General features: G+C 42.1%; 57 protein-coding genes, 1 tRNA gene and 1 riboswitch (1 of these 59 only partly in view). Of the genes, 51 read left to right on the top strand and 7 right to left on the bottom strand.

From position 1 onward, the window contains the following. Positions 1-7 precede the first annotated feature (7 nt). From GT589_RS01240 to GT589_RS01145, 20 genes are all read left to right on the top strand, one after another. A complete protein-coding gene (locus tag GT589_RS01240; protein ID WP_293394759.1) occupies positions 8-796 on the top strand; it encodes a ParB/RepB/Spo0J family partition protein in 789 nt (262 codons plus the stop codon). 92 nt (positions 797-888) lie between these two features. Continuing rightward, positions 889-2,190, top strand: a complete 1,302-nt coding sequence (locus GT589_RS01235) for a helix-turn-helix domain-containing protein (RefSeq protein ID WP_293394756.1) — start codon at positions 889-891, stop codon at positions 2,188-2,190. 42 nt (positions 2,191-2,232) lie between these two features. Further along, positions 2,233-3,297, top strand: coding sequence for a DUF5711 family protein (locus tag GT589_RS01230; RefSeq protein WP_293394753.1), 1,065 nt, complete (start codon positions 2,233-2,235; stop codon positions 3,295-3,297). 12 nt (positions 3,298-3,309) lie between these two features. Continuing rightward, positions 3,310-3,915 carry a CvpA family protein gene (locus GT589_RS01225; protein WP_293394750.1) on the top strand — a complete coding sequence of 202 codons (606 nt, stop codon included), beginning with the start codon at positions 3,310-3,312 and terminating at the stop codon, positions 3,913-3,915. 46 nt (positions 3,916-3,961) lie between these two features. Continuing rightward, positions 3,962-4,561 carry a sulfurtransferase-like selenium metabolism protein YedF gene (gene yedF / locus GT589_RS01220; RefSeq protein ID WP_293394747.1) on the top strand — a complete coding sequence of 200 codons (600 nt, stop codon included), beginning with the start codon at positions 3,962-3,964 and terminating at the stop codon, positions 4,559-4,561. Positions 4,562-4,608: 47 nt separating this feature from the next. Then, the gene (locus GT589_RS01215) at positions 4,609-4,875 is read left to right on the top strand and encodes a DUF3343 domain-containing protein (protein ID WP_293394744.1); all 267 of its coding nucleotides are present in this window, start codon (positions 4,609-4,611) and stop codon (positions 4,873-4,875) included. 19 nt (positions 4,876-4,894) lie between these two features. Beyond that, positions 4,895-5,101, top strand: a complete 207-nt coding sequence (locus GT589_RS01210; protein WP_293394742.1) for a DUF951 domain-containing protein — start codon at positions 4,895-4,897, stop codon at positions 5,099-5,101. A 140-nt stretch (positions 5,102-5,241) separates the two neighbouring features. Beyond that, positions 5,242-6,426 carry an aminotransferase-like domain-containing protein gene (locus GT589_RS01205; protein WP_293394739.1) on the top strand — a complete coding sequence of 395 codons (1,185 nt, stop codon included), beginning with the start codon at positions 5,242-5,244 and terminating at the stop codon, positions 6,424-6,426. Positions 6,427-6,770: 344 nt separating this feature from the next. After that, positions 6,771-7,064 carry a 30S ribosomal protein S6 gene (gene rpsF / locus GT589_RS01200; RefSeq protein WP_293394736.1) on the top strand — a complete coding sequence of 98 codons (294 nt, stop codon included), beginning with the start codon at positions 6,771-6,773 and terminating at the stop codon, positions 7,062-7,064. 45 nt (positions 7,065-7,109) lie between these two features. Beyond that, positions 7,110-7,535 carry a single-stranded DNA-binding protein gene (locus GT589_RS01195; RefSeq protein WP_293394733.1) on the top strand — a complete coding sequence of 142 codons (426 nt, stop codon included), beginning with the start codon at positions 7,110-7,112 and terminating at the stop codon, positions 7,533-7,535. A 15-nt stretch (positions 7,536-7,550) separates the two neighbouring features. Continuing rightward, positions 7,551-7,784: a 30S ribosomal protein S18 gene (rpsR, locus tag GT589_RS01190; RefSeq protein WP_293394730.1), complete on the top strand. Its 234-nt coding sequence runs from the start codon at positions 7,551-7,553 to the stop codon at positions 7,782-7,784. A 135-nt stretch (positions 7,785-7,919) separates the two neighbouring features. Next, a complete protein-coding gene (locus tag GT589_RS01185) occupies positions 7,920-8,852 on the top strand; it encodes a YybS family protein (RefSeq protein WP_293394727.1) in 933 nt (310 codons plus the stop codon). A gap of 23 nt (positions 8,853-8,875) precedes the next feature. Then, on the top strand, positions 8,876-10,876 hold the full coding sequence (locus GT589_RS01180; RefSeq protein ID WP_293394724.1) for a DHH family phosphoesterase: 2,001 nt from the start codon (positions 8,876-8,878) through the stop codon (positions 10,874-10,876). Next, positions 10,876-11,328, top strand: a complete 453-nt coding sequence (gene rplI / locus GT589_RS01175; RefSeq protein WP_293394721.1) for a 50S ribosomal protein L9 — start codon at positions 10,876-10,878, stop codon at positions 11,326-11,328. Before GT589_RS01180 ends, rplI begins: the two co-directional genes overlap by 1 nt. A gap of 19 nt (positions 11,329-11,347) precedes the next feature. Beyond that, on the top strand, positions 11,348-12,676 hold the full coding sequence (dnaB, locus tag GT589_RS01170) for a replicative DNA helicase (protein ID WP_293394719.1): 1,329 nt from the start codon (positions 11,348-11,350) through the stop codon (positions 12,674-12,676). Between the two features lie 47 nt (positions 12,677-12,723). Beyond that, on the top strand, positions 12,724-13,290 hold the full coding sequence (locus tag GT589_RS01165) for a GNAT family N-acetyltransferase (protein WP_293394717.1): 567 nt from the start codon (positions 12,724-12,726) through the stop codon (positions 13,288-13,290). A gap of 74 nt (positions 13,291-13,364) precedes the next feature. Next, a complete protein-coding gene (locus GT589_RS01160; protein ID WP_293394714.1) occupies positions 13,365-13,805 on the top strand; it encodes a DUF134 domain-containing protein in 441 nt (146 codons plus the stop codon). Positions 13,806-14,106: 301 nt separating this feature from the next. Then, positions 14,107-15,264 (top strand): aminotransferase class V-fold PLP-dependent enzyme, encoded by a 1,158-nt coding sequence (locus tag GT589_RS01155; RefSeq protein ID WP_293394711.1) that lies wholly within the window; start codon positions 14,107-14,109, stop codon positions 15,262-15,264. A gap of 179 nt (positions 15,265-15,443) precedes the next feature. Beyond that, positions 15,444-16,724 carry an adenylosuccinate synthase gene (locus GT589_RS01150; RefSeq protein WP_293394708.1) on the top strand — a complete coding sequence of 427 codons (1,281 nt, stop codon included), beginning with the start codon at positions 15,444-15,446 and terminating at the stop codon, positions 16,722-16,724. A gap of 162 nt (positions 16,725-16,886) precedes the next feature. Continuing rightward, positions 16,887-16,962 (top strand) — tRNA-Val (locus GT589_RS01145). A 60-nt stretch (positions 16,963-17,022) separates the two neighbouring features. Here GT589_RS01145 and GT589_RS01140 read toward each other — a convergent pair. Further along, entirely contained in the window at positions 17,023-18,009 is a 987-nt protein-coding gene (locus tag GT589_RS01140) for an ATP-binding protein (RefSeq protein WP_293394705.1), read from the bottom strand. A gap of 8 nt (positions 18,010-18,017) precedes the next feature. After that, positions 18,018-19,088, bottom strand: a complete 1,071-nt coding sequence (locus tag GT589_RS01135; protein ID WP_293394702.1) for a DnaD domain protein — start codon at positions 19,086-19,088, stop codon at positions 18,018-18,020. Positions 19,089-19,342: 254 nt separating this feature from the next. Between GT589_RS01135 and GT589_RS01130 the strand changes: the two genes are divergently transcribed. From GT589_RS01130 to htrA, 9 genes are all read left to right on the top strand, one after another. Next, complete coding sequence (locus tag GT589_RS01130; protein ID WP_293394699.1) at positions 19,343-20,776, top strand: M23 family metallopeptidase; 1,434 nt, start codon at positions 19,343-19,345, stop codon at positions 20,774-20,776. Between the two features lie 101 nt (positions 20,777-20,877). Further along, positions 20,878-21,570, top strand: a complete 693-nt coding sequence (gene yycF, locus GT589_RS01125) for a response regulator YycF (protein WP_293394696.1) — start codon at positions 20,878-20,880, stop codon at positions 21,568-21,570. 3 nt (positions 21,571-21,573) lie between these two features. Beyond that, positions 21,574-23,367 carry an ATP-binding protein gene (locus tag GT589_RS01120; protein ID WP_293394693.1) on the top strand — a complete coding sequence of 598 codons (1,794 nt, stop codon included), beginning with the start codon at positions 21,574-21,576 and terminating at the stop codon, positions 23,365-23,367. Positions 23,368-23,493: 126 nt separating this feature from the next. Beyond that, on the top strand, positions 23,494-24,012 hold the full coding sequence (locus GT589_RS01115; protein WP_293394690.1) for a hypothetical protein: 519 nt from the start codon (positions 23,494-23,496) through the stop codon (positions 24,010-24,012). 15 nt (positions 24,013-24,027) lie between these two features. Next, positions 24,028-25,428: a hypothetical protein gene (locus tag GT589_RS01110; protein ID WP_293394687.1), complete on the top strand. Its 1,401-nt coding sequence runs from the start codon at positions 24,028-24,030 to the stop codon at positions 25,426-25,428. Next, positions 25,409-26,194 (top strand): two-component system regulatory protein YycI, encoded by a 786-nt coding sequence (gene yycI / locus GT589_RS01105; protein ID WP_293394684.1) that lies wholly within the window; start codon positions 25,409-25,411, stop codon positions 26,192-26,194. The genes GT589_RS01110 and yycI overlap by 20 nt, the downstream gene beginning before the upstream one ends. A gap of 171 nt (positions 26,195-26,365) precedes the next feature. Beyond that, positions 26,366-27,637, top strand: coding sequence for a UDP-N-acetylglucosamine 1-carboxyvinyltransferase (locus GT589_RS01100; protein ID WP_293394819.1), 1,272 nt, complete (start codon positions 26,366-26,368; stop codon positions 27,635-27,637). Then, complete coding sequence (locus GT589_RS01095; RefSeq protein ID WP_293394816.1) at positions 27,627-28,412, top strand: MBL fold metallo-hydrolase; 786 nt, start codon at positions 27,627-27,629, stop codon at positions 28,410-28,412. Before GT589_RS01100 ends, GT589_RS01095 begins: the two co-directional genes overlap by 11 nt. A 29-nt stretch (positions 28,413-28,441) precedes the next feature. Then, a complete protein-coding gene (htrA, locus tag GT589_RS01090; protein ID WP_293394681.1) occupies positions 28,442-29,509 on the top strand; it encodes a serine protease HtrA in 1,068 nt (355 codons plus the stop codon). Positions 29,510-29,561: 52 nt separating this feature from the next. Here the strand turns inward: htrA and GT589_RS01085 are convergent, their stop codons facing one another. Then, positions 29,562-29,984 (bottom strand): DUF4332 domain-containing protein, encoded by a 423-nt coding sequence (locus GT589_RS01085; RefSeq protein WP_293394678.1) that lies wholly within the window; start codon positions 29,982-29,984, stop codon positions 29,562-29,564. Positions 29,985-30,137: 153 nt separating this feature from the next. On the opposite strand from GT589_RS01085, the gene rlmH reads away from it, so the two are divergent. From rlmH to GT589_RS01055, 6 genes are all read left to right on the top strand, one after another. Then, the gene (gene rlmH / locus GT589_RS01080) at positions 30,138-30,617 is read left to right on the top strand and encodes a 23S rRNA (pseudouridine(1915)-N(3))-methyltransferase RlmH (RefSeq protein WP_293394675.1); all 480 of its coding nucleotides are present in this window, start codon (positions 30,138-30,140) and stop codon (positions 30,615-30,617) included. A 183-nt stretch (positions 30,618-30,800) separates the two neighbouring features. Beyond that, positions 30,801-31,106 carry a hypothetical protein gene (locus GT589_RS01075; protein WP_293394672.1) on the top strand — a complete coding sequence of 102 codons (306 nt, stop codon included), beginning with the start codon at positions 30,801-30,803 and terminating at the stop codon, positions 31,104-31,106. Between the two features lie 58 nt (positions 31,107-31,164). Next, on the top strand, positions 31,165-31,602 hold the full coding sequence (locus GT589_RS01070; RefSeq protein ID WP_293394669.1) for a very short patch repair endonuclease: 438 nt from the start codon (positions 31,165-31,167) through the stop codon (positions 31,600-31,602). 128 nt (positions 31,603-31,730) lie between these two features. After that, positions 31,731-31,916 carry an antitoxin gene (locus GT589_RS01065; protein WP_293394666.1) on the top strand — a complete coding sequence of 62 codons (186 nt, stop codon included), beginning with the start codon at positions 31,731-31,733 and terminating at the stop codon, positions 31,914-31,916. A 17-nt stretch (positions 31,917-31,933) separates the two neighbouring features. After that, entirely contained in the window at positions 31,934-32,851 is a 918-nt protein-coding gene (locus GT589_RS01060; protein ID WP_293394663.1) for a DNA cytosine methyltransferase, read from the top strand. A gap of 16 nt (positions 32,852-32,867) precedes the next feature. Then, the gene (locus tag GT589_RS01055) at positions 32,868-34,331 is read left to right on the top strand and encodes a DNA cytosine methyltransferase (RefSeq protein ID WP_293394660.1); all 1,464 of its coding nucleotides are present in this window, start codon (positions 32,868-32,870) and stop codon (positions 34,329-34,331) included. Positions 34,332-34,379: 48 nt separating this feature from the next. Here the strand turns inward: GT589_RS01055 and GT589_RS01050 are convergent, their stop codons facing one another. Together GT589_RS01050 and GT589_RS10100 are read right to left on the bottom strand one after the other, a co-directional pair. Continuing rightward, positions 34,380-35,507, bottom strand: coding sequence for an HNH endonuclease (locus GT589_RS01050; RefSeq protein ID WP_293394657.1), 1,128 nt, complete (start codon positions 35,505-35,507; stop codon positions 34,380-34,382). Positions 35,508-35,818: 311 nt separating this feature from the next. Beyond that, complete coding sequence (locus GT589_RS10100) at positions 35,819-36,010, bottom strand: helix-turn-helix domain-containing protein (protein ID WP_293394654.1); 192 nt, start codon at positions 36,008-36,010, stop codon at positions 35,819-35,821. Between the two features lie 179 nt (positions 36,011-36,189). Here GT589_RS10100 and GT589_RS01040 point away from each other — a divergent pair, with 179 nt between their 5' ends. The 9 genes from GT589_RS01040 to GT589_RS01000 all read left to right on the top strand — a co-directional run bounded on the left by GT589_RS01040 (position 36,190) and on the right by GT589_RS01000 (position 46,951). Beyond that, positions 36,190-37,593, top strand: coding sequence for a hypothetical protein (locus tag GT589_RS01040; protein WP_293394651.1), 1,404 nt, complete (start codon positions 36,190-36,192; stop codon positions 37,591-37,593). Between the two features lie 137 nt (positions 37,594-37,730). Beyond that, on the top strand, positions 37,731-39,194 hold the full coding sequence (locus tag GT589_RS01035) for a DNA primase family protein (protein ID WP_293394647.1): 1,464 nt from the start codon (positions 37,731-37,733) through the stop codon (positions 39,192-39,194). A gap of 404 nt (positions 39,195-39,598) precedes the next feature. Next, the gene (locus tag GT589_RS01030; RefSeq protein ID WP_293394645.1) at positions 39,599-41,218 is read left to right on the top strand and encodes a recombinase family protein; all 1,620 of its coding nucleotides are present in this window, start codon (positions 39,599-39,601) and stop codon (positions 41,216-41,218) included. Between the two features lie 17 nt (positions 41,219-41,235). Continuing rightward, on the top strand, positions 41,236-41,745 hold the full coding sequence (locus tag GT589_RS01025) for a JAB domain-containing protein (RefSeq protein WP_293394642.1): 510 nt from the start codon (positions 41,236-41,238) through the stop codon (positions 41,743-41,745). A gap of 249 nt (positions 41,746-41,994) precedes the next feature. Next, a complete protein-coding gene (locus GT589_RS01020; protein WP_293394639.1) occupies positions 41,995-42,945 on the top strand; it encodes an NADase-type glycan-binding domain-containing protein in 951 nt (316 codons plus the stop codon). A gap of 233 nt (positions 42,946-43,178) precedes the next feature. After that, positions 43,179-44,900, top strand: coding sequence for an alpha/beta hydrolase family esterase (locus GT589_RS01015; protein WP_293394636.1), 1,722 nt, complete (start codon positions 43,179-43,181; stop codon positions 44,898-44,900). Between the two features lie 92 nt (positions 44,901-44,992). Beyond that, positions 44,993-45,334 carry a zinc ribbon domain-containing protein YjdM gene (locus GT589_RS01010; RefSeq protein WP_293394633.1) on the top strand — a complete coding sequence of 114 codons (342 nt, stop codon included), beginning with the start codon at positions 44,993-44,995 and terminating at the stop codon, positions 45,332-45,334. A gap of 149 nt (positions 45,335-45,483) precedes the next feature. Next, a riboswitch (cyclic di-AMP (ydaO/yuaA leader) is annotated at positions 45,484-45,622 on the top strand. A gap of 153 nt (positions 45,623-45,775) precedes the next feature. After that, on the top strand, positions 45,776-46,543 hold the full coding sequence (locus GT589_RS01005; protein ID WP_293394630.1) for a 4-hydroxy-tetrahydrodipicolinate reductase: 768 nt from the start codon (positions 45,776-45,778) through the stop codon (positions 46,541-46,543). A 36-nt stretch (positions 46,544-46,579) separates the two neighbouring features. Then, the gene (locus tag GT589_RS01000) at positions 46,580-46,951 is read left to right on the top strand and encodes a winged helix-turn-helix transcriptional regulator (protein ID WP_293394627.1); all 372 of its coding nucleotides are present in this window, start codon (positions 46,580-46,582) and stop codon (positions 46,949-46,951) included. A 64-nt stretch (positions 46,952-47,015) separates the two neighbouring features. Here the strand turns inward: GT589_RS01000 and GT589_RS00995 are convergent, their stop codons facing one another. Next, entirely contained in the window at positions 47,016-48,182 is a 1,167-nt protein-coding gene (locus tag GT589_RS00995) for an iron-containing alcohol dehydrogenase (RefSeq protein ID WP_293394624.1), read from the bottom strand. A gap of 233 nt (positions 48,183-48,415) precedes the next feature. Between GT589_RS00995 and GT589_RS00990 the strand changes: the two genes are divergently transcribed. The 6 genes from GT589_RS00990 to GT589_RS00965 all read left to right on the top strand — a co-directional run bounded on the left by GT589_RS00990 (position 48,416) and on the right by GT589_RS00965 (position 54,647). Then, a complete protein-coding gene (locus GT589_RS00990; RefSeq protein ID WP_293394621.1) occupies positions 48,416-49,030 on the top strand; it encodes a LysE/ArgO family amino acid transporter in 615 nt (204 codons plus the stop codon). A gap of 350 nt (positions 49,031-49,380) precedes the next feature. Beyond that, a complete protein-coding gene (gene serS, locus GT589_RS00985) occupies positions 49,381-50,658 on the top strand; it encodes a serine--tRNA ligase (RefSeq protein ID WP_293394618.1) in 1,278 nt (425 codons plus the stop codon). Between the two features lie 151 nt (positions 50,659-50,809). After that, positions 50,810-51,325: an RNA polymerase sigma factor gene (locus GT589_RS00980; RefSeq protein ID WP_293394615.1), complete on the top strand. Its 516-nt coding sequence runs from the start codon at positions 50,810-50,812 to the stop codon at positions 51,323-51,325. Further along, positions 51,318-52,616: a DUF4179 domain-containing protein gene (locus GT589_RS00975; protein WP_293394612.1), complete on the top strand. Its 1,299-nt coding sequence runs from the start codon at positions 51,318-51,320 to the stop codon at positions 52,614-52,616. Before GT589_RS00980 ends, GT589_RS00975 begins: the two co-directional genes overlap by 8 nt. Before the next feature lie 134 nt (positions 52,617-52,750). After that, on the top strand, positions 52,751-53,740 hold the full coding sequence (locus tag GT589_RS00970; RefSeq protein ID WP_293394609.1) for an AAA family ATPase: 990 nt from the start codon (positions 52,751-52,753) through the stop codon (positions 53,738-53,740). Next, the gene (locus tag GT589_RS00965; RefSeq protein ID WP_293394606.1) at positions 53,730-54,647 is read left to right on the top strand and encodes a ParB/RepB/Spo0J family partition protein; all 918 of its coding nucleotides are present in this window, start codon (positions 53,730-53,732) and stop codon (positions 54,645-54,647) included. The genes GT589_RS00970 and GT589_RS00965 overlap by 11 nt, the downstream gene beginning before the upstream one ends. Positions 54,648-54,751: 104 nt before the next feature. On the opposite strand, the gene GT589_RS00960 is transcribed toward GT589_RS00965, so the two are convergent. Further along, positions 54,752-56,356, bottom strand: a complete 1,605-nt coding sequence (locus tag GT589_RS00960; protein ID WP_293394603.1) for a peptide chain release factor 3 — start codon at positions 56,354-56,356, stop codon at positions 54,752-54,754. A 261-nt stretch (positions 56,357-56,617) separates the two neighbouring features. On the opposite strand from GT589_RS00960, the gene GT589_RS00955 reads away from it, so the two are divergent. Next, a protein-coding gene (locus GT589_RS00955; RefSeq protein ID WP_293394600.1) for a DEAD/DEAH box helicase crosses the window boundary here: on the top strand, positions 56,618-57,671 show its 5' portion. Its footprint extends 392 nt past the window's final position; 1,054 of the gene's 1,446 nt are visible here — the first part of the coding sequence; its start codon is at positions 56,618-56,620; the stop codon falls past the right edge of the window.

The raw sequence follows: 57,671 nt of genomic DNA, 5'->3' as shown, positions 1-57,671 counted from the left end.
TGAGACTTTGGAAAAGCTAGGAGTGATGATTCCTATAGACAAAATAACTCCAAATAGCAATCAGCCGCGCAGGGATTTTGACAACGAAAGGCTCTTGGCGCTTTCGAATTCGATAAAGCTCCATGGTTTGCTGCAGCCAATAGTTGTTCAAAAAATAGGTTCAAGGTACATAATAGTAGCTGGAGAGAGAAGATACAGGGCTTCACTCATTGCGGGTGCAGAGCAAATGCCATGCATTGTGCTGGAGTCGTCCCATCAAAAAAAGATAATGGAAATGGCACTTGTGGAGAATATTCAAAGGGAGAACCTCAATCCCATTGAAGAGGCACTGGCGTACAAGGCGCTCATAGACGAGCATGCCACTACACAAGAAGAAATATCCCGGGCGGTAGGCAAGAGCAGGCCTTATATAACAAATACACTCAGGCTTTTAAACCTTCCAGGCCAAGTGATAGAACTGGTGAGGAATGGAAGTATTTCTGCAGGACATGCCAAAGCCATACTTAGGATAGAGGATGAGCAGCTGCAGGAGCAGACTGCAAAGGATATTATAGAAAAAGGACTTTCTGTAAGAGCTGTTGAAGATATAGCCAAGGCATTGTCAAAAGGTATGACCAAAGACCGTCCCAGCAAGGCAAGTACGGATATATATATTGAGCATCTTAGGGAAAGGTTAGTGGAGACTCTTGGGACTAAAGTCATAATTACACAGAACAAGAAAAAGGGCAAGATAGAGATAGAGTATTATAGTGATGAAGAGCTCGAAAAAATCACAAGCCTCATACTTGATAAATAAATTGTAGGAGGCTGTTTTACATATATATAATAAGATTGCAAGCATACGGAGTTATAATCAATATTTAAGCAGATTAAGTTTGGAGGATAAAGATGGAGATACTTACACTGGGTCAGAAGATCAAAAAGCTCAGAAAAGAGCGTAATTTGACACTCAAGGAATTGGCCGGCAACAGGGTTACAGCTGCACAAATAAGCCATATAGAAAGGGATAAGTCATATCCGAGCCAGGATCTTCTGGACTATTTTTCTCAGAAGTTGAGCGTTTCTGTAGACTATCTTGTAGAAAGCAAGGAAGCTCAGGTGAAGCAAATAAGTGAATCAATCCTCCTTAAAGGGGAGTACTACATAAAGAACAAGAAGCTAAAGAGCGCCAAGGATGAGCTTACCAAGGTAATAGAGCTTTGCAAAGAATATAACGTAAATTCGCTCTGCGCAAACGCCAAGTTTCTGCTTGGACAGGTTTACAGGGATGAAGGCGACTACACAATGGCGGCGAGCATGTTTGAAAGAAGCCTCATACTCAACATCAAGACATCAAATGTCAAAGGGGCGCTTGGATGCTATCTGGAGCTTGGGAAAGTATACATGCTTCAAAAATGCTACAAGCCTGCCACGGACAAGTTCATACAGGGTAAAAACTATCTTGTGGACAATAACGTTATAAATTATGACATTGAAAGGCTTTTGTACATAAACCTCTCATACTGCAGCATGGAGCTTGGGGAATATGATGATGCAATATTCTATTCAAAAAAGGTAGACGAAATTGAAGAGAAGATGAAAGATTACAAGCACAAAGGCAACAGCCTGTTCCTTCTGGGAAACAAATATATGGGAGAAGGCGACTACATAAGAGCTAAAAAATATTTTTCGAAGGCACTCGATGTATTCAATGAGCATGAAAAGAAACTCGAGCAGGCAAGGACATATGTGGTTATGTCATACATACATGAAAATCTAAAGCAGTATGAAGAAGCTCTTGAAAAGGTCAAAATAGCCTATGAAATACATAAAGATATAGAAAATGAGCATCTGGTTGAAATAATGTTCGATTATACAAGGGCTCTTTTGAATAAAGGCGACATAGAATCAGCAAAGGAGTTAAGCAAAAAAGCGCTTGCGATGTCAATAAAGCTCAAGAACAAGCTGCTTGAGGCAAAGGCCATAAAGTACTATGCAAAGGCACATCTCAAAGAGGGAAATGTCGAAATAGCACTTGAAAACATGAACAGGAACATAGAGCTCGTAAGCAAGTATGGCGCCAAAAAAGACATTGCTGACGCATATTTTGAGGCAGCTGACATATATGCACACGTATCGAAAGACAAGGAGCTCGAGTGCTATTCAAAAGGAGTAGAACTCTATAAAGAGCTAAAAATAATATATTATTAGGCCCTTGCAAAAGGGTCTTTTTGTTATCGGGAGGATTGACATTTGAAAATCATTAAACCATTGCTGATAACAGCTTTTGTAGCAGCCGTCCTGCTTTTGAATCCAAAGGCAGTTCAGCTAATAGGTAATTTGATAGGTAAATCTACTCATCAATTGACTGAAACGGCAAAATTTTCGTATGGCAATACATCGAATATGAAGATAGTGGGATTCCAAAATGGCATAGTAATCTACAACGGCAGAAAGATAAGCCTGCTCGATAAAAAAGGGCAAAAGCAGGGCGAGGCCGAGCTCAGATCAAACGACTATGACATGACTGTTCAAAATGGCAGAATACTGTTTCTTGACAAGGTGAAGAGGAATCTAGCTGTAATTGAGAAAAGCGGCAAGATATCAAGCCAGATTAAATTTGCAGAAAAACCTGTTTTTGTAGAAGCCATAGGCAAGGACAGGTTTGTAGTCCACTATGTATACGATATGAACGAAAAAGCTGAGGGTCTCAGAATATTCAACATGTCGGGAAAGCAGATAAAGGACATACAAATATCAAACATAAGCATAAACTTCATTTCTCCTGATGAAAAAGGCCAGGGATTTCTGGTAAGCGGGCTTACGCTTGACAAGGAAAGGCTCTACAACAGCATGATGCACTACAATGTAAATGGGGAACTGGAGACTGCAGACAAGGCTGAAAACAGGGTGTTTGTCGGAGGGATGCTGATTGATGACAGATTTGTGCTTTGGGAGGAAGGCTATGTTGAGCTGCGTGATTCAGAGCTCAAATATATCAACTCACTGAGAGTAGACAGCGGCATTGTGCAGCTCAAAAGTGAAGAAGGCGGTTTCACCGTACTGGACAGCTCAAGCAGCATCAGGGATTTCAACCTTGAGGGAGCTGAAGAAAAGAAGGATAAGTATGCGCACAGAATATACGGCGTTATAGATGTATCAGGCAAGGATATATTGATTTCTCAAAGAAGCATAGAAGTCATGGGCACAAAAGAGAGCATGGACTTTACCAATGACATAATAGATACAATCAAGATAGGAGATGACTGCCTAGGGCTTGTTTTCAGGGGAGAAATAAGGATAATAGCAGTAGATTAGGGGGTGGGTTTGATGGGCTATGTTTCCCAGCTTAATCACATAGACATAATAATAATCGTAGTAGTGTTGTTCTTTGGAATACGAGGCTTCATAAACGGCTTTGCAGTTTCGGTCATAAGCCTTGCAAAATATGCCTTGTCCATATTTTTCACAAGCATGTACTATAAGCAGCTGGCGCAGTATATAACATCAAATTCCACGATGCTGGAGTTTTTAAACAGACTTTCCAATAAACTTTTTTCGAATCTTCCAAATTCAGAGACTGTAATAGCAAATTCGGATGTTGTTTTTGCGCAGGCTATTGCCATAGTGCTGCTTTTTATTTTTACAAACATGCTGGTAAGTTTAATAGCATCATTCATAGACGGCATGTTGAAGATAAAGTCCATTGGCTTTATAAACAAGTTGGCAGGCTTTATTTTTGGAGCTGCCAAGGGGACTATTCTAATAATGCTCGCATTCATAATAATCAATCCTTTTGCGGCGCTGAATCCGGAAGGCAGCTTTACAAGGAGCCTTAACGAATCCCTTTTAACAAAATACATGTATATGTACAACTTCATGTTCAAATATTTCAATAGCCTTATAGAAATATTCAATAACAATCATCTGGGGTAATGATAATCAGGGATGTTATAATTGAAATAAAAACTAGGAGGATTCAATGATGATACAAGTAGATGCGAGAGGATTGGCTTGTCCTCAGCCTGTAATACTGGCAAAAAAGGCTCTGGAAGCCTCAAATGACCCTATAATGGCTATTGTAGACAATGAAACCGCAAAAGAGAATATCATAAAGCTTGCAAAATCAATGAACTGCGAATACAGAGACTATGAAAAGGACGGGCTCTTCTATATAGAAATTTCTAAGGGAGAGTTGCCAGAAGGTTCTACAACCGAAGAATGCGGAGCAGAGTCAAAGCTGGGCGACACTGTCATATTTGTTCAGGCCGACAAACTAGGAAGAGGCGATGATGAGCTAGGAGCTCTGCTGATGAGAAACCTAATATACACGCTTACTGAATCAGAACCGTATCCAAAGGCAGTACTCTTTGTAAACGGCGGAGCAACGCTCACAACTGTAAACGAACATACAGTGGAAAACCTCAGGATACTCGAGGGCGCAGGAGTGAAGATAGTCACATGCGGAACGTGTCTTGACGTTTTCGGACTGAAAGAAAAACTCAGCGTGGGAGTAATAGGCAATATGTATGACATAGTAGACAACTTAAAGGCGGCAGGAAATACCATAACTATCGGATAGCGTGATAGACTACATCCATGTAGTCTATTTTTTATAGGGAGGACAGCATGAACGAGATGTATGTTGTGGCATTCAATTCAACTCACTATGCCATAAAATTTGAAAAGATACTTTTGGAGGCAGGACTCAAAATAATGATGATACCTTCACCAAGGGAGATTATAGCAAGCTGCGGCCTTTCAATAAGGTTTGACAAGGCTGACATGGACATTGTGTTAGACAAGCTGAAAAATTCAGAGGTGGAGATAAACGGAGTATTTAAGCTTACAAAGTTGCCAGATATAAAGGAAAAGCAGGCAGAGAAAATCATATAGGCTAATAGGAGGTGGGCGCATGCCTTTGAAGCTAAACGTCGGAGATGTAGTAGTGCTTAAGAAATCTCATCCGTGCGGTGGCAATGAGTTTGAAATAAAAAGAGTAGGCATGGACTTTAGGATTAAATGCATCAAATGCGGCAAGGAACTCTGGATAGACAGAGTCAATCTGGAAAAGAGGGTCAGAAAGGTGTTGCAGGCAGAAAGCGGCGATGAAAAGGCCTAATTTTCTTTGTTTTTCAAAAAAACACAAAATTCTGTATATTTCCAGTTGTATAGGCAACCTAAAATCAAAGTGCTATAATTATGGATAATAAGAGGAAAATGTTTTCACGCAATTCAAATGACTATGGGGGTGCTTTACAAATGGCTATTAAATTTGCTGATCGTATGGAAAACCTTAAAGCTTCGGAAATCCGTGAACTTCTAAAGTTTGCTGCGGATCCTACAATAATATCTTTTGCAGGCGGACTTCCCGCTCCAGAGCTTTTCCCGGTGGAAGAGATGAAGAAGGTTGCCGTAGCTGTGCTTGAGGAAAGCGGACAGACTGCACTTCAGTATACTACTACGGAAGGCAATGTAAGACTTAGAGAACAAATAGCAGAGAGAATGAACAGAAAATTCAAGACAAATGTAACTGTTGACGAGATACTTATAACAAGCGGTTCACAGCAGGGCCTTGATTTTTCAGGAAAGATATTCATAAATGAAGGCGACGTAGTGCTTGTTGAAAGCCCGTCATATCTTGGCGCTCTAAACGCATTCAAGGCGTACGGACCAAATTTCATAGAGGTTCCAACTGATGACCACGGAATGATCATGGAAGAGCTTGAAAAAATACTAGCTAGCACTGAAAATATTAAGATGATATACGTAATACCTGACTTCCAAAACCCAAGCGGAAAGACTTGGACAATGGAAAGACGTACTAAGTTCATGGAGCTGGTAAACAAGTATGAAATACCTGTAATAGAGGACAATCCTTACGGAGAGCTAAGATTTGAAGGAGAAATAATGCCTTCTCTTAAGGCCATGGACACTAAAGGTCTTGTAGTATTCCTTGGAACATTCTCAAAGATATTCGCTCCCGGACTAAGAATAGGCTGGGTTTGCGCACCAGATGCAATACTCCAGAAGTACAACTTCGTCAAGCAGGGCGCTGACCTTCAGTCTTCAACTATAGCTCAGATGGAAGCAGCCAAGTACTGCGACATGTATGACCTTGACGCGCACGTTGAGAAGATAAAGTCTGTGTACAGCAAGCGTAGAGACCTTATGATGAAAATCATGGAAGAGGAATTCCCAGAGGGAATCAAATGGACTTACTCAGAGGGCGGCCTTTTCACGTGGGTTGTGCTTCCAGAGCACATAAATGCAAGAGACCTTCTCAAGAAGTGTCTTGAAGAAAAAGTAGCTTTCGTTCCAGGCGGAGCATTCTTCCCTAACGGTGGAAATGAAAATACATTCAGGCTCAACTATTCGAACGCAACTGACGAAATGCTTGTAGAAGGAATGAAAAGACTTGCAAGAGCAATAAAGGCAATGATGTAATACTGAAAAAAGACAAAAAAAGCGGGAGTGGAAAATTTTCCACTCCCAATTTTTATTAGGGGGAGATTGAGATAAAAAAAGTATGTGGGATACTTATTATATAGTTACCTTTTAATGAGAAAATTATAGATAAAATTTAAAAAAAAATCAAAAAAATATTAAAAAAAATCGGGCGGTAGTAATTCAGCCTGATTCCAGGCCATGCACGGCAGCTGAAAATAAAAAAAAAGGCAAAATATTATTTTGTGTTTGCTTTTTCAACATATTAGTGCTAACATATTAGGGTATATAAATATCTCTGCTCTATAAGAAATAGAGCCTTAAGTCCAAAGGGAGGTGAAACCATGAATACAAGAAGCTACGAGCTAGTGTACATCCTTAAGCCAAATCTTGATGATGAGGCGAAGGAAGCTGTATTCAACAAGGTTAAAGATCTAATAGCAGTAAATGGAGAAATTTCTTCAGTTGACACTTGGGGAAACAGAAAGCTTGCTTACCCAATAAAGAAGTTCAACGAAGGATTCTACAACCTTGTTAACTTTACAGGAGGCAACGACGTAATAAGCGAAATAGACAGAAACCTTAAGATAATGGATTCTGTAATAAGACACATGATAGTTAGAAAAGATGAAAAATAGTCTTAAAAATACAAGCTATTAGCGATTAACAAGGTGGTGCATTAAATGAACTGTGTTATTTTGATTGGAAGGCTCACAAAGGACCCTGATCTTAGATACATCCCAGGAACGGGAAACCCAGTAGCCACCTTTACGGTTGCAGTAAATAGAACGTTTAAGAACAAGGAAGGCAACTATGAAGCGGACTTCATACCTGTGCAGGTTTGGGGAAAGCAGGCTGAAAACTGTGCCAACTATCTTCAAAAAGGCAGGCAGGTAGGAGTTAGCGGAAGACTTCAGGTTAGAAGCTACGAGACCCAGAATGGCGAAAGAAGATGGGTTACAGAGGTTGTTGCCGACAGGATAGAATTTTTGGAATGGTCAAGCAAGGAGAGTGGCTCAGGCTCATCTGAAGCTCCTAGGTCTTTCGAGCCTACGGGGCTGGATCCTGAAGGATTCCAGGCTCTCGACGACGACGATATTCCATTCTAATAAGGAGGTTTGGAAATGACCGAGAAATTGAGAACAAGAAAAAGAAGAAAGAAAGTATGTGCTTTCTGTGCGGATAAAAACAAGACTATAGACTACAAGAACGTAGACGGTCTTAAGAAGTATATTACTGAAAGAGGCAAGATACTTCCAAGAAGAATTTCTGGAACTTGCGCTAAGCACCAGAGAGAGATAACTCTTGCAATAAAGAAAGCTAGAACTATAGCTATACTTCCATACACACTAGACTAATTGATTTTAGTTGAAAGCATGCGGCGAACCTTATGGTTCGCCTTTTGTTTTATTTATAAAAGTGTTGTGATATAATAATAATTTAAGGGAGCCTGGAAAAGACTCTAATCAAACGACATGCCAGGAGGTAAAAAAGTGATTGAAAGAAACAGCAGGCAGAGGCTTTCGGAGTCTGCGCTCATATCTGCAATAGGAGTAATATTCATCTTGGCAGGGACGTACATACCGCTTCTGGGGCTGCTTACATTTTTCACGGCCGTTCCCTACATTCTCATAACAATGCGAAATGGCCTCAGATACGGCGTGATGGCTTCGGTGATTTCTGCGGCGGCCGTATCGATGTTCACAGATCCCATATACGGAATCACACTGGCGCTTTTGTTTTTTGTGCCGGGAGTTGCAATAGGCTATAGAGGCATATCGTCAAAGGAGCCGTTTGGACCTGTGGCGTGGGGATTCATAACCTCAATAGTGCTTGTCATGGTGTATGTAAAGTTAATGTCAATAGTGCTTGGAGTCGACATAATAGAAAAAGCTGTGCAGATGTTCGAGCAGGCCGTTAAGATGCAGGGCGACATGATGTCAGGCCTTGGACAAAAACAGGCGGCAGCCGATGTCGGAGCGCTGCTTGAGTACATGAAGCTCATAATACCGGGCGCCATAGTGGTTCAGGCGATGCTGATGTCGTTTTTCAACTATTATCTGGCTCTTTCAATACTCAAGAGGACAAGGGGGTATTCGGGCAATATACCAAAGCTTAGCGAGTTTACGCTGCCGGGCAACATCGCTCTTGGGATGCTAATAATATATTTTCTTACAATGAGCGCAAAAGGACTCTCGTGGATAAACTACGAAAATCTAGTGGCTAACATAACATTCATAATTATTTTCATGTTTTTCATGCAGGGTTTTGCTGTCACAGGATATTTTCTGAACAAGTCGAAAATCAACAAGGTCATTAGGAACCTGCTTCTTTTCATGATGATTTTTTTAGGCCCACTATCTTCAATAGTTTCGGTCGTAGGATTCTTAGATTCCATAATAGATTTCAGAAGGATTAGAAAATGATGATTTAGGAGGCCTATGCCATAATGAAAACTAAAATGAATTTCAAGTTTTGGTTTCCTGAACAAAACACATATATGGCAATTATACTGCTGCTTGCCGCTACGGTCTTGTTCTACAACTGGATTTTGGGAGCGCTGTGGATAATAGTGATAGCGTATCTTTTAAACCATAACAGAAAAACATCGGACGTCAGGACAAGACAGTGGACAAAATATATTGAAAGCCTTTCTGCGGACATCGACGAGACTGTCAAAAATGCCATGCTCAATCTGCCAATACCATTTTGCATACTTGAGATTGACGGCAACATAAACTGGTACAACAACAAGTTTTCTGACATGCTCAAAAAAGAGGAGTTGCTTGGGCAGAATATCGAGCAGATAATACCAAACCTCAACCTCAAGAGGGCGCTGAATGAAAAAAGCGAGCTCTACACCACTGTGGCGCTAAATGACCGGAATTTCAACGTCACATACAACATTGTAAAGATAGACAACAAGGGTGAGGTAAAGTACCTTATAATGGCGTATTTTGTGGAAAACACAAGGCTTCTCAGCCTTTCAAAGAGGTATTATGAGGAAAAGCCGGTTTTCGGGATAATACAGGTGGACAGTTTCGATGAGGTGCTAGAGAGCGCAGGATCTGACATGCGTCCTCTTCTGATTGCAGACGTGGAAAGAACGCTCAAGACATGGGCAGACGGTGTAGGAGCGGCACTTCAAAAGACAAGGAGCGACCGATATATACTTTTTATGGACAACTTGATACTCGAAGGCCTGGAAAAGCAAAAGTTTGCCGTGCTTGATGAAATAAGGGAGATAAACTATGGCAACTCGCTTCCAATAACGCTCAGTATAGGAATAGGCACCTGGGGCAATACGCTTCTAAAGAGCCTTGAATACGCTGAGAGCGCCCTTGATCTGGCTCAGGGAAGAGGCGGAGACCAGGCTGTAATAAAGCGAAAAGACAAGTCAACGTTTTATGGAGGAAAGTCAAAGGGTATAGAAAAGAAGACAAAGGTAAAGGCCAGACTCATAGCATACGCATTAAGAGACCTGATAAATGACAGCAAAAATGTGCTTATAATGGGGCACAGGCATCCGGATCTCGATTCCATGGGAGCTGCTCTGGGAGTTCACAGCATGTGCAGCCATATGGGCAAGGAATCAAGCATAGTGCTGCAGGAGTCCAATCCCTCGATAGATGTGCTTGTAAAGAGTGTGAGCGCTTTTGGAGACTATAAGAATATATTTGTAAAAAAAGAAGAAGCTATGAGGAATGCACATTCCGACACGCTGCTCATAGTTGTAGACACACATAGACCCAACTTTACAGAGTGCAAGGAGCTGCTTGATATTTGCGACAGAGTGGTGGTAATAGACCACCATAGAAGGGGCCTTGAGTTCATAGAGAATGCTGTGCTTTCATATCATGAGACATACGCATCCTCGGCAAGCGAGATGGTGACAGAGCTTATACAGTACATTTCGGAGAAGCCTTATATTTCAAAATTCGAATCGGAGGCACTGCTTGCGGGCATAACTCTGGACACCAAGAACTTCACTTTCAGGACTGGCGTGAGGACCTTTGAAGCAGCAGCCATGCTCAAGAAAATAGGAGCCGATACGGCGGCAGTCAAGAGGCTGTTCCAGGGAGATATGGAAACCTTCTTTGGCAAGGCAGAGGTCATTAAAAATGCAGTCATACTAGACAAGATAATAGCCATGTCGGTATGTCCTGAAAATACTGAGAGTCTACAGCTAGTAATAGCGCAGGGAGCTGACGAGCTGCTGAACATAAAGGGAATAAAGGCGTCATTCGTCCTCGGCAAGGATACGGACGGCGTTATATACGTAAGCGCGCGTTCAATGGGCGAGGTGAATGTGCAGGTGATATTGGAAAAAATAGGTGGAGGCGGCCATTTGGATGTTGCCGGAGCCCAGATAACAGACTCTGAAATTGAAGAGGTAAAATCCAGACTAGAGAACATAATAAGAGAATATCTAAAGGAGGTAGATTTATAATGAAGGTTATCCTACTTAAGGATTTGAAGGGAACAGGCAAAAAAGGAGATGTAATAAATGTAAGCGACGGTTATGCGAGGAATTTTCTTTTTCCAAAAGGAGTTGCAAAAGAGGCATCTGAAGGCAATTTGAAGATACTTAGTGAGCAGAAGACTTCTCAGAAGATAAAAGAGGAAAAAGAGCATGAGGCTGCCAAAGAACTTGCAAAATCAATGGAGGAGCTAACAGTGACTCTGTTTTCTAAGGCAGGAGAAGGTGGCAGGCTTTTTGGCTCTATCACATCTAAGGACATTGCTGAAAATCTCAAGAAAAAGCATGGGATCGATGTTGACAAGAGGAAGATATTGCTTGACGAACCTATAAAGGCACTTGGCATGAGCTTCGTGGAGATAAAGCTGCATCAAGATGTTGTTGCCAAACTAAAGGTAGAGGTTAAGGAAACTGACAAATAGAAAATCTGGAGTGGTTTTAGTGGATTTAATGGGAAAGGTACCGCCGCACAGTATAGATGCAGAGCAATCTGTGCTCGGCTCGATACTTCTCAACAAGGATTGCATAAGCGAAGTGGCCGACATACTAAGGCCGGGTGATTTTTACAAGGAAGCACATGCTAATATTTATTCTGCGATAATGACTCTATACAGCAGAAGCGAGCCGGTAGACTTGATTACGCTTACCGAAGAGCTCAAAAGAAGAGATTCTATGGAATCGGTGGGAGGCATAGCCTATATAACTGAGCTTTCTACGGTTGTGCCGACGACTTCGAATGTGCGTAACTATGCAAAAATAGTAAAGGAAAAAGCCATACTAAGGGAGCTTATAGGAGCTTCATATAAAATTCTTGAGGCAAGCTATGCCGACAGTGAATCGGTGGAGAGAATCCTAGAGCTGTCTGAAAAGAACATTTTCGACATTTCACAGGAAAAAAGCGGAGACAATATGCGCCCTATAAGCGAAGTGCTAATGAGTGCATATGAAGTAATGGAAGAGCTCGCAAGGAACAAGGGAGCAATAACGGGAACTACGACTGGTTTTACTGACCTTGACAGAAAGACAAGCGGACTCCAAAAGACAGATCTTGTGCTTATAGCAGCCCGTCCTGCGATGGGCAAGACGGCTTTTGCGCTTAATCTGGCGCAGAATGCGGCGCTCAAGGCCAAGAGCTCGGTTGCCATATTCAGTCTCGAGATGTCAAAGGAGCAGCTCATACAGCGTATGATAGCGGCCCAGTCGCATGTGGAGTTAAACAAGATAAAAAGCGGGGGCCTCAGCGAGGAAGAGTGGCCCAAGATAATAGAGGCCATGGGCGTGCTTGCCAAGGCCAACATCCATATAGACGATACTCCGGGCATAAGCGTTATGGAGATAAGGTCAAAGTGCAGAAGACTCAAGATGGAAAAGGGCCTGGACATGGTACTCATAGACTACCTGCAGCTCATGGAGAGCGACTCGGGCGGAGAAAGCCGCCAGCAGGAGATAGCCAAGATATCGCGTTCGCTTAAGATAATAGCAAAGGAGCTCAATTGTCCCGTGATTGCGCTTTCGCAGCTTTCACGTGCGCCCGAGCTCAGATCCGACCACAGGCCTATGCTTTCGGACCTTAGGGAATCCGGAGCGATAGAGCAGGATGCGGATATAGTTATGTTCATATACAGGGATGACTACTACCATGAAGACACAGACAAGAAAAATATAGGCGAGATAATAATAGCCAAGCACCGTCATGGCGAGACGGGAACGGTGGAGCTTGTCTGGATGGGAGAATTTCAAAAATTCCACAATATTGCAAGGGAGCTGTAGCTTGACTAATCCCGACAAAGCTGTAGCCTGATGGGGAGAGAGTGCATTTGCTATCAAAGGGAGAAAAGACACTTATTCGAAGGATGGAAAGAGAAGACGTAGACGTCATGGTTACATGGCCTCCATATGAAGATCCCCTTCTTGCAGACTACTCATTTCCGCAGTTTACACACGGCGAGAGGGATGTATGGTATGGCATAAAAAACAGCGGATTGAAAAAATGCTTTACTGTGCTGACTATGACAGGTGAAGTCATAGGATATATCTCGCTTAGGAATGTGAACATATTTTCCAAAAAAGCAGAAATGGGGATAGTTTTCAGCCCAAAATATGTTGACGCGGGATATGGGCGTGACGCCATAACGGCATTTTTGAACTATTACTTCGACGGAATGAAATACAAGAAGCTGGTGCTGAGGGTGGCGGCCTTCAACAGGAGAGCCTACAGATGCTATCTGGCGTGCGGCTTCAAATATGTCGACAAGTCATATATGAAAGTAAACATCAAAAAAAGTGACATTCCGAAGGATGAGGATTTCAAAAGAGACAAGGTGTTCATAAAGCGGGGCGACAATATAAAGGCACTTTTTTACAGAATGGAGATATCCACATAATCAACAGACAGCCTGTTGATAAGTGTGGATATCTTTTATGGAATGACACGGCGCGTATGCGGGAGGGCAGTTATATGGCAAGACCAAAGAAATTCAGACGGGTGGAATTCTTTCCGGAGGCTACATACTTTGTGCCCTGGGGGAAGCCAAAATGTGAGATAGATGAAATAGTCTTGAATGTGGAAGAGCTTGAAGCGATGAGGCTCAAGGATATACATGAGCTCAACCAGGAGGAATGCGCCGAGAAGATGCAGGTATCGCGCCAGACATTCCAGAACATAATTGACAGTGCAAGGAAAAAGGTGGTGTCAGCACTTATAGAAGGCAAGGCCATCCGAATCAGCGGAGGTCACTATACCACCAGCATGTGCAAATACAAATGCCTGGATTGTTCGACTGTATACGAAATCAAATACAAGCAGGACAGGTTCACATGTCCAGCCTGCGGATCTGAAAAGGTCCTTTGCAGCAAGAAGGCGGATTTTTGCATTAAGTGGTGCAAGGGTGAAGACTAGAAAACTTCGTTATAAAACTTAAAGGTTGATTTGGCATTTGCCAAGTCAGCCTTTTTATATTGCAGAATCTGCATGGTTGATAGCATATGCATTATTGACAATTCTAATATACAACGATGAATTCATAAAATACTTCTATGGAAAATTGTCTCTAAGTTTTGTTTTTTTGATTTATTTATGATCTCTTTTATATTATTATTAGGAGTGATACAAAGCTGTATTTTCCAAAGTCATTGAAAAAACAATCTGATTAACTATAGAAATAAGCGAAGAAAATATTTTTTGTGGAGGTACCAATGATATGAAAGGTATATACATGGACAACGGAGCGACAGCATTTCCAAAAGCTCCAGGCGTGGCTGAGGCCATGGCCAACTATATCACCAATGTCGGCTGCAATGTAGGCCGAGGGGCATACGAAGACGCCTTTGCGGCGCAAAGGATAGTCCTTGAAACCAGGGAGCTGCTCTGCGAGCTTTTCAACTGCGACAAGGTGGAGAACGTAGTTTTCACAAAGAACATAACTGAAAGTCTGAATGCAATAATGAAAGGTCTGCTAAAAGCGGGCGACCACGTTATAATATCATCAATGGAGCACAATGCAGTCACAAGACCTCTCAACAGCCTCTCGAAAAAAGGTGTTGAATTTTCAAGGGCGAAATGCTTTCCGGATGGACAGGTTGACCTTGAAAGCGTAAGGAGCCTTATAAAGGAGAGTACTAAGGCCATAATAATGATGCACGCTTCGAACGTATGTGGAACTGTGCTTGATCTGGAGGGTGTGGGCAGAATAGCCAGGGAACACGACATATTCTTCATAGTAGACGCGGCTCAGACTGCAGGAGTGCTCGATGTTGATATGAAAAAGCTAAATGCCGACGCGATAGCTTTTACCGGACACAAGAGCCTGCTTGGACCTCCAGGGATGGGCGGCTTTGTAATAAATGACAGGCTGTGTGAGCAGGTGGAGCCTTTCATAGAGGGCGGAACGGGCAGCACATCTGAATCAGAGGAGCAGCCGCATTTCATGCCCGACAAGTTCGAATCAGGCACGCAAAACATTGTCGGAATATACGGCCTTAACGCATCGCTTAAATTCCTCAAGGAAAAGGGCATAGAAAATATAAGAGAGCACGAGCTTGAGATGACAATGGAGTTCATAAAAAGGGTCAAGGACTTGCCTGGCGTAAAGCTGGCAGGCAAGGAAACTGGGGAAGGCAGGGTTGCTGTGGTCTCGATAGACTTTGAAGGCAGCGACAATGCGGAGATAGGTTTTGTACTTGAGCACGAATACCACATTTCGACAAGGGTTGGCCTTCACTGCGCGCCTTCGGCACACAAAACACTGGGAACATTCCCGCAGGGAACTGTAAGATTCAGCTTCGGCTATGCAACAACGCTAGAGCAGATCGAGTATGCAGCCGATGCGATTAAAAGGACTCTCGAGTCGATGGAATAAATGGAAACCGCCTCATTGCAGGCGGTTTTTTTGACGCCTTGCCTGCAGCTCTCAAAAGGCCTGACGCAATTAGCTTACAATTTAAAGATTGATTATAATACGTATATTTGATAAAATAAAACTTGTAGTGTTCGAATATATGTGAATAATATTTTTTATAAATAAAGAGGTGAAGAGATTTGTCAAGTTTGGTAGTAGTGGGATCCCAGTGGGGGGATGAAGGAAAAGGAAAGATAATAGACTTTCTTGCGGAAAAAGCTGACGTAGTTGTAAGATATTCAGGTGGAAACAATGCAGGCCATACGGTTGTTGTAGGAGAAGAGGAGTACAAGCTCCATCTTATACCATCTGGAATACTGTACGGAGACACGCCATGCATAATAAGCGCGGGCGTCGTAGTTGATCCTGAGGTGCTGCTTTCAGAAATCAAATATCTCAACGAAAGAGGTATAGGCACAGACAACCTCATGATAGATGAAAGAGCTCATGTCATATTCCCTTATCATAAGAGTCTTGATATACTCAGCGAGCAAAGAAGAGGCAGCGAGGATATCGGAACTACAAGGCGCGGCATAGGACCATGCTATAGAGACAAGACAGACAGGATGGGAATAAGGATTTGCGACATGCTTTCTGATTCCTTCAAGGAGAAGCTTGAAGGCAACGTGGCTTTCCAAAACAAGCTTATAAGAGCAGTGTATGACAGTGACGGTTTTGATTTCCAAGAAATGTACGATAAATATATTGGCTATGCAGAGCAAATCAGAAAGTATGTTTCCGATACGTCTATAACTGTCTTTGACGCCATAAAAAACGGCAAGAAGGTTCTATTCGAGGGAGCACAGGGCACCCTGCTTGACCTGGACTACGGAACTTACCCATACGTTACATCCTCAAATCCTGTAGCGGGCGGAGTATGTACAGGTACAGGCGTTGGACCTACAATGATAAACGACGTTGTCGGCGTGGTGAAGGCCTATACTACAAGAGTAGGAAAAGGTCCATTCCCAACTGAGCTTTTCGATGAAGACGGCGAAAGAATGAGAACTGTAGGCCATGAATTTGGAACTACTACAGGAAGATCTAGAAGATGCGGCTGGTTTGATGCTGTGATACTAAGGTATGCGGTAAGGATAAACGGCCTTACATCAATGGCGCTTACGAAGCTGGACGTTATGAGCGGCTTTGAAAAGATAAAAGTTTGTGTGGGCTACAGGAAGGGCGATATAGTCCTTACTGAATTCCCGGCAAGCATAGAGGAGCTTGCAAAATGCGAGCCTGTATTCGAGGAGCTTGACGGTTGGAACGAAGACATCACATCAGTAAGGAGCTTTGACGAGCTTCCAGAGAATGCGAAGAAGTATGTAAGCAGGATAGAGGAGCTTTGCGGCGTAAAGGCAAGCATAGTGGCAGTGGGACCAAAGAGGGACCAGACTATGGTGCTAAAGGAGCTTTACTAGTATATAGCTATTGAATGGCGAAAGCATACGCTTTCGCCATTTTTGTCTTTGATAAGCGGTCGCATTGGCTGACTATGTAATATGTCTTTTCAAATATTTGCGGCATAAGTGTTGACATACGGTCCAAACGATAGTAAAATAAAACACAAGTTAAAAATTCGTGGGAGCATAGCTCAGCTGGGAGAGCATCTGCCTTACAAGCAGGGGGTCACAGGTTCGAGCCCTGTTGCTCCCACCAATAAAAAAAGGATGTCCGAAATGTTTCGGGCATCTTTTTTTTATTGGTGGATTATCTTTTTTACCTGTTTTCCCACCTCAGGTCTTTGCCGAAGAATCTAAGTAAATTGAAGTTACTCGACAGCCTTGAAAATATTCTGCCTGTATAACGTTGATCTAATTCTATAAGCGTAAGGTTGGTAGATATAACAGTTTTTTTACCATTTATAAGACGAGTGTTTAGTATATGAAAAAGTTCGCTGATGGTGAAGGTGTTTTGAATTTCACTGCCAAGATCATCTATTATAAGTAGGTCGCATTCAAAGAGCGATTCGTAGGATTCCCTGTCTATAGCGTTGTCTCTTTTTTGGAATCTATAGTCTTCTATTATAGCAAACAGAGAAAAAGCAGTTTGATAAATGACAAAATGGCCTCTATCCAATAGATCCTTGGCTATGCAGTTGCACATGAATGTCTTTCCGGAGCCGGTGGTGCCATAAAAAAGCAGGTTTTCTCCGTTGCTTTCGGCGAAGTTCATTATGAAATTATCGCATGTGGCCAGTATTGTGGCCATATTTTCCTTTGGAGAAAGCTCAGAATTGCTATTTTTTTCATCTGAAAAAATATCAAGGTTGAAAGTCGCGAGGTTCTCCCTGAGCAGAACTTGCTTGAGATTCGACATCTTATAGGCTTCTGCAATAAGCTCCTGCCTGAGGCAGGTACATTTCTCGCCGCTGGCCAGAAAACCTCTGTCTTTGCATAGAGGGCACTCGTACTGCATTGAAAGGTAGTCTGCCGGGAAGCCGGAGGACTTCATTATAGCTTCTTTTTCGCGTTTTAGAGTCTCGAGCTTTTGCTTGCTGTGTTCCACGATGCTTTCGAGGTCATCTGGATTGTCGAGTGCCAGCTTGCCCATCTTAAGGCCTAGGCTGAATATCTCGCCCTCTATCTCCTCAAGCCTTGGAAAAACGGAGTAGAGCTTTTTTTTGCGCAGCTCGAGGCGGTTGGCGGCTGCGTCACGTTTTTTTTCATATTTTGAAAGTATTTTTCTTAGAGTTTCTTCTCTCAATTTTTCACCTACTTATTAAATCTTTTTTTCTGGCTTTCGAGAACTATTTTTTCAAATTCTTCCGGAGTATATCTCGAACTGCGCTCCTCTGCAAAGTGGAATTTTGTCTTATATGGGTTTGCAGCAGGTTTATCAGTTGATTTGTGGCGTACCAAAGATTTTTGATTTTTAGCTCGCGATTCAATTTCAAGCTCTGCATCTTCAACTGTTTTGATGCCCTTCTCATGCCAGTTTCTGAGTATGCCATTTATATAAGCTATAGACGGGTTGGACGTATTTTTTGACCTAGAGCAGGCCTTGAGTATGAGCTCGATATCAAAGTGCATGCTGTCGGTCCAGGAATCCATAACCTTCTTTTCCTCGGCTGAGGGTGGTCTTGCAAAACCAAGGGCCTTGAAAACTTCGCTATAGAGGGATATTTTTTCGCCCTGGCGGCCAATATGCTCCTCGAGCTGCTGCATATTAGTGATTTTAAGATCATACCAGTTGCGCAGTATCGACTCTATATAGCTGATATTCTTTATGCCTTTCTTGGACATGGCCTGAGTATAAGCCATCTTGACAACGTCGCAGGTCATGTTGTACTTTTCCATTATTTCAAGTATTCTGCGCTTTTCGTTTGGCACAAGTTCCCTGGATATGGTATCGTTTATGAAGTTGAACATTGACTGTATGCTCTCGTTTTCATTTAGAAGTATCAGATCGTCGACGCCAATTCTTTCACTCTTTGACTTTTGGGTTCCGGGCATTATCTTTTCCATATAGAGTTTCTTAAGGTCCATAAATTCAACGCTGTAGTCGGTTTCGTCAGCGGAAGAGTTGGCATGTTTTTTTATAAGCCCACGCTCCTCCCAGAAGCTCCAGGCACCCAGCACATCCGAAAGCGGGATGCCAAGATTTCTGGCTATCATCATGTTGCTTGGAGGACTCTCAAGCTCACCGCCCTGGCAGGCATACCTGTAGCCCAGGATATAGACCATTACAAAAGTGCCATTTGACATGGGCATGAATATGTCTATGAATATATTGTCAAGAGGCGTCTGCCCGAAGCTGACATCGCTTTTTTCCTTGTAAAACATCTAAATATCACCTCATAAAGATTATATCATAACAGCATTAGAAAGTCGCAGATGGTAACTGTTCCCACAAAAACTTGCAATAAAAAATTAATTGTTATAAAATAAGCTGTATGTGATTTTTTTGATACAAATAAAATTATTATATCAAGAGCATTATTCAATAGAAAATATTAATCAAATTTAATGTATTCATTTGAAATTATGTATGATTTTTTGTTATAATTAGTTGAAATGTTTTGAAAGGAGCTTTAAAAATGAAAAATACGCTTTTAAATAGAGTGGCTGCAAGCACCAGAAAAGTCACGGAAAGCATCACTAGACTGATTAAGAACTCGAGGCTTGCGGATAAGCTTCCTGAGAGACTGCTAAGAGGCAACACTCCCGCATATGTGGCAGCGGGCACATGCGCAGTGGCTCTTTCGGCGGCGGCGTTCTTTGCCACAATGGATTACGAGCTGTACATAGACGGCAAAGCCATAGGAGCGGTTGACAAGAAGTCTGAGGTATACCAGGCGATAGAAAATATCAAGAAAAGTGTTCCAAAGGAGCTTGGAAGCGACATTAAGATAGGCCAGAAGATAGAGCTAAAGGGAGTTCACGTGGCAGACAGCAAGCTGCTGAGCGCATCAAATCTTGAAAAGAAGATAAAATCGGGTATAGACCTTCAGGTGGATGCATACGGCATAAAAGCTCAAGGCAAGCTTGTAGTGGCGTTAAAGAGTGAAGCGGAAGCAAAGAAGGTGCTTGAACTTCTAAAGCAGCCATATACGAAAAAGCAGGACAATGCTTCAAGCATCAAGACGGATTTTCTACAGAAAGTTGAAATAGAAAAGCTCCAAGCGGACATAGGGCTGGTTAAAACGCCGCAAAGAGCTGTGGAATACATAAAAACCGGCGGCCACGAGCTTCATACATACACCGTGCAAGCGGGAGACACGACGTGGAGCATATCAGAAAAATTCAAAATCGGCGTTTCACAAATACAAGACGCCAATCCGGGAACCAACATCGAAAACCTCCAGATAGGACAGACTATAAGCCTCAGCCTTCCCAAGCCTTTTATAAGCGTAAAGACAACACAAGATATAGCATATGAAGAACGCATACCTTTCAATGTGGTCTATGAAGACACAAGCGCCATGTATAAGGGCGATAAAAAGGTCAAGGCAGAAGGTGAAGAAGGCCTTAAGAAGGTACAGGCCAAGCAGATTATGGTAGACGGCGTAATTGCATCTACGACCGTGATAAACGAGGATATAGTAAAGGCGCCAAAGGACAATATAATAGTACAGGGAATCAAGGAAAGGCCAAAGACTCTGGCATTTGGAGCATTCATAACTCCAACCAGGGGCAGGTTCACTTCGCCTTTTGGAAGAAGATGGGGCAGGATGCATACAGGCATCGACCTTGCGGCTCCCATAGGAACTCCTATAGTTGCAGCTGACGGAGGCAAGGTCACTTTTGCCGGCTGGAAGAATGGATATGGCAAGATAATAATTGTAAATCACGAGAACGGCTATCAAACTTATTACGGTCACTGCAGTTCATTTAGCGTCAAAGCCGGAGACAGAGTATACAGGGGACAAAACATAGGATCTGTAGGAAACACAGGCAGATCGACGGGACCGCACCTGCATTTTGAGGTCAGAAAAGGCGGTTCGCCTGTGAACCCGAAGAAATATATATAATAAAAGATTTTAGTCTGGCAAATTGCATGACATTACAAAAAGCTGTTGGAGGCAACAGCTTTTTGTTTTAGAAATATGCGAATCCGTTAGGGGGAGCTAATATGGGAAAAAAGATACTAGTTGTAGAGGATGAAAAGCCTATCGCAGACATTCTAAGGTTCAATCTTGAAAAGGAAGGCTACAGCGTAGAGACGGCGTATGACGGGGAAGAGGCTGTCAAAAAGGCATGGGAATTCGAGCCGGAGCTTGTGCTGCTTGACATAATGATACCAAAGCAGGATGGATTCCAAGTATGCAAAAAGATAAGGGAGAAATTCTCAATGCCGATAATTATAGTGACAGCCAAGGAAGACGAGGTCGACAAGGTGCTCGGGCTTGAGCTGGGAGCTGATGATTATATTACAAAGCCCTTCAGTGTAAGAGAGCTTGTGGCCAGGGTCAAGGCGAATCTGAGAAGGATGGACATGTCTAATCTGAACGAAAAGCAGGGAGATGTGCTTACATTCGGAGACCTTACTATAGATATGGTGAAATATGAAGTCACAAAGGGCGAAGCGGTACTCGAGCTGACGGTCAGAGAATTTGAGCTCCTCAAGTTTCTTGCCACGCAGAAGGAGCAGGTGTTTTCAAGAGAGCAGCTGTTGGAGAAGGTATGGGGTTATGAATATTACGGGGATATAAGAACCGTAGATGTCACGGTTAGGCGTCTTAGGGAAAAGATAGAAGAAGATGCTTCGAATCCAAAGTACATAGTCACAAGGCGCGGAGTTGGCTATTACTTCAAGGGGGAATAAGGATTGCTAAGGAGCATAAGGTGGAAGTTCATAACCATATATTTTCTCCTTGTATTCATAGCTATGGTTATAGTGGGGATATTCATGACCAGCCAGTTCGAGCAGTACTATCTCAACAAGGTCAGGGACGATCTCAAATATATCTCCAATAACACAGTCAGAAAGTTTTTGCCCGAGGAAAACTTGGGACAAAACAAAGATAACATACAGAAAGATATCGAAAGAATACCTCTTTCAATAGGATATCAGGTGATAATAGTGGATGCGGCTGCTGATTTTGAAATAGTGGCATCTTCAAATCCGGAGATAGCACGTATGAATGCTCTGGATCTTCTGGACGATTCAGTCATGCTTGCCGCTTCGGTGGGCAAAATTTCAGAAAAAAACGTGGGTTTTGGCGACAATGGCAAGTATGCAGTAAAGCACATGGCATTCCCCTACAAGGACAGGAGCGGAAAGGTCATAGGAATAATTTACTGCATGGCCAATCTGGATGACATATACAAGATACTCGACAACTCTAAGATAATATTCATAAGGGCCATAGAGCTGGGCCTTTTTGTCACAATAATATTAGGATTCCTGGTGGGAACATCCATAACAACGCCAATAAACGACGTTACAAAAAAAGCGCTCAAGATGGCAAAGGGAGATTTCGATCAGGTTGTCGAGGTCAAGTCGGATGACGAGATAGGCCAGCTGGGCAGGATGTTCAACTATCTGACGGCAAAGCTAAGACAGACACTTTCCGAGATATCAAGCGAAAAGAGCAAGCTTGACGCCATTATAACACATATGGCCGACGGGCTATTGGCGGTTGATTTCATGGGCGGAATCGTTCACCTCAACCCCAGATTTCTAGAGATGATGTCTATAGAAGGCAAAGACATAGACTCTATGGGCTATGACGACATAATGGGAAGATACAGCAAAAACCTCATGCTAAGCAGCATACTCGAGCGAGGCAGCGATTTTGGCAGTGAGGTGGTTGAGGTCGAAAGCGGCGCCATACTCAAGGTCAGTTTTGTGTGCATAAGAGATGCCAGCAGGCAAGTATCCCTTATAATACTGGTACTTCAGGATATAACAGAGCATCAGAAGCTCGACAACATGAGAAGAGAGTTTGTCGCCAACGTTTCGCACGAGCTGAGAACTCCAATAACTACAATAAAGAGCTATTCGGAGACTCTGCTGAGCGGGGCTGTAGACGACAAGGATACCAGCATGCAGTTCCTCAAGGTCATCGAGAGTGAGACGGACAGAATGGCGCTTATTGTAAGAGAGCTGCTGCAGCTTTCGCAGCTTGACACAAAGAATGTCGACTGGAAATTTGAGCAGATTGAGCTTGTGGCGTTCACATCGGCAATAGCAAAAAAACTCAGTCTGGCGTTCAATGAAAAAAATCATAATTTCATACACATGTTTCCCGAGGAGCCTGTGCTTATAAAGGCAGACACGCACAAGCTCGAGCAGGCCATTCAGAACATACTTACAAACTGCATCAAATACACGCCTAATGGGGGTGACATAAGCCTTACCGTGTCATCAGACGCTGAAAAGGCCTATATAAGGATAAGAGATAACGGAATAGGAATACCGAAAGAGGCAATGTCCAGGATATTTGAAAGGTTTTACAGGGTTGATAAGGCAAGGTCTAGGGATATGGGGGGCACGGGCCTTGGACTCTCGATAACGAAGCACATAATAGAGGATCACGGCGGAAATATATCAGTGGAAAGCGAGCTTGGAAGCGGCACCATATTTACCCTTAGCCTTCCGCTGGATAAGTCTGTGTAAAACCCTGTTGATAACCCTGTGGAATTGTGGATAATGTAAAAACCTTTTAATCCGTTTGTAATAGTTTTGTAATATAAATTATGTATAATTTTATAGAGTACAAATGCTATTATAAGGGAGGTCTGCATGATGAAGAAACTTGTTTCAGGTGTTTTGATCGGCCTGATGCTTGCCGGGAGCGGATTTGTGGGAAATCCAGCGCAAGCTGCAGGTGTTGAAAATGATAGCTCGGTGCAAACGGAGCAGTCAATAGAAGCAATAAAGCCACAGGCAAGCTACACAGTCACTACAAACTCAACAGCAGTGGTATCAGGAAAAGGAGATCCAGGGACTCCTGTGCTGCTGGAGGTTTATGCACAGGCTAACAATATCAGCATGCAAAGAGATGCGGATACAAAAACCGTTAAGTTTACGAAGCTCACGACGAAGGAATACTTCAAAGTAGGCTCTATGGGGATATTCGTAAAGGAAATTAAGCTCAGCCTTGGAGAAAACAAGGTAATAATAAGATCATTATCAGATGGAGCAAAAATCGAAAAGATAGTTAATTTCAAGCAGCTCAGAGAATCGAGTGTCAAAAAATCAATGGAGCAGCTCAAGGAAAGCTCCGTTACTCAGCTAGTGAACAGCATGATATCTCAATAATAGGGGAAGAGCAGTATGATTAAGGAGAGAATTAAGACGTTTGTGCTTACGGCTTTGTTCATAACAAGCCTTGTTCTTACTGCTTTGAATCTGGATTTGGCAGACTATTTCAGCGGATACGGCAATTTTTTTGCAAGTATTGAAAATACAAGGGATATCGAATATCATTTCAAGCCAAGCAGGCTGTTTGTGCATTTTGCGGGCGGTGATGGCAACAATGTGGAAATCATCGAGCAAAAGAGCGAGTACTGGCAGCAGCTTAAGGAGATTTTGAATGCAGAAATAGGCAGGGCATCCCGAGTTGGCGAAGTAGACGAAAGCGGAGTCCAGAAACTGGCAGATATGAGAACTATCGAGGTGCAGCTCGCTTTTCCGTCGGAAGGCAGAATCTTGTCCAAGGCAATAGGTTTGGACAAAAGTATACTCGACAGATATAAAGGAATAGATACAATAATTATTCCCCTTGTTGACGACGGGGGGATATATTTTTTGCTCTCTCAAGGAGGCGCTGTAAGAGTTGAGACGGGCGGGGTAAAAAAGCTGACAATTATTGACGAATTGGAAGACAGCATGAATGAAGGCAATCTTGTAAAATACTATTCTATCAAATCATTGCTTGGAATTGAAAGCAATCTGCTCATACCAATAGACCCATCAAACTACAAATACCCTTATTTCAAAAGCAAAAGCAGCATTGATATAAAAAATGAAGATGCCCTTGTCGAAATGGCACAAAACGTGTTCAAGGAAAAATACGATTTTGTGAACAGAGTAATTGAGACGGGGGGAGCCAATTCCTTCATATACGGATTTGGGGAAAGAGTGCTCAGAATACAGCCCGACGGCAAGATAGAGTACCTCAATGAAACTGTAAGCAAGGCTCAGATTGACCAGTTTGAAGCTTTTTCAAGGGTTTCAAGGCTTCTGTCTGAAATGGGCATAGACAGCAAGGAGATTTATCTCGTTGCAGCTGAAAAAACAAAGATAAAAGGCTCTGACGCCTATGTATTTTCGTTCTCATACAACATTGACGGTCTGAGGTTCAGCTCTGACACAGGAATAGAGCATATCAAGGCCACAGTGGCAGGTAACGAAGTTTATTCGCTTACGGGCATGATTGTAGGCATAGAAGACAACATGGCATATAATGTATTTTCTGATTTGAATACGCTAAGTCCGCAGGCCATACTCAATGAAAACTTTGATTTTTTCAAAAGTGAGCTTGCTCCAGGCGAGGAACAAGGCATAGAAATGACTGAAAATGTGCTTAGCAGATTCAGATCAATAGAGCTTGTTTATTTTTTAAGCGATGAGAATATGTTCATACCTTCGTGGAGTTTTGAAACCGAGGACAGCAGATACGTATTTGATGCATACACAGGGGAGAGGCTTAGCTATGGACTGGGCAAAAGCTAAATTCATACTAATAATAGCGTTCATAATAACGAATATGTTTCTGGGGTATAGCTATTATAAGACAAAGAGCATAGCACAAAACGAGCATTTTTCGGACGGTGAGTACAGGGAATATGTACAGATGCTCTTGGAAAAGAAAAATATAGAGCTTAAGGTAAAGGTGCCAGAGCATGAACAAAGGCTCGGGCCGATTCTGGTGAAATACGAAATGCCCGATAAGGATATGTACAAAACGCTTGTGGAAGACAAGGGAGCGGTTTATGAATTTGAAGGTGCAAACAAATCAGTGCTCACATTCGATGCAAAGCTTAAAAAGTATGATGTGGAAAGCGCAATCGACTATGCAAACGGATTCCTCAAGCTGTATGAACTGAACGGACGCGGTATAAAGCTGAAAAAAGCTTCGGAAAATCCTGAATATATCGAAGTTGTGTATGCGGGTGATCACGATGGCTATTTTCTGGAAAAAAGCTACATGAGTTTCAAATTCCAAAGGGATGGGAGCCTCAAGGTAGAAAGACTCTGGCTTATACCTGAGAAATCCATCTTCCAAAAGAGGATGCTGATATCACCATATGAGGCAATAGTAAAAATATATCCGGAACTGGATGATTCAAGCGTGATAAGCGACATAAGTCTTGGATACTATTTCAAGCTGGGGGAAAATCTGAATATAAAGGATACAAAAACAGCGAAGGCCTTTCCAGCTTGGAGGATTACACTCTCGGACGGAACTGAAAAGTATGTTTCAGCCCTTGATTTCTAATCGGGGGCTTTTTATAATTATTTTTACAAAATTTTAATACAGGGTTCAATAATTTGGTATAATTTAATTGTATTGACTAGAAAGAAGATATAATGACTTGCTATAAGTAATGAACATAGATAATAAAAGAAGTGATTTGTGAATTTAACCAAAATGGAAAAAGGTGATGACATGGGTAAGTTTATAATAGAAGGCGGAAACAGGCTTTGTGGCGAAGTAAGCATAGGCGGATTCAAGAATGCTGCAGTTGCAATACTTCCGGCATGTATACTTGCAAAGGGCAAATTCAAGATAAACAACCTTCCTAATATAAGCGACATAAGGATGCTGTGCAAGATACTCTCGAGCATGGGTGCTGATGTCGAATATGACGGTAAAACAGCCGTAATAGACACTACGAATGTCACGGAATGTTTTGCTACATATGAAATGGCTAAAATGCTAAGAGCCTCTTATTATTTCCTTGGCGCAGGCCTTGGCAGATTCAGCCATGCAAAAGTTGCATATCCTGGAGGCTGTGAAATAGGCACAAGACCGATAGACCAGCACAAGAAGGGATTTGAGGCGCTTGGAGCCCAGGTGACCCTCGAGCACGGGATAATAGAAGCTTCAGCAGAAAGGCTTGTCGGGCAGGAAGTCTACATGGACATAGTGAGCGTAGGTGCCACAATGAACATAATGCTTGCAAGCGTAAGGGCGCAGGGAACCACAGTGATAGAGAACGCCGCAAAGGAGCCGCACATAGTAGACCTGGCGAACTTCCTCAACTCCATGGGCGCAAAAATAATAGGCGCCGGAACCGACACAATTAAGATAAGAGGTGTCGAGAGTCTGAGTGGATGCGAATACACTGTGATACCAGACCAGATAGAGGCGGGCACATTCATGGCCATGGCAGCTGCAACAGCGGGAGACGTGCTTGTAAAGGATGTAATACCTATACACATGGAGCCTGTGAGCGCAAAGCTGCGGGAGATGGGCGCAGAAGTCATAGAATATGACGACAGCATAAGGGTTGTAGGCAAGGAAAACATGCACGCAGTCAATGTAAAAACTCTTGTATATCCGGGCTTTCCAACTGATATGCAGCAGCCCTTCACTCCTCTTTTGCTCAAAGCCAATGGAACCTCAATAGTGACAGAAACCATATTTGAGAACAGGTTCGGGCACGTGGACGAGCTCAACAGAATGGGTGCCGGGATAATGGTTGAAAACTCGACTGTTATAATAAACGGGCCTCAGAAGCTATCGGGAACAAGTGTGAAGGCTTCAGATCTAAGAGCAGGAGCATGCCTTATAATAGCGGGGCTCATGGCTCATGGCGTCACGGAAATAGAGGACATATACCATGTTGAGAGAGGATATGACGATATAGCAGAAAAGATAAGAGGCATAGGCGGAAAAATAAGCAGAATAGGTGAGGAAGAAGACGATGGGCTTTAATTATGCTTCTGTGGCAAGCGGCAGCTGCGGCAACTGCCACTACATAGGCTTTGAAGGCACGGGAATACTCGTGGATGCCGGCCTTTCAGGCAAGAAAGTCAGGGAAAACCTTGAAAGCATTGATATAGGAATGGACGGACTAAAGGCCATACTAATAACGCACGAACACGTCGACCATATAAAGGGAGCGGGTATACTTTCAAGAAAGCATGACATACCCATATACGCGAATGCCAGGACGTGGCAGGAAATGGGTGACAAGCTAGGGAAGGTCTCGCCGGAAAACATACAGGTATTCGAAACTGGCAGGAGCTTTGACATAGGAAGCCTCCGGATAAAGGCTTTCGGCATACACCATGACGCTGCCGATCCGGTGGGTTTTTGCATAGACAACGGCAAAAAAAAGCTGAGCATAGCAACAGACACGGGCTGCATATGCGACGAGATAAGAGGGCAGCTGCACGACTCGGACATAGTGGTGCTTGAATCCAACCACGATGTTGAGATGCTAAAGATGGGTGCATATCCATACCATCTCAAAAGGCGAATACTTTCATCAAGCGGCCACCTCTCAAACGAGGATGCGGCATCGTTTTGCGTAGAGCTTGCAAACGAGGGCGTAAAGAGGGTATTGCTTGCGCATCTTAGCCGGGAGAACAATTTTCCTGAGCTGGCTTATGAAACTGTTGTTGGAACACTTAAAATGGAAGGTATAGAAAATATAAACATAGAAGTCCTGCTTCGCCAGCAGGCTTCAAAGCTGTATGACATATAGCATATATTTAAAATGCTGGGGGTGTTTTCATGGGAAAAGGATTTGTAACAGGGATTATAGGAGCGGTGATAGGCTCGCTGCTTACAATCTATACGGTATTTAACGTACTGCCCGACTCATTCTTCAAGCAGGACTCGGCAGGCGAGACTACAAAACAGACAGTTGTTGAATCTACAGAGACCGTATACAAGACAGTGGCGAAAAAGGCCATGCCATCTGTTGTGGGTATAACTACAGTGACAGTCCAGCAAGACTTCCTGTTTGGCAATACGGAGCAAAGCGGCGTTGGAACTGGCGTTATAGTGGACTCAAGAGGGTATATACTTACAAATGCCCATGTTATAGCCAGCGGACAGGCAAAAGACGTGACAGTGCTGTTTTATGACGGAACAAAGGAAGAGGCAAAAGTGCTATGGTATGATTCCTTGCTTGATTTGGCAATAATCAAGGTTGAAAAGCAAGATCTTACAGTGGCAGAACTCGGAGACAGCGACAGTGTGGAGGTCGGAGATCTGGCTATAGCAATAGGAAACCCGCTCGGGCTTGAATTTGAAAGGTCGATGACGCAGGGAATAATAAGCGGACTCAACAGAAGCATAGAAATAAACCAATATGAGACGATGGAAAATCTAATTCAGACTGATGCCAGCATAAACCCAGGAAACAGCGGTGGGCCTCTGCTTAACTCCAAGGGTCAGGTAATAGGAGTAAACTCCGCCAAGATACAATCTGGTGAGGGTCTGGGTTTTGCGATTCCTATAAACATAGCGAAGCCTATAGTAACCCAGTTTATAGAAAAAGGCCAGTTTGAAAAGGTAGTGCTTGGCATACAGGGCGTGGACGTAGCCAGGTATGAACAGGCTTCAGGCGAAGATCTGTCTGCTGATACAGGTGTATATGTGCTTGAAACTGTAGCCGGCAGCGCAGCAGCCAAGGCGGGAATAAAAGCCGGAGATGTAATAGTAAAGATAGGCAAGGCGGATGTTAAGTCCATGGGCAATCTTGTGCGAGAGCTCTACAAGCTTTCGCCGGGAGAAGAGACGACGGTGACTGTGGACAGGAACGGCAAAACAGTAGAACTCAATGTAAAGCTTTAGCAAATATAAAAGGCCCGGATATTCTTCCGGGCCTTTCTAAAGCATATTCAAATTAGTAGAAAACTGCGCGCGGCAGACTTTTTGACTGCTCTATCCACCCTTCAAGCTGAACCTGTGTAGGAAGTTTTTTTACAATCTGCCACTTGGAATTGACTTCCGTCATTTTTTCAAGCAGATTGCGGGCGTTCCTCCTGGCAAGTGAAGGTACAGTATCGACGCCGCAAAGCTCCAGAAGCTCTGCGTATTCGGGTCCTATGCCCTTTATTCGCTCGATATCTATGAGTGTGACCCATTTGAGCACAAGACTGTCAGATATGCCAGTCTCTTTGGATATTATTTTTCTGCCATACTTGTTGAAGCCTTTTTCTATAAGTTTTTGCTTTGAACGTATTCCTATGCTTCTAAGCCGCTGTTCATACTCGCTGTCGATTCCCTGGATGCTTATGAGCTTTGACATTGTCGCTAGACTGCTCATTAAATGCCTCCTTGAAGATGGTAATGAAAAATACATAAGTATTTTTACCCAAATAAAAACCTGGTGAAACATATTTTTTAAACGGCATTTAAATTCCGGTACACGTGAAACAGCATATTCACATGGGCACTATAGTAGAAAGGATGAACTGGAGTGAATATAACGATAGTCTCAGTAGGCAAGATTAAGGAGAAGTACATAAAGCTCGGGATGGAAGAATTCCAAAAGAGGCTCTCGAAGTACTGCAAGTTAAGCATTATAGAGGTAGCCGACGAAAAGGCTCCGGAAAACATGAGCGAAAAAGAGATGGAGAATGTGAAAAAAGCGGAGGGTCAAAGGATACTTTCAAACATTAAAGAAGGCTCGTATGCAATAACACTCGAGATAGGTGGAAACATGCTTTCCTCCGAGGAACTTGCCAATAAGATAGAAAAGCTCGGCATAAGCGGCAAAAGCGATATCACGTTTGTTATAGGCGGCTCCATAGGACTGTCCGATGAAGTGCTAAGGCGCTCTGATTACGCGCTTTCATTCTCGAGGATGACATTTCCCCACCAGCTAATGCGGCTTATACTAATTGAACAGATATACAGGAGTTTTCGAATTATGAGAAATGAACCTTATCACAAGTAACTGCAAACCGTATTTGGCAAATTGAAGTCATGTATTTCAATAGTTTATAAGAGAAACTATATTTTTAACGGTTCGGAGACTTACAATGACATGTTCTATTAAGACTAGAGAATATGCAGAGGTGGGATGGGAATGACAAATCGTTATAAAAGAAAGATTGAGCCGATGGTTAGTGAATTGTTATTGGCAGACATGAAGGATTTGACTAAAATAAAAACGACATTCAAAAGCATTGTAAAAGAAATATTTGATGAAGAGTGCATAGTCTATATCGACAAAATAACAGAATCAAAGCTTCTAGTAGAGACACACTTCGCAGACTATAATTTCTATGAGATTGAATTAGGCGATATTTATATTAGGGATGATATTGTTGATAAAATAATGAACGATTTGATAATTGAAAGGCTAACTGATAAGCGAAATCCAAACACAAACAGAAATAATGAAAGGTACTTTAAAAGATTAAAACGGTATTTGGCTGAATAAAACCATGGAAGAATAAGTGCGCTATAGCGGCACAACAAATCATCAGAGAGGTTTACTAATGGCAGATATCTTTTCAAAAGAGAAAAGACACGAGATAATGTCAAGAATCAGGAACAAGGATACGAAAATAGAAATCAAAGTAAGGAATTGGTTGTTCCATCACGGAATAAGATATAGGAAGAACTATGAAAAAGTCACTGGAAAACCCGACATAGTAATCACTAAATATAAAATAGCGATATTTGTACACGGGTGTTTTTGGCATGCGCATGAAAACTGCAAATTATGCCGTTTCCCAAAAACACAGGTCGAATTTTGGAAAGAAAAACTCGAGAGAAACAAAGAACGGGATATAAGAATAATACAAGATTTAACAAAAGACGGCTGGAATGTATTTGTATTGTGGGAATGCCAAGTAGAAAACAATTTCGACGAGACGATGAATTCTTTGCTTGAAAATATATTAAAGATAAAAGCAGAACACGAAAAAACATAAAAGGATCTTAACTGTTGCCTAAATTAATAAGTTACAAGAAGAATTAGCTGGACTCAATACTTTACATCATGATAAAAACACTATATTCTATATAGTGTGGACATAAATCTGGATGGAGGTTGGTTGTTGTGCATGATAAAAGCAACGGATGTGGCAGGCCGCCGGGAAGAAAAAAAACAGCGAAGATCGAGGTTGTTGTGGAACCACATATAAAAAAAGCATTTATGGATCTTTTGAATGAGGAGGGCAAAGCGGCTTCCGTTGAAATAAGATGTTGGATCAGAGAATACATAAAATCGAAAAATGAATTATAGAAGAGGGTGTTTAATATATGGATGCTGTATCACTGTTCAGCGGTTGTGGAGGTCTTGATCTAGGCTTCGCAAGAGCCGGATTCAATATAGTGTGGGCTAACGATTTTGACAAATTTGCCGTAAAAACGTATAAGGAGAATTTTGGAGAGCACATTGTTCACAATGATATTAATGAGATAGAATTGGATAGCATACCCCGACACGATATTTTAATAGGAGGCTTCCCCTGTCAGCCTTTCAGTATGATGGGAAATGAAATGGGGTTTGATGATGCGAGAGGGACTCTGTTTTTCAGGGTTGTTGAAATCATATTGGACCAGACGCGCAAAGGGCATAAACCCCCAGTTGTTGTGCTGGAGAATGTGAGAACACTAAGAACACATAATGGCGGAAGGACATTTGCGACTATAAGAAAAATTCTGACAGAGGATTTGGGATACAGGGTTTTCGATACGGTATTAAATACAGCTAATTACGGGATTCCTCAGACTAGAAACAGAACATATATAGTATGTTTCGATAATAGTGATATTGAGTTCGAATTTCCCGAACCGGTCCCTCTGGAGCGTACTTTGCAAGACTTGCTTGAGCATGACGTTGATGATAAGTACTTTCTATCAGAAAGAATACTGAGAACTGTAATGTCTCATGGGACAGGTAACTTTAGAGCTAGACCAGAAATAGATCTCAGAATTGCGCGGCCATTGACTGCTACAATGGCTAAAATGCATAGGGCGTGCCAAGATAACTATGTGACTCAAAATGGCAGAGTTAGACGGCTGACACCACGAGAGTGCGCAAGATTGCAAGGTTTTCCAGACGACTTTAGAATCCCTGTGTCTGATACTCAGGCGTACAAACAGTTTGGTAACGCCGTGACGGTTGATGTGGCACATAAGGTCGCATGGCAAATCAGACAAGCGTTAGGCTGGTAATGGAGGTTGTGTTTCATTGAAAGTAAAGAGAAAGTATAATAATCTGGATGTGGATTTTCATAATGACTATACAGAAGTATGCGAGCTTTTAAGAGCCACATATCCTGAGGCTGAATTTGATCCAAATGATAAAGTGAATATTTGCATAAACAGGATTTCTGAAATTTCTCAAGATATGCTCTTGAGTGATAGAGGCCAATATTTCAAAGAGCACGCATTAAAAGACAAGGAACATATAATGGCGGGCTTGACTGGTCTTAGTGCCCACATTTGTTCAGAGGTGCCGAACTGCGGCGAGTGTTGTATATCAAAATATTGCAATCGCTATATTAATGACCAAATTAGAAATGTGGACACTGAAGCTCCGAAGTTTATCGATTTGTTTTGCGGAGCTGGCGGCCTTTCTTTAGGTTTTAGGCAAGGGGGGTATGTCCTCAATCTGGCAAATGATATTGAGCCGTGTTGCATCGACACATATAGCCATAACCATCCAGAAACGCCGAGAAAACACATAGTATTGGGAGACATAAATGATGTAATTGACAATATGGAACAATACCTACGATTTGGGACTACGGATGTTGTAGTAGGGGGTCCCCCGTGCCAAGGATTTAGCATGGCAAACAGACAAAGACTAATAGATGATCCGAGGAACTATTTATACAAAAGCTATATAAGAGTGGTTGAAATGATACAGCCGAGATTCTTTGTTATGGAGAATGTAAAAGGAATGCTTTCGGTGGTCGACCAAGTCAGGGAAGATTTTGAAAATGTCGGATATGCCGTGAGCGCGAGGATACTGAACGCCAAGGATTTTGGGGTGCCCCAAAACAGGGAACGGCTTATATTCATTGGCAACAGAATTGGTATTGACAATGAAGAAATTTTTGCCGACCTGTTCGATTATGCAGAGGAGCAGCAAAGCCATGTATTGAAAGATGCTCTTTTTGGATTAAAGACATTAAGGGCATCCACTATTAAAAATTCAACGAATATTAACACAGAAGAAAGCGGAGGTAAGATTTCGAAAGCATATGAAACCGCGGCTAACAGGTATATGGACAAAATAAATCAAGGTTTAAAGGTACCGTATGTGTTGAATCACAAAGCCAGATATAATAACGATAGGGATATAGAAATATTTGGACGTTTACACCAAGGAGATAAATCCGACGATCCAAAGATTGCAGATATCATGCCTTATTCGAGCAGAAACCATATCTTCAAGGACAAGTATTTCAAACTTGAAAATGACAAGGTCTGTAAGACGATAACTGCGCATATGAAGTTTGACTGCAACATGTATATACACCCGACACAAGCAAGGGGTCTGACTCCTCGTGAAGCGGCAAGAGTTCAATCATACCCGGATGATTACTTCTTTAGGGGAGCCTATACAAAGACCTACATGCAAATCGGGAATTCTGTTCCTCCCCTGCTAGGTCGAGCTATAGCGACTACAATTAGAAAATATCTATAAAAAAAAGAGATATCCCTATGATCATAGGGATATCTCTTTTTTTTGTAATTATAAGTAGTACTTTTTCAAAGTTTCCAAGTCGATTCCTATGCCAGAAAGAGCAAGTACATCTTTTCTCTCTGAGTAGAGCTGCTCTATCATATTGGACACATCATCGAACTTTCCATAGTGGATTTTTGCATGGCAGTGGGGACACAACGGAACTATATTACCCTTGACATCAAGGCTATTTTCAAAATCATCCTCGAAGGCCATGGGTATAAGATGATGAGCCTCTACATAGGGGGAACCGTTTTTAGACTGGAATGTGAGGTGGGAGCTGTCTATGGCACATTTGTAGTCTCCATCTTTTATGGCTTCTTTGCCAATGGCGGCACTTCGTTTTGAACGCTCGCTTAGCGAAGTGACTTTGCCCGCTTTAGGCATTGGAGCATGTTGTGTAACTGATGGCTCTGCCTCAACAATCTGTTGTTGATAAATGGAGTCGGCTATGGCCTCCATGTCAGATATCATTTCATTGTCATCATATGAAGCTTCGATTCTCTTTAGCGCTGACTTTATCTGGATTTTTGCTGTGTCGTGCAGGTTGAAGAAGACGGATGTTCCGACACTTGCGACGGATGAATAATACTCTTTTGGAATCCCAATCGCAAACAGACGGTCGCTATCCGAGTAACCTAAAAAAACGAGCAGGTCATTTTTATAAAGTCCGAGCCTCAAATCAATGAACAGAGAATCGTCGAGTTTAATTTTGCTTATTTGAACCTGATTCTCTTGAGAACGTCTGTGTGCAATTTTTGCCAGTGTAAAGGAGCGTTTGATTTCAAGGTCATTAGGAGAAATAGAGGCTGAATTTTTATGGAGAGCCTTTATATTGGCCAAGGAAACATCAATGTCTATTCTCTCATCTTTGGATGCCGAGGTTCTATTGGCAACCTCTTCGGAAGGAAAGAAAAAGTGTCTTGGATCGCCAGTCACATGTATGTGTGTCTGGTTGCTTTTAGAGGCTCCCGGTTTGTTTTGGGGCATTAGACACACTGACGGTAGGTTTAATATCAAGGCTCTGTTAAAATGATTCTCGTCAAAATATTTTGAAATTGTGTCGTCACTCATGCCAATTGAAGACAGGTAGCCTTTTACCAATTGTACTGGGTTTAAGTTTTCTAGGTTGCTCATATAAATCCCTCCTTTAATTTTCCATATCATGAAGCTTGTAATAATATTATCATGATATCCTGTGAAGGTCAAGAGTATTTTCGGGATTTCCTGTGATTTTTTTTAGAGCTTCGGGAAAAGGTGATTCGGTAAACTACGAAACACAACCTCGATGGCTCCTGCCAGTTGTGGGCAATAATGGTATGCACAATTTTGGAGAAACGAAAAAATGAATGAAAAATAACAAAAGTGAAATATATATTATTTATATGGATGTCTATGCTGATAGACAGTCCATATATGGGATATTCGAACGCAAAGGGACATATAATTTAGAGAATGTTATATTTTGAGTTCTTAATAATATATTCCTCTATACATAGTCTGGGTATACGCCATTTACGCCCCACGCGAAACGCTTTCAAATCACCACTATTAAGTATTTTATATGCGTAGTTCCTACCAATATACAAAACTTCCATCAATTCTTCCACGGTTAGAACATCATTTTCTGAGTTGATCATAAGGTAGTCCTCCTATTAGTTATATTAGATTATTGTTGATTAAATTAGAGCTTGTTTCTTTATGTAGGCCTATGCTTGAGCACGTCAAAAAAATGTGAAATTCTAAAATAGTGGTTCACAGTATAATTTTTTATTGATGTATTATAATAGAGAGTGGAGAATGGAGGGAGCTTAATCAAATGATTAATGTATACGAAAAAATATTTGATGTTTTAGGGATAGATGGAGACATAAAGAGCGTATTGGAAGATAATGACTATTCTGGAATTGATTTTGGAGAAAAATTCAAAGGTCTATGTGCTGATTGGGATATGGATTATGATTTCATGAAAAAATGTATAACGGACTACGCTCTGTACGAAGTTTATCGAGAGGAGTGTTTGTTTGACAATAATGATTTGGAGTTGATGGAGCAATACCAAGATGAACTTGTTTTACAGATGACTTTGGGTGACGTATTAGATGAATATTGTTGTGACTCGCCACAGTCATATTATGAAAGCTATGGATGTTTGTTAAATGAAAAAGAGGATGAGGGAGATAAAAAAGAACGAGAGAAGATAATGGATGCCATTGGCATCAAAGAACAGAATGGAAATAGAGGAGGCAGTCGATATATTTTCAAGGAGGGTCTTTTTTTCAAAATATATAAAGACAAGCGGATGAGGTACAAGCAGCCACTAAATAAGGTGGCAGATAAAATAGATATAGTAAGCGACATAGACAGGTTCAAAGAAGCCACTCTGGGGTTTTTGGAAAAATTAAAATTCTTGGAGGAGATGAATTTCACAAGGGATCTTCACGATTATGAAAATACAACCAATATGCTATTTGTATTTAACCTATATAGAGCAATACGGGAATTACAAGCAGACTTTGAATATGAGGCAGATGATGGTTATCTGAATGCCTTGTCTTCATTGATTTTAATTGAAAACATAACGCTTAAGTTACACATAATGAATAATTTGGTTGAGAAAGAAGACTCAAGAGAAGATTTCTTGTTTTTTTCAAAAAGTGATTTCCGCATGCCGCTACATAAAATTTATATTCTATCCCTAGTGTACCCAATGCTAATTAAGGAATTTATAAAGCGAAATCTATACACAAATGCCGAAAAAGAGGGAGTTACTAAAACCAATGTTCGCGGTGAGAATAAAACTGAAATTGAGAAATTAAAGCATAGAGTTTATATGCTGGAAAGGCTGGGGAAAATAAAAATATATAATTTGGCTGAAATGCAGAGTAGAGTGGCGGAAGTAGAGGTAGAAAACCGCCATTTATTTAAAAGACTCTATTTGAAAGTTTCGAAATTGCAACAGGAAAAGGGTAAGTTAATAAATAATTTTAACGATTATTTTGACGAGAAGATAAATATATTTGAAGAATATGGTTTGGATATTGAGTATGGCTCTTTATTTGATGATGAAGTAACTGACGATGATTACCCGGTATTTGAGAATCAGCAGATAAGCAGAGATGATGCTATAAAAATATTAATGGAGGGCTCTTTGTATGAGTTACTGGACAATATAATTCAAAAATGGAGAAGGGAGAAAACAAAGAAAAACGGAAAAAAATAATTAATAAAACAAAACCCCGCCAATTTTTTTTTGATGGCGGGGTTTTGTTTTATTAATGGTTGCACTGGGATATTGTGATTTTTTTGTTAATTCCGCTAAAAAAGTGTGATGTATCCTCTCTACAGGGGGTGAAGGCAATGCCAGATAAAAAGAATAAAAACGAAATCGGCATAGAAGATTATTTTAAAGAGCATGGCTATAATATTGATTATGATTTGAAAAAAACAAGTAGTGTACGTACATTTGAAAGTCAAGAGGAGGAGGATTTCATAAAATCACATAATGAGAGCGGGCCATTGAATGATAGCAATAAAAGCATTGTGGAGTACGACGTGTATAAAAAGGTGATAAAGCGGTATCGATTTAAGGTACACAATGAGGACATATATAGCTATTCGGAAGAACTTGGATATTTCAAAAAGCTTACACTTAATGAAGTGAGGGTGCTTATTCGAAATGGATGGGGCGAGAAAATCGAGATGTTGCTCAATAAGCACAGAGTAGACGATGTTATTGATCGAATAAAAGGTTGCAGGGATCTTCAAATAACAAGCAACAACTTCGATATGCACGATGATTTTATAAATTTTAGAAACAAGGTTTTTTGCGTATCACAAGGTAAGACTTATGAGCATTCGCCGGAATACAATTTCAAGAGTTTCATAGATGCAGAGTATAGAGAAGACATGAAGAAGAAGGATGGAAGAGCGTTCATGAATTTTATCGCTACATGTACAGGGGGCAACGAAGCAAAAGTGGACCTTATCCAGGAAATATGTGGATATGTGTTCAGTAATTATTCGAGAGCAAAAAAATTCTTTGTTTTCATAGGGAAACCCCACACGGGAAAGAGTACGTTTCTCGACATTCTCAAAGAGATTGTAGGCGGTGAATATACTACCGCAATTCCACTTCACAAACTTGGAGATCGATTTATGACCGCAAGTTTGTTTGAAGCGAAGCTTAATATTTCGGGAGAATTATACGAAGGAGAGTTGAAGGGACTAAATACAATAAAAGCATTGACTGGGAACGATGATGTCATTGGAGAAAAAAAGGGCAAAGATCCTTTTGTTTTTAAAAACCGAAGCAAGCTCATTTTTGCCGGGAACAGTATGCCGACATTAAGGCGACTTGACAGCACATCAGCATATTTTGATCGGATTGAATTCGTTATTTTCAACAACACAATTCCAGAGGATGAAAGAGATTTAAATCTGAAAGAAAAAATTCTAAGTGAGCGGGATTATATAGTGTATTGGGCCATGGAAGGATTGCGAAGACTTATAAAAAACAATTTTGTTTTTACTCGTTGTAAGGAATCCAGGAAATTCAAATCGCAGTATATGCAAGAGGTGAACACTGTAGATTCATTTATCGAGACTTGTTGCCATGTGGATCGCGACAATAAAGAGTTAAAGGCCCACAAAAGGGACTTGTATAATGCGTACAGTAAATATTGCCAGGACAACTGTTTAGCATCGTTAAGCAAAATGGATTTTTTTAGGCAGATAAAAACACTGGCATTTAAAAGTAAAAAGTTTAGGAAAAACGGTTCTTTGCCGCTTGAAGGATTCTGTGGAATAGAGTTAATGGTGTGATGCTTCCAATAGGACTGTGGCCTGGCATATCGAGAAAGCCAAAAGCACTAATTAATAATTATAGAGACAAGAGAAGAATTGCTACATTTGCTACATGACATTGAAAATGATGGCAGGGCAAGGCTTGGGGTGATGAAGCCAAGATGAAGATAAAAGAAGTTTTTCTTCAAGCAGGCTACCATGGCTACGTTATTACAGCTACCATTTTGGAATGCCGTCAGAAAATCCAACCGACTAGGTTGACAAATTTCACCAAGAAAGCGCAAAGTACAACGAAAAATTTATATATTATTTAAGAGAGAGGGGCTTTAATGTGAGCAAGTACGATTATGAAAATCTAATAAGCATAATAGCAGACCTTTTACTTGAGTATAACGGATCTTATAAACAGGAGGATATAGACAATGAAAAAAGTTGTGATCTATGCTAGAGTGTCGACTGCTGAACAGGCAGAAGAGGGCTATTCGATTGATGCTCAATTAGATACGGTTAAGAAAAAATGTGAGCAGGAGGGTAGAGTCGTTGTAAATGAGTATGTGGATAGGGGAATCAGTGGAAAGTCTATAGAAAAACGGGATGCCCTTAAAAAATTGCTCAAGGATGCCGCAAAAGGGCAATTTGAAGAAGTCTGGGTTTGGAAGACAAACAGACTGGCAAGAAATCATTTGGATTTATTAAAAATAGTGGATGAACTAAATAAAAATAATGTGGGTTTCAAAAGTTGCTCAGAAGTTTTTGACACCTCCACTCCGACAGGAAAGTTGATGATGAATTTATTAGCCTCTGTCGGGGAATTTGAAAGAGAAACTATTGTCGAAAACGTGAAATTGGGAATGAAGCAGAGGGCAAAAATGGGAAAGTGGAATGGTGGCGTAGTGTTGGGCTATAAATCGGTTAAATCTGGGGATGACAAGGAGAAATCGAGATTGGTGATTGTTGAAGAAGAAGCTGAAACGGTCCGAATGATATTTCAACTGTATGCGAGTGGAAGAGGGTTGAAGAGTATAGTGAACCATATAAACAAATTGGGTTATAGAAGCAAGAAGGGAAATATGTTTGCGATTGCTACAATAAAGGAGATATTGCATAACCCCGTATACATTGGGAAGATAAGATATAACAGGATGCAAGATTGGAATGAAAAGAGAAGAAAAGGCAGAAACGAAAATCCGATGATAGTGGATGGGGAGCATACTCCCATTATAGAGATTGATTTGTGGAACAAAGTTCACAGATTATATAAGGAACGATCGCATAAACCGGTAAGGAACTTTAGTGGGTCGTATCCTCTAACGGGAATATTAAAATGCCCGCAATGTGGCGCGTCAATGGTAGCTGGCGTGGTCAAAAGAAAGCTCAAAAATGGAAACTATAGTATTCATAGATACTACTATTGCGGACGCTGGAGAAACCAGGGAATTGCTGCGTGCCACTCTAATGGAATAAGGAAAGATTATGTCGAGGAAATTGTTTTCAATAAAATAAATGAAGTTTTGTTCAATGAGCAGGTATTGAGTGACATAGTTTTCAATTTGAACAAGAGGAGTAGCGACATCATAGAGCCGCTGGATAACCACATTAAAAAGACAGAAAAGGTGATTAGAGAGCTTGAATCTAAAAAAGCTAGAATATTTGAATTATATGAGGAGGGAATTATAAGCAAATGCGATATTTCAGATAGGTTAAAAGAAATTATGCAGAAAATTGATGTCGAAAGGCAGAAAATTGAGGAGGCAGAAAAGCAACTCAGTCAGAGCACTTCGGACCCGATAGAATATGAAGTCGTAAAAAGGCTTATGTTAAATTTCAATTATATATTGAAGGAGGCCGATATAGAAAAAAAGAAACTTGTTTTGAATCTGGTTATTCGAGAAATAAAAACAAATCCTGATCGAACAGTAAAATCGATATTGTTGAATTTTAATAATAAGACAAATCAATATCTAGGAAATTCAGAGGATGAGTCAAATGACGACTCATCCTCTTTTTGTTTGGAAATTAATTTGTGTATGGATAAACCATAAAAAAGGAGATGTCTAAGATGGAAAAATATGAATTTCTTAAAAACGGACAGAGGGAATGGGACAATGAAGAAAGTCAAATAAGTAGATCTGCTAAAAGAGTAAATATAGTTAGCATAAAATTGATCAAAGAGGACAGTTTCCTCTATCCAGAGAGAAGGGTTACTTCTCCAACCGATGCGTATAATCTCTTGAAACGCTTTTTGATAGAAGCAGATCGTGAATATTTTGTGGTCGTGTGCCTGGATACCAAAAGGCAACCTACCGCAATAAATATTTGTCATATAGGCAGTTTAAATGCAAGCATAGTTCACCCAAGGGAAGTTTTAAAGGTGGGAATCCTTTCGAATTCAGCATCAATAATTGTTGGACACAACCACCCAAGCAATGACCCCACTCCAAGCAGGGAGGATGTTGAAATAACAAAGAGGTTAGTTGAGGCAGGAAAAATTGTTGGAATAGAGGTTGTTGACCATATCATTGCGTGTTCGGACAGATATATATCCTTAAAGCAAGAAGGCATTATTTGAAAAAGAAAATATTCAATACAGCATCTACGAATTGCAAGATGTCATCTGAATACAACTTATGTATAAGCAATAAAACCGCGGCGTGATTTTAAAATCACGCCGCGGTTTTATAAAATATAAATATACATATGTTAAAAATGTTGTAAAAGTGTATCAAATTGGGTATTGATACTCGTGAGTAACGCCTTTAGTTGAAACTAAAGGCGTTAACGCTGCTATATACAATATTAAATGGAAGGGGTTAAAAGAATGAGGAAGGTAGCACTAATATTTATAGCCATGGGGATGCTATTATTCGGAGGTTGCTCGGATATCACAGCGGACCATATAAAGAAAGAAGCCAATGATAAAACAGAAAACGTGGCTGACAAAGACAACGAGTATGTGGCGATGGTTAAAAATGGGAATCCGGTGGATTATCCTGACAAAACTTTTGGCAATTGTTTTGAAAATTTCTTTGGCTCACCAACATGGAAACACTTTGAGTCGGATGAAGAAGTAAATGTTGTTGAATTTACAGGCGAATGTACATATCAAGAAGTGCCGGTTAAAGCCAGAATACAGTTTATAATAGCAGCAGACGGTGGATCATTCGAGGTGGGATATTTGTCTTTTAACGAGGTTCCTCAAGATATGCTAACAACAACCGCATTGTTGAGTACTGCTTTTGATAGTTACACCAGCGCTCCGCAAGGTGAGACCAACAGCGAAAAGGGGGAAGCTCACAATGCTTCGCAAATCAATGAAACGGATGAGCCTGTGGGTTATATATCTTTTAATAATGTAAAGGCATCATCTGAATTAGCAGAAAGTAAGCAGGCAGATTACATAGCTCAAAACACAAGAGACTCTGTCAAAGAAACTGCGTGGGTGGAAGGGAGAAGTGGGAATGGCATAGGAGAGTGGATATTATTTGCCGATAATTCCCAAAAAGAAATAAGCGCAATAGAAATATTGTCGGGCTATCACAAAAATAAAGATTTGTATTTGAAGAATAACAGGGTGAAAAAAATCGGGATAGAATTCTCCGATGGTAGTTATATAGAATCGGCTTTAGAAGACAGTTTTGGAATGAGCAATACAATCACATTAGAGCAGCCAGTGAAGACATCAAGTGTCAAATTGACGATATTGGACGTATACGGAGGTACGAAGTATCAAGATACTTGTATTTCGGAGATTGACTTTATTGGCAGATAAGAGGACGAGAAATTTTCTGACATCGTTTTTTGAACGGTGTCAGATTTGTTTTACTAAAGAATGGATGGATCAATATTCGGTATGATTAATAGTGTTTATGGTTCTCGTTGTAGGCTATATGAAGGAATAAAATGGAATTGGTTTGCAGGGTGCGTCAATGAGGGGAACCCTATCACAAATAGGCAATAGCAGTAAACTTTGCTTAAAGCACCGTATCAAAGGAGGGGATTTAATTGCCAAAGGTTATTAAATTAACAGCTGATACACCAACAACATTTGATCCATTCAAGGATGGCATCAAAATGCCGATTACAGGTTTGTTTGAAAAGGAAGTTATGCTGTCTGATACGATAGTTTGTGAGCGAACTGTTAAAATTTACATACCTGAAGCAGTTGAAGCAGGTGCTTATTTTATTGTATTGACAGTTCCCGACGGGGAAAACACCATTGAATGGTTGAAGTCAAGTGGCTGGATGGCGACGGCTGAGCAAAATAACATATGGTTATATATTATGGAGCCGAAAGATAAGAAATGGGGTAATGTCGAGCAAGAGATGACTTATATCAGCCAGGCATATTCGAATATTTTTACTGACAGAGGAAAGCATTACCTGACTTTTCCGACGAGGTATCTTGTGGGATATGGCACTGGTGGAAAAGCATTACAGATGTTTGCGATGAAAAATTGTATTACAGTTGCAGCTGCAGCCTTTATTGATGCAAGCAATATTGACGAAACTTACTTGGACATAATGAGAAACACAAAATATGAAAAATCGGATATTTTATTAAGTGAAGTGCCTATGCCTGTTTTGCTAATATCTGAAAATTTTTTTGGTGACATCGCAGCTGTTGCAGCTTATTGGAAAAAAGCAAATGCATGCGTTTTCAAACCATGTGATTTTAATGGAGGGAAAATCTTTCGTCAGAAAGAAGGCAGTCGTGACCAATTTACTCCTACTAGCTGCAGCAGCGTAGCTCTTATTAAAAAGAAATGTGAGGATTATAATGATACTGCCTTGACCAATATGATATATACCAAATTTCTTTCGAGATATACCCGCTATGGCGGCTTTGTAGGCGGAAATACATTGGGAATCCGGCCGAACCATAACGCGCTGGGAGTTGAAATCAAAAAGATCATTGTAGATGACCGTGTAAGAGAATATCTTGTATACATTCCACAAAAGATTAGAAAAAGCACCGAGCCTGCTCCGGTATTATTCTATTTTCCGGGTAGTCAGCAAACCCATAAGATGATGTTCGACATATCGCGTATGTGGGAAACGGCCGATGAAGGAAACTTCATACTCATTATTGCTCAAGGTATTGCTGATATAAATTATGATAATTGGCCTATGTGGGACTTGACAAAGCCTGTTGAAAAAAATTATGATTTGAAATTTGTTGAAGCTTTAGTAAAGCAAGCCGATAAAGATTACAATATTGATTCAGGGAGACGCTATATCGGAGGTCAATCAATGGGTGGGATGTTTTCGTTGATTGCGGGCATGAACATATCAGAATATTTTGCGGCGATAGCAACCACCTCCGCATTCTACATTGAGTCGTTTATGGGTGGACCGTTAGATGAAAAAAAAGATGCGACTAGATTTGAACCTATACCTTATTGGACGTTTATTGGTGAATACGATATATGGCCATATGACTTTATTGAGAATCAGGATGTGAAAAAAACATTGGAGTACTGGCTTGGCAGAAATAATGCCGGAGCCATAGGTGACTATATATTTAAAAGAGATGGCCGGTTTTTAACTTATGAATGGACTAATGAGAAAAATGTACCGATGGTACGTTACACGGTGACAATGGACAGAGGTCACAGCATGCTGCCTAAGGAAATTTCGATTATGTGGAATGAGTGGTTTTCAAAATGGCATAAAGACGATAATGGAAACATAATTTTTCTGAAAAAAGAGAAATCGGAACCATAAAAAGCCTGGAGACAAGTTTGTCAACGCGAAAAGACTGTGATAGTATATAGGCATATGCGAAATTCAATATAAGTAATGGAGGAAATGAAGTAATGGAAAAATTGCCAAATTGTCCAAAATGCAACTCGGAATATACCTACGAGGATGGAAGCCTTCTTGTGTGTCCAGAATGCGGCCATGAGTGGAATCTTGCCTCAGAAGCTGAGGCTGCAGGGGATGAAAAGGTTGTAAAGGATGCCAATGGAAATGTCCTGAATGACGGCGACACGGTGACTATAATAAAGGACCTCAAGGTAAAAGGCAGCTCGTCATCTCTGAAAATAGGAACAAAGGTAAAAAACATACGTCTTGTCGATGGCGACCATAACATCGAATGCAAGATTGACGGTTTTGGTGAGATGAAGCTTAAATCGGAGTTTGTAAAAAAGGCATAAATCAAAATTGATTCGAATGATCGGCGAAATCCGGCATTCATAGGGTCTGGCCACGGGATTTTGAACTATACCGTGGCTATTTTTGCGATTGTTTGAATAAAAATACTTTTTGGCTGCTTTTTTTTGTATTATAATATAACAAATGAAATCTATGGCTATCGCCGAGTTCCACAGTGTGGAAGCGGGGGACCCAGTAGTAACAGGGGTGAATCCTGCACAGCAGGTAGGGCAAATCTCTTGCAGCCCGAATCCGTCAGCTAACCTCGTAGGCGTTGGAAGAGAAGGATAAGATTTGTCCTGCCTGTCATCTATCGACCGGTTGAGTGGTCTTTTTTTGATTTCCTTCTCATATAATTTTTGTTTGAAACTATGCGTGTATATTATGGCAGGATAAATATTATCACGTGTATACAGGGAACAAAACATAAGAGGAGGAATTTTATGAAAAGAATAAAGATTGGAATGTTTGGATTTGGAAGAACGGGCAGGCTGGTTGCAGCTGAGTTCATAAAGGATGATAAATTTCATCTTGAGTGGGTGGTTAGAAAACACGGGAGCGACAACCACAAGTATGCCAGCAGACTTTTAGGGTATGAACATGACTACGGCATGATTTTTTCGATTGAAGAGATTAATGACAGCTTATTCAAAGAAAATCCGGTGGACATAATAGTTGATTTTTCGGATTCATCAGGTGTTCAATACTACAAGGACGCTGCAGAAGCAGGCATAAAGATAATTTCGGCCATATCAAGATATGAGCCTGAAGACCAGGCGCTGCTTTATTCTCTGGCGGATAAGGTGGCTGTTTTGCACTCTCCAAACATAACTCTTGGAATAAATATATTACTTGTAGCGTCGCAGATAATACAAAAGATAGCCCCGCATGCTGACATAGAGATTGTTGAGGAGCATTTCAAAGGAAAAAAGGAAGTTTCGGGAACTGCCATGAAAATTGCGAATTTCCTCGGACTCGATGAGAAGGAGCATATAAATTCTATTCGTGTGGGCGGAATTGTAGGGCACCACGAGGTCATATTCGGAATGCCGCATCAGACGATACGGCTTACGCACGACAGCATAAGCAGGGCGGCATTCGGACAGGGAGCAATATTTGCAGCCATGTTTTTAAAGGATCAGCCCAAGGGAATCTATTCCATGGAGAACATAGTTTCGGAGATGTTTTCAAAGCATAGGCCCGTATACTAGGCGAGTCCCCTTATATGAAGCAAAGGAAGTGGTATAATGCCAAAGGATAGATTGCATAAAGTCAGCTGCAGCAACTACAGATGCGAGATTGAAGTTACGCTGGAGATACTATGCGGCAAATGGAAAGCATTGCTCATATGGAATCTTAGCAGGAACAATGTAATAAGATTCAATGAGTTCAAAAGGCTAATCCCTGACATAACCCAAAAGATGCTCAGCCAGCAACTTAGAGATCTTGAGCAGAACGGCCTTGTCCAAAAAACCATTTATCCCCAGGTGCCTCCGGCTGTCGAGTATTCGCTGACTGAATTGGGAAAAGAGCTTGTTCCTATACTTGAGGCAATGGACAAGTGGGGTAAAAACTTTGTGGACAACTACAAGCACAGTGAAAATAGCAATGAAGATTAACATAAAAAAGTGATGGCTGGATTAGACCAAACCATCACTTTTTTGGTGCTTATTATATGGCAGACTAGAAAGTAACATCTGTGCCGTAGTAAGCGGCTTCGAAGAGCTGTTTCATCTCTTCTACAGATATGTCCCTTGGGTTAGTGCCCGTACACGGGTCTCCCACTGCGTTTTTAGATATTTCATCCAGGCTTGACTTGAATAAGTCTTCTGCTATGCCAAACTCCTTGAGTGTATGAGGCATGTTCATGGCAGTTCTAAAGTCCTTAACAAGCTGTACAAGAGATGCGACAAGCTCGTCTGTTGTAGCTCCAGCAAGGCCAAGTCTTCTTGCTATGTCAGCGTATTCAGCTCCCGCAGCCTTTGCATTGAACTGAACTGCATATGAAAGGTATATAGCATTGGCGCAGCCGTGAGGTATGTCGAATATCTTGCCAGTCTTGTGGGCCATAGAGTGAACTATACCAAGTATGGCATTTGAGAATGACATTCCCGCAAGACACTGAGCTATGTGCATGTCCTTTCTGGCCTGGTCTTCACCTTTGTAAGACTGGACAAGGCTCTCCACAGTCATTTCTATAGATTTCATTGCAAGCGAATCAGTTATTGGGTTTCTCACCTTTGAAACGTAGGCTTCGAATGCGTGTGTAAGAGCATCCATGCCTGTGTTGGCAACAAGCGACGGAGTCATGCTTTGAACAAGTCCAGTGTCAACTATTGCAAGGTCAGGAGTTATGTTGTAGTCGGCAATAGGATACTTGACGCCTGTCTCATGGTTTGTTATTACAGAGAAAGAAGTAACCTCAGTGCCAGTACCGCTTGTAGTAGGTATTGCTATGAATCTTGCCTTCTTTCTGAGCTCAGGCAGATTGAAAGGCTTTGCGGCCTCCTCGAATGTGAATTCAGGATACTCGTAGAATATCCACATGGCTTTGGCTGCATCTATAGGAGAGCCTCCGCCTATTCCAACTACAAGGTCAGGATTGAACTCTCTCATAGCCTGCGCACCTGACATTACAGTGGCAACAGAAGGGTCGTTTTCAACTCCTGAAAATATTGAAGTTTCTATGTTTGCTTCACCAAGCAGAGCTTGAATCCTTGGAACAGTACCGTCCTGTATAAGTCTTTCAGAACCTATAACAAGCATGGCCTTGCTTCCATTTACTGACTTTAGATGCTCTATGGCATTCTCACCGAAATAAACGTCTCTTGGAATTGTAAATCTTTGCATATTCTATTTCCTCCTTAAGAAAATTAATAGTTTTAGTAGTGGTTTTAGTTTTTCGGGATAACCCCGGGCACATTCTTAGTATAAAACCGGCAGTCCACTAAAAAAAGAAGGCACTTTTTGGTGATATAGTTCCCAAAAGGTAGGAAATGTGAGCAGAGTTGACATTTGACTTTTAAATTTTTTTGTATATCATTATAGACAGGCAATACAGATCTTGAAAACGAGGTAAAACCATGTCGAATTTTCTTATAAATGGGTTCATGCTGGGGCTGGCATACGTGGCTCCAATAGGCATGCAGAATCTGTATGTTATAAATACTGCGCTTGGCAAAGATAAAATGAGGGCGTACCAGGTGGCTCTGATAGTCATACTGTTTGACATATCCCTTGCGCTGGCGTGCTTTTTTGGAATGGGGCTGCTGCTTGAAATGTCGGGGATTTTAAGGTCTCTTGTGTACCTTATCGGAAGCCTCGCGGTAATATACATAGGGACAATGCTTGTAAGAAGCAAGCCGGATGCCGGAGGCGAAACAGATACGGACAAAACGCTGCTGCAGGTTACAAGTGCATGCTTTGCAGTCACATGGCTTAATCCTCAGGCAATAATAGACGGCTCGCTGCTGCTTGGTGGATTCAGGGCGTCGCTTCCAATTGAGGCTTCACATGTATTCATACTGGGAGTCTGCATGGCATCGTTTGCGTGGTTTACAGGTCTGGCAACGATAGTGTCAGTGTTCAAAAGCAGCTTCAGCAACAGCGTTGTAAGATGGATAAATGTAGTCTGTGGAGCTGTCATAATATATTATGGTTTGAAACTCGGGCATAACTTCATGAATGAAATGATGTAAATTGGATAACACTTGCAAATAATTATAAAAGAATATATAATAATGCATAATAACATATTGAAAAATAGCGATTACAAAAGCTACGATTTATAAATTTCTCAAGAGAGCCGGTGGTTGGTGAGAATCGGCGAAAGGTTAAGTCTTTCCACTTTTGGAGCTGCCGGTGATGAACCGGAAGGCTGGCATCCTTTATCATGCTGTTGACGAGAGGCTGGTTTTCTATGGAAGCTGGCAATTTGGGTGGCAACGCGGATATTACTTCCGTCCCATGGGTATATTTATATATGCGTGGGGCGGGAGTTTTTGTTTTTTAGCAAAAAAACAACATTTATTATATAGGAGGTAACAATATGTTAGATATCAAATTTGTAAGAGAAAACCCTGAAATTGTTAAGGAAAACATGAAGAAGAAGTTCCAGGACGGCAAGCTGGGACTAGTGGATGAAGTAATAGCTCTAGACGCTGAATTCAGAAGCCATATGCAGGAGGCAGACGATCTCAGGGCGGACAGAAACAAGATTTCAAAGCAAATCGGCGGACTGATGGCTCAGGGCAAGAAGGAAGAGGCAGAGGAGCTAAAGAAAAAGGTTACTGCTGAGTCAGAGCGTCTGGCTGAGCTGGAAGTAAAAGAAGGCGAGCTTGAAGAAAAAATCAAGAAAATAATGATGACTATCCCGAACATAATAGACCCGAGCGTTCCTATAGGCAAGGACGACAGTGAAAATGTGGAGGTTGAGCGTTATGGGGAGCCTGTGGTGCCTGATTTTGAAGTTCCATACCATACAGACATAATGGCCAAATTAAACGGCATTGACCTTGACAGCGCAAGAAAGGTTGCAGGAAGCGGATTCTACTATCTCATGGGCGACATAGCAAGACTTCACTCTGCAGTGATTTCTTACGCCAGGGACTTTATGATAGGCCGCGGATTTACATACTGCATTCCTCCGTACATGATACGCAGCGAGGTTGTAACAGGAGTTATGAGCTTTGCGGAAATGGATGCCATGATGTACAAGATAGAAGGGGAAGACCTCTACCTTATAGGAACAAGCGAACACTCAATGATAGGTAAGTTCATAGATACAATACTGCCAGAGGAATCTCTGCCTCACACGCTGACTAGCTACTCTCCTTGCTTTAGAAAGGAAAAGGGCGCTCACGGCATAGAGGAGAGAGGGGTCTACAGGATTCACCAGTTCGAAAAGCAGGAAATGATAGTTGTATGCAAACCTGAGGACAGCATGATGTGGTATGACAAGCTATGGCAGAACACTGTTGATTTCTTCCGCACGCTTGACATACCTGTAAGAACTCTTGAGTGCTGCTCGGGCGACCTTGCAGACCTCAAGGTTAAATCAGTAGACGTAGAGGCTTGGTCTCCAAGACAGCAAAAATACTTCGAGATAGGAAGCTGCTCTAACCTTGGTGACGCTCAGGCTCGCCGTCTTAAAATCCGTGTCAACGGCGAAAATGGCAAGTATTTTGCTCACACGCTTAACAATACTGTGGTTGCTCCTCCAAGAATGCTAATAGCCTTCCTTGAGAACAACCTCAATGCAGACGGCTCTGTAAACATCCCAGCAGCGCTTCAGCCATACATGGGCGGCGCGACAGTAATAAAATAGCATAGCAGGACAAGCTGACTTGAAAGTCAAAGGGTTATCCTTTGGCTTTCTTTTTTATTTTTTCGATTGTGATAAAATTAAAATGAACTTTTAGGGGGGATGGCGACTCTTATATGTGAAAGGGCGGCAGAAAAGGGGTGAGGGGATGGATATGAAGCTGCTGATTAAGCGGGCAAAAAAAGGAGACAAGGATGCCCTGGTGGAGCTTGTGATGGCGCAAAAAAGCGACTACTACAAACTGGCCTACGTATACATGAAAAACCAAAATGACGCGCTGGATGCAACGGAAGACATGATAGTGATTCTTTATGAAAATATCCATAAGCTCAAAAATGAAGATTCATTCTACACCTGGAGCAAGACGATACTTGTCAACTGCTGTAAAAAAATGCTCGGGGAACGCATTGGGACAACTGTTTCGGATTACATAGAGGAAAAGGGACATGATGGAGGAATTGGGGAAAAAGACAATCAACTGCTTATAGAAAAATATATGTCGGAGCTTGACGAAAAGCAAAGAGAGGCAATAAGGCTAAGATACCTTCTGGACTTGGAATACAAGACTATAGCCCAGATGCTCAATGTGCCTCTTGGTACGGTAAAGTCGCGGATTTCAAATGGCATAAGCAGGCTGCAGGATATGTTTGGAGGTGATATCGGTGAGTAATGTCGAAAAAATTCTATTGGAAAGCAAAGATGAACTGGAGAGCATAGAAGTACCATGTGAACTTGAAACAAGGCTAAAAGGAGCACTCGAGAGCAAGACATTTGCAAAACGAAGAAGTAGAATGACGGGAAGGATTGCAGTCGCCATCATTGTATTTATGCTAATTGGCTACCATTTCGACACACTTGCATATTATGGCAAGAAGCTGCTGGGCTACAACGATGTCATGAACGGAACACTAAAGGAGCTAAACGAACTGGGCAAGGGCCAGGCAATAGGCAAGAGCTGCAGTTTTAAAAACGGAGTCATAGTAACGCTGGATGGGATAATGCTGGATGAAAATCACCTCATAGCCTTTTACACGGTAAGCGCACCAAAGGGCAACGTGGATGATACAGTGCCGACAGTCAGTCTCAGAGGGCTGCTTGGGGAATGCACCCCCCGGGGCGGGCAGGGCTTAATGAACGATGGAGGGACTCTCATGAAAAACATGCAAAGCTTTGAGTCGCCAAAATTCTTTGAAAAGACGCTGCACATGGATTTTCGGATTTGGGGAGACGGCAAAGCAGAGCAGAATCAGATAACATTCAAGATAGACAGGCAGGAGGCAATGGGCCACACATTGAAAGCGGCCATAGGCAAAAGTATAAAGGCAGACAAGGCCAATATCCGATTTGAATCAATACTTGCGACCCCGACTCAGACGGTCATCAAGGGAACTATCCAAAATACGCTCGAGTTGGCCATAGACGATATGACAAAGCAAAGGCTTAGGCCAAATGCTATGGAGCTAAGGCTTTACGCAAACGGAAAAGAGGTTCAGGCTCAGGGTTACGGAGTCAGCACAAATTTAGATGGGATAAAGTTTCAATGCGAATACGACGCGCTGCCTCAGGAAGTTAAGTCCCTCGAGCTGAAGCTTGCAAGATTTTCAGCAGACCACGATGTGAACGAGGTTTTTAATATAATCGGCGGCAACGAGGTTCAAAAGCTTAATGTAAAGGGGCAGGAGATAATTATAAACAAGTTGCTCGAGTCAAACGGAAATACTTTTGTGAGCATAACGACGCAGGAAGGCACAGTTCTAACACGGGTATATCTGGACACTGATGGTGAGCAGCTAGAACTCAGCAGGACAACCGACGACAAATACGAAAAGCTAAATGATGGAAGAATACTCCATACAAGGACGCTCGAGTTTGCAGGAACAGGAACGGACTGCAAGCTAGATATAAGAAGGATGACATACTCTAAAGAATATGATAAGTCCATTGATGTCCCTGTAAAATAAAACTAGCCGGGCAAGAATACTCTTGCCTGGCTAGTTTGCCTGATATTCAATAGGAATGAAGCACCGCGCCGATTGACAAAAGTGCGCACTTTTCTTATACTGAGTGTAAATGCATGATATGTGGAGGTGCAAAAATGGCGAGGCAAAGAGGCAAGGTATTCGGAGAGAGAATCAGGCATCTGCGTGATGAGCATGATCTTACACAAAGCGCATTAGCTGACAAAGCGGGCGTATCCATAATGCAGATAAAAAATATCGAGATAGGCAGGAACGGAACCACAAAGGAAGTGGCAGCTGCCATTGCGTCGGCTCTTCAGGTCCCGCTAGAGGAAATATACATAGAGGATTTTCGAAATACGACAATAATAACACTCTCAAATTCAAAGGGGGGAGTGGGAAAGACAAGCTCGGTGCTCGGCCTTGCACATGCGCTCTCAAGGCTTGACGGCAACAAGGTGCTCATAGTAGAGGCAGACATGCAAAGAAATCTGAGCTTCGGGCTCGGCATATCCGAGGACACAGGCAGGAGCCTGTATGCAGCGCTTATGCGAGAGGACAACTTCGCCGGATACATTCAGCCAACGGGAACTGATAATCTCGACATCATAATAGCAGACTACTCGCTTGCCACCGTGGACTTTGAGCTCTCCAGAAAGCAGTACCAGGAGACTATATTTCAGCGCGGGATGAGCGAAATACTAGAAAAGGGGATGTATGACTACGTAGTAGTAGACACCTCCCCGAATCTTGGGCTCCTGAACTTCAACATACTCAGCATAAGCGACTACGTGATAGTGCCGGTTGAGCTCTCGGCCTACGGCCTGCAGGGGCTCGACACCATATTCAGATACATCAACAAGATAAAGGAAGTCAACCATAAGCTCGAGATACTCGGAGTCTTAAAGACAAAGGTGGACAGGAGGGAAGCGGTTACAGATACGGCGGACAGGACTCTCGAGTCCGTGTTCGACAATGTCAGGATATTTGAAAGCTACATTTCCATCGATACGAATGTCAAGAAGGCTCAGTGGAGCAGGGAACACATAAGCGATTTCGATCCGAGATCAAGAGCTGCAAAGCAGTATATGGCGCTTGCGAAAGAGGTGGTCAAGTATGGCAGGTAAGGGCAAGAAGGACTGGGCCAGCTCCAGCTTCGCGGACGATTTTTTCATAAAAAGGGGCGATACAGATAAGGATCCCTTCGGATTCATGAGTGCAAAATCAGGAGCATACGTGCTGCAGCTGGAACTAGAGTTGCTTGATGCTGCGCCGCAGGAGTGGAACTTTTATAAGCCTCTTGCTGAGGACAAGATGGATGAGCTTATTGAGTCCATAGAGCAAAAAGGGCTGCTCCATCCGATAGTCGTGTGGGAGCGGGCAGCGGAATATCCGGAGCCGGCAAGATACACGATACTCTCAGGGCACAACAGAGTGGAGGCTTTCAGAAGGCTATACGAGTCTACGGGCGACAGGAAGTACGCAGTTATAATGGCGCACGTCAAAAAGCCACACGAAATAGACGAGGAACAGGCTAAAGAGATAGTCATCGACACCAACTGGGTAAGCAGGCAGCTGAGCGCATATGAGAAGAGCCAGTCGATTATAAGAAAATACATGATACTCGGCAGCAAGGAAAAGAAGGCACACGCCAACATTCTAAGGCGGGACATAATAGCAAAGGAGTACAACATAACTGGCAGGCAGGTGGACAACTACAGAAAGCTTTCCGAGCTGATAGAGCCGTTTCAAGAGATGCTCAGGAGCCAGGAACTGGGCGTAAAGGCTGGCGTCAAGCTCACTTATTTTGACAGCGAAATGCAGCAGTGGATTTACGACAGTTTCGGAGAAGCCGTGTGCGAAAACAAGATTGCAAATGCCATTAAGGCGGGCATGGGCAAAGAGGAACTTAGCACGTTGTTCAATCCGGGAGTTGAGAAAGTGAGTTTTGTCAAAATGGAGGTTCCGGCAGAACTTCGGAATGAATTCATAGCGATGGCACACAGGTGGCTTAAGTCGAAGACAAAACAATAGTTTGTTAAAAATTAATAAAAGGTGGAAACCGGTTTCCGTTTCCATTGTAAAAGCGCCGCTGATGCTCTGTAAAATACAGAAGGTCAGCGACGCTTTTTTGCAATTTATTCGATGCGGGACGTTTCTCTCAAAACAAGCCCTTTGTTTCTTTCGAGCACATTCCTTATGGACCAATCGTTCTGGAAGAGTACAACCGGGTCTCCCTGCTTGCTCTCGGCCAGCATTGTGTCCATTGCCAGCGTGAATTTGGCTGGATCGAATTTGTCCATTTCAATCCAGCGTATATGTCGGTATGGAAGCATATGCATTGTGATGTCGACATTGTATTCGTTCTTGAGGCGGTATTCGAGCACCTCGAACTGAAGCACGCCCACAACGCCAACGATTACCTCCTCCATGCCCGATTGCGGACGCCTGAATACCTGAATCGCGCCTTCCTCGGAAAGCTGCATTATACCCTTAAGAAACTGCTTACGCTTTAGGGAATTCGGCGTGGATATAGTCGCGAAGTGCTCCGGAGCGAATTGAGGAATACCACTGTATTTGAGTTTTGAGTTGTCCTGGCAGAGCGTGTCGCCTATATTGAATATTCCGGGATCGTGTATGCCTATTATGTCTCCTGGATATGCTGTATCTACAACCACCCTGTCCTGGGCTACAAACTGCTGAGGCTGAGCCAGCTTTATGCTCTTATTTTTCTGGACATGATTTACTGCCATGCCCTTTTCGAATTTGCCCGAGCAGATTCTAAGGAATGCTATACGGTCTCTGTGGGCCGGGTTCATGTTGGCCTGTATCTTGAATATGAAGCCCGAGAAATTTGACGACTCCGGGTCAATATCTCCAAGGTTGCTGCTGCGAGGCTGCGGAGGCCGTGTTATCTCAAGGAACGATTCCAGGAACGGCTCCACGCCGAAGTTTGTAAGGGCGCTTCCGAAGAATACTGGCGTCAGGTTGCCGCTTAGTATCTCATCCAGGTTGTACTCGTCGCCAGCGATGTCAAGCAGCTCTATGTCGCTTAGCAGCTGGTCGTAAAGGGCGCTGCCCAGCAGGTCCTTGAATTTGTCGTCGGCCATGTCTCCTGTTGTAGACTTGGCGATTGACTGCCCGTGGTTGCCGTCATTAAAGAGCTCTATCTGGTTCTTGTGGCGGTTGAAAACGCCTCTGAAATCCTTGCCCGAGCCTATAGGCCAGTTCATAGGGCAAGAGCGTATTCCAAGAGCGTTTTCTATGTCCTCTAGCAGCTCAAAAGGATTCATACCCTGACGGTCCATCTTGTTTATGAATGTGAATATAGGGATTCCTCTCATCTTACATACTTGGAACAGCTTCTTGGTCTGAGCCTCGACACCTTTTGAGCAGTCAATTACCATCACGGCGCTGTCTGCGGCCATCAGCGTTCTGTAGGTGTCTTCACTGAAGTCCTGGTGGCCCGGTGTGTCGAGTATGTTGATGCAAAAGTCGTTATATTCGAATTGGAGCACACTTGAGGTTACTGATATACCCCTTTGCTTTTCGATCTCCATCCAGTCAGAAACGGCGTGCTTTTGAGAACGCCTTGATTTTACAGAGCCTGCAGCCCTTATGGCTCCTCCGTAAAGCAGAAACTTCTCAGTCAGCGTGGTCTTTCCGGCGTCCGGGTGAGAGATTATTGCGAAGGTCCTTCTTCTGCGGACCTCTTCTATGAAAGTGAAATTTTTATCCGACATATTTATCTTCCTTTTTAGTATAATTTATTAAGATCAAAAAAACCTATAGTTAGCGCAGTTTAAAATTGTAACCTTAATGAGAATATACTTTTATCGTTTAGATGTCAACAAAAAAACCAAACGGCACGCAAAAGACAGCTGATGAAATTGCAATCAGTTTAATTTTTATGGAATATCGCATGCTGCATTTTTTATGCTATAATGATAAAGCTGTAATACTAACAAAATTGAAAAACTAATTATAAAGAAAGAGATGACTAAATGACAATAACAAATTTCAAGGCTTACAATATAGGCGATGAGCTGCTAAAGGCGATAGAGCTGCTTAATTTCAAAAGCCCTACCAAGGTCCAGCAGCAGGTAATACCCGCTGCGCTGGAGGGGCATGATATAACAGTCAAGTCTCAGACTGGAAGCGGAAAGACGGCCGCATTCGCCATACCAATATGCCAAATGGTGGAATGGGAGGATAACAAGCCGCAGGCGCTTGTGATTACCCCTACAAGGGAACTTGCCATACAGGTACAGGAGGATTTTTTCAACATAGGCAGATTCAAAAGGCTAAAGGTGGCTGCAATTTACGGAAAGTCTCCATACAGAAGGCAGGAGAGGGAACTCAAGCAAAAAACTCACGTTGTTGTTGGCACGCCGGGCCGAATTATAGACCACATAGAAAGAGGGACGCTCGACACATCGTGCATCAAATATCTCGTGCTAGACGAAGCGGACGAGATGCTGAGCATGGGCTTCATAGAGCAGATAGAAGCTGTGATAGGCAGTCTGCCTAAAGAAAGGATGACTATGCTTTTCTCGGCCACTATGCCTTCGGATATACAGTCGCTGTGCAGCAAATATATGAAAGCTCCAGTGAACATAGAGATAGAATCCAATGGCATGACTGCAGACAAGGTGGAGCAGGAACGATACAGCGTGAATGAAGCGGATAAGCTGGAGCTGCTAAGAGACCTGACTATAGTTGAAAATCCGGACAGCTGCATAATATTTTGCAACACAAAGCAGAAGGTGGACGAGGTTTGCCTAGGGCTTTCAAGGCTCGACTACCCTTGCGATAAGATACATGGAGGAATGGAGCAGGAGGACAGGCTCAGTGTCATGGATGATTTCAAGCAGGGAGCTTTCAGATATCTTGTTGCCACGGATGTTGCGGCCAGAGGGATAGACGTAGACAACATAACGCATGTAATCAACTATGACATCCCCCAGGACAAGGAAAGCTATGTTCACAGGATAGGCAGAACGGGAAGAGCGAGCAGCTCCGGAAAGGCAATGACCTTCGTGACCCGCTACGAAGACA

Source organism: Peptoclostridium sp., from assembly GCF_009881055.1.
In the GTDB taxonomy this organism is placed as follows: Bacteria; Bacillota; Clostridia; order Peptostreptococcales; family Peptostreptococcaceae; genus Peptoclostridium_A.
The sequence above is the reverse complement of the archived record's forward strand: the minus strand, read 5'-3'. Positions and strand labels throughout refer to the sequence as shown.

What these genes read in the sequence shown, in the direction of transcription:
- yycI (WP_293394684.1), top strand. Translation starts at nt 25,409, where the DNA reads ATGGACTGGGCAAAAGCTAAATTCATACTAATAATAGCGTTCATAATA.
- GT589_RS01180 (WP_293394724.1), top strand. Translation starts at nt 8,876, where the DNA reads ATGAAAACTAAAATGAATTTCAAGTTTTGGTTTCCTGAACAAAACACA.
- GT589_RS01210 (WP_293394742.1), top strand. Translation starts at nt 4,895, where the DNA reads ATGCCTTTGAAGCTAAACGTCGGAGATGTAGTAGTGCTTAAGAAATCT.
- GT589_RS01020 (WP_293394639.1), top strand. Translation starts at nt 41,995, where the DNA reads ATGAGGAAGGTAGCACTAATATTTATAGCCATGGGGATGCTATTATTC.
- GT589_RS01030 (WP_293394645.1), top strand. Translation starts at nt 39,599, where the DNA reads ATGAAAAAAGTTGTGATCTATGCTAGAGTGTCGACTGCTGAACAGGCA.
- GT589_RS00965 (WP_293394606.1), top strand. Translation starts at nt 53,730, where the DNA reads ATGGCAGGTAAGGGCAAGAAGGACTGGGCCAGCTCCAGCTTCGCGGAC.
- GT589_RS01000 (WP_293394627.1), top strand. Translation starts at nt 46,580, where the DNA reads ATGCCAAAGGATAGATTGCATAAAGTCAGCTGCAGCAACTACAGATGC.
- GT589_RS01130 (WP_293394699.1), top strand. Translation starts at nt 19,343, where the DNA reads ATGAAAAATACGCTTTTAAATAGAGTGGCTGCAAGCACCAGAAAAGTC.
- GT589_RS01110 (WP_293394687.1), top strand. Translation starts at nt 24,028, where the DNA reads ATGATTAAGGAGAGAATTAAGACGTTTGTGCTTACGGCTTTGTTCATA.
- yycF (WP_293394696.1), top strand. Translation starts at nt 20,878, where the DNA reads ATGGGAAAAAAGATACTAGTTGTAGAGGATGAAAAGCCTATCGCAGAC.
- GT589_RS01010 (WP_293394633.1), top strand. Translation starts at nt 44,993, where the DNA reads ATGGAAAAATTGCCAAATTGTCCAAAATGCAACTCGGAATATACCTAC.
- htrA (WP_293394681.1), top strand. Translation starts at nt 28,442, where the DNA reads ATGGGAAAAGGATTTGTAACAGGGATTATAGGAGCGGTGATAGGCTCG.
- GT589_RS10100 (WP_293394654.1), bottom strand. Translation starts at nt 36,010, where the DNA reads ATGATCAACTCAGAAAATGATGTTCTAACCGTGGAAGAATTGATGGAA.
- GT589_RS01205 (WP_293394739.1), top strand. Translation starts at nt 5,242, where the DNA reads ATGGCTATTAAATTTGCTGATCGTATGGAAAACCTTAAAGCTTCGGAA.
- GT589_RS01195 (WP_293394733.1), top strand. Translation starts at nt 7,110, where the DNA reads ATGAACTGTGTTATTTTGATTGGAAGGCTCACAAAGGACCCTGATCTT.
- GT589_RS01005 (WP_293394630.1), top strand. Translation starts at nt 45,776, where the DNA reads ATGAAAAGAATAAAGATTGGAATGTTTGGATTTGGAAGAACGGGCAGG.
- GT589_RS01025 (WP_293394642.1), top strand. Translation starts at nt 41,236, where the DNA reads ATGGAAAAATATGAATTTCTTAAAAACGGACAGAGGGAATGGGACAAT.
- GT589_RS00960 (WP_293394603.1), bottom strand. Translation starts at nt 56,356, where the DNA reads ATGTCGGATAAAAATTTCACTTTCATAGAAGAGGTCCGCAGAAGAAGG.
- GT589_RS01050 (WP_293394657.1), bottom strand. Translation starts at nt 35,507, where the DNA reads ATGAGCAACCTAGAAAACTTAAACCCAGTACAATTGGTAAAAGGCTAC.
- GT589_RS01115 (WP_293394690.1), top strand. Translation starts at nt 23,494, where the DNA reads ATGATGAAGAAACTTGTTTCAGGTGTTTTGATCGGCCTGATGCTTGCC.
- GT589_RS01070 (WP_293394669.1), top strand. Translation starts at nt 31,165, where the DNA reads ATGGCAGATATCTTTTCAAAAGAGAAAAGACACGAGATAATGTCAAGA.
- GT589_RS01035 (WP_293394647.1), top strand. Translation starts at nt 37,731, where the DNA reads ATGCCAGATAAAAAGAATAAAAACGAAATCGGCATAGAAGATTATTTT.
- GT589_RS00970 (WP_293394609.1), top strand. Translation starts at nt 52,751, where the DNA reads ATGGCGAGGCAAAGAGGCAAGGTATTCGGAGAGAGAATCAGGCATCTG.
- GT589_RS01060 (WP_293394663.1), top strand. Translation starts at nt 31,934, where the DNA reads ATGGATGCTGTATCACTGTTCAGCGGTTGTGGAGGTCTTGATCTAGGC.
- GT589_RS01040 (WP_293394651.1), top strand. Translation starts at nt 36,190, where the DNA reads ATGATTAATGTATACGAAAAAATATTTGATGTTTTAGGGATAGATGGA.
- GT589_RS00995 (WP_293394624.1), bottom strand. Translation starts at nt 48,182, where the DNA reads ATGCAAAGATTTACAATTCCAAGAGACGTTTATTTCGGTGAGAATGCC.
- GT589_RS01160 (WP_293394714.1), top strand. Translation starts at nt 13,365, where the DNA reads ATGGCAAGACCAAAGAAATTCAGACGGGTGGAATTCTTTCCGGAGGCT.
- GT589_RS01085 (WP_293394678.1), bottom strand. Translation starts at nt 29,984, where the DNA reads ATGAGCAGTCTAGCGACAATGTCAAAGCTCATAAGCATCCAGGGAATC.
- serS (WP_293394618.1), top strand. Translation starts at nt 49,381, where the DNA reads ATGTTAGATATCAAATTTGTAAGAGAAAACCCTGAAATTGTTAAGGAA.
- GT589_RS00980 (WP_293394615.1), top strand. Translation starts at nt 50,810, where the DNA reads ATGAAGCTGCTGATTAAGCGGGCAAAAAAAGGAGACAAGGATGCCCTG.
- yedF (WP_293394747.1), top strand. Translation starts at nt 3,962, where the DNA reads ATGATGATACAAGTAGATGCGAGAGGATTGGCTTGTCCTCAGCCTGTA.
- GT589_RS01100 (WP_293394819.1), top strand. Translation starts at nt 26,366, where the DNA reads ATGGGTAAGTTTATAATAGAAGGCGGAAACAGGCTTTGTGGCGAAGTA.
- rpsF (WP_293394736.1), top strand. Translation starts at nt 6,771, where the DNA reads ATGAATACAAGAAGCTACGAGCTAGTGTACATCCTTAAGCCAAATCTT.
- GT589_RS01225 (WP_293394750.1), top strand. Translation starts at nt 3,310, where the DNA reads ATGGGCTATGTTTCCCAGCTTAATCACATAGACATAATAATAATCGTA.
- GT589_RS01095 (WP_293394816.1), top strand. Translation starts at nt 27,627, where the DNA reads ATGGGCTTTAATTATGCTTCTGTGGCAAGCGGCAGCTGCGGCAACTGC.
- GT589_RS01215 (WP_293394744.1), top strand. Translation starts at nt 4,609, where the DNA reads ATGAACGAGATGTATGTTGTGGCATTCAATTCAACTCACTATGCCATA.
- GT589_RS01135 (WP_293394702.1), bottom strand. Translation starts at nt 19,088, where the DNA reads ATGTTTTACAAGGAAAAAAGCGATGTCAGCTTCGGGCAGACGCCTCTT.
- rpsR (WP_293394730.1), top strand. Translation starts at nt 7,551, where the DNA reads ATGACCGAGAAATTGAGAACAAGAAAAAGAAGAAAGAAAGTATGTGCT.
- GT589_RS00990 (WP_293394621.1), top strand. Translation starts at nt 48,416, where the DNA reads ATGTCGAATTTTCTTATAAATGGGTTCATGCTGGGGCTGGCATACGTG.
- GT589_RS01155 (WP_293394711.1), top strand. Translation starts at nt 14,107, where the DNA reads ATGAAAGGTATATACATGGACAACGGAGCGACAGCATTTCCAAAAGCT.
- GT589_RS01235 (WP_293394756.1), top strand. Translation starts at nt 889, where the DNA reads ATGGAGATACTTACACTGGGTCAGAAGATCAAAAAGCTCAGAAAAGAG.
- rplI (WP_293394721.1), top strand. Translation starts at nt 10,876, where the DNA reads ATGAAGGTTATCCTACTTAAGGATTTGAAGGGAACAGGCAAAAAAGGA.